The organism is Herbaspirillum sp. C9C3, from assembly GCF_013359625.1.
GTDB lineage: Bacteria > Pseudomonadota > Gammaproteobacteria > Burkholderiales > Burkholderiaceae_D > Herbaspirillum.
On record NZ_JABFMQ010000014.1, the window covers coordinates 1 to 57,476 of the forward strand.

The following is a 57,476-nucleotide window of genomic DNA, read 5'->3' on the forward strand; positions in this document are numbered from 1 at the left end:
ACCACCAGCCCTGACGCGCGCCTTGCCACCACGCCTTCTGGGGGCAACGCATCTCACAGATTGAATGTGAACAGGCCCTAGTTCTTTCGAACTAGTCGGGCCTAGTCCGCCTGCAGGGGGCAGGCACACAAGCTGGCCAATAGGCGCAGCGGCGCGGCTTGCCTACACTTTCCTACAGTCAACGCAGGTGGGATGCTCACCCACGCAACCGAGGATTCACGATGAGTCATTTTCTGGACCGATTGAAGTTCATGTCACGAGTGAAGTCGACCTTCGCCGATGGACATGGCGCGGTGGTCAACGAAGACCGCCAATGGGAAAACGCCTACCGCAGCCGCTGGCAGCATGACAAGGTGGTGCGCTCCACGCACGGGGTCAACTGCACCGGCTCCTGCTCCTGGAAGGTCTACGTCAAGAACGGCCTGATCACCTGGGAAACCCAGCAGACCGACTATCCGCGCACCCGCCCCGACCTGCCCAACCATGAACCGCGCGGCTGTCCGCGCGGCGCATCCTACAGCTGGTACGTCTATTCGGCACAACGCGTGAAATACCCGATGATCCGTGGGCGCCTGATGCAGCTGTGGCAGGAAGCGCGCCGCACCCTGGACCCGGTCGAGGCCTGGGCGGCCATCACCAGCGACGCCGCCAAGGCCGCCAGCTACAAGTCGATACGCGGCCTGGGCGGTTTCGTGCGCGCCGACTGGGATACTGCCAACGAAATCATCGCCGCCGCCAATGCCTATACCATCAAGCAATATGGTCCGGACCGGGTGATCGGCTTCTCGCCCATCCCGGCCATGTCGATGGTGTCCTATGCGGCCGGTGCGCGTTACCTCAGCCTGATCGGGGGCGTGCCGCTGTCCTTCTACGACTGGTACTGCGACCTGCCGCCGGCCAGCCCGCAGATTTGGGGCGAGCAGACCGACGTGCCGGAATCGGCCGACTGGTACAACTCCACCTACCTGATGGTATGGGGTTCCAACGTACCGCAAACCCGCACGCCCGATGCCCACTTCTATACCGAGGTGCGCTACAAGGGGACCAAGACGGTGGCGGTGTCCTCGGACTTCGGCGAGATGGTCAAGTTCGGCGACATCTGGCTGGCGCCCAAGCAAGGTACCGACGCCGCCCTGGCCATGGCCATGGGCCATGTAGTGCTCACGGAATTCCACCAGGCCGAGCCCTCGGCCTACTTCCGTTCCTACGTCAAGCAATACACCGATATGCCCATGCTGGTGCGGCTGGTACAGCGTGACGGCCACTACCTGCCGGACCACCTGCTGCGCGCTTCGCAATTGCCGGGGCAGCTCGAAGAAGCCAACAATGCCGACTGGAAGTCGCTGGCCATCGATGCAGCCACTGGAGAGATTGTCGCCCCCAACGGCTCCATCGGCTACCGCTGGGGCGAAGGCCTGGTCAATGATGGCGCCAAAGTGGGCCGCTGGAACCTGGAAAGCCGCGATGGCCATTCGGGCCGCGAGATCGATCCGCTGCTCTCGCTGGTGGCGCAGCATGATGAGGTGGTCACGGTCGCCTTCAACTATTTCGGCGGCGACGATGCCCAGCCGCTGGCACTGCGCCAGGTACCGGTGCGCCACGTGCGCCTGGCCAATGGCAGCACCGCGCTGGTGGCGACCGTGCATGACCTGATGATGGCCAACTACGGCGTCGACCAAGGCCTGGGGGGAGAGATCGCCCACAGCTATGACGACGATGTGCCCTACACCCCGGCCTGGCAGGAAAAGCACACCGGCGTCAAACGCGAACTGGTTATCCAGGTGGCGCGCGAATTTGCGCAGAATGCCCACGACACGCAAGGCAAGAGCATGGTCATCGTCGGCGCGGCGCTGAACCACTGGTACCACAACGACATGATCTATCGCGGCATCATCAACCTGCTGATGATGTGCGGCTGCATCGGCAAGTCCGGTGGCGGCTGGGCGCACTACGTCGGGCAGGAAAAGCTGCGTCCGCAATTCGGCTGGGCACCGCTGGCCTTCGCCACCGACTGGGTGCGCCCGCCGCGCCAGATGAATGGCACCAGCTTCTTCTATGCCCATACCAGCCAGTGGCGCCATGAAAAGTTGGGTATCAATGAGATCGTTGCGCCCACGACGGACCAGGACAAGCTGTCTTCCCTGAGCATGATCGACATGAACGCCCGCTCCGAACGCATGGGCTGGCTGCCCTCGGCCCCGCAACTGGAAACCAATCCGCTGGACATCTGCGACAGCGCCCGCGCGAAGGGCCAGACGCCGCAGGATTACCTCAAGGAAGCGCTCAAGTCGGGCACCGTCAACATGAGCTGCGACGACCCCGACAATCCGAAGAACTTCCCACGCAACATGTTCGTCTGGCGCTCCAACATCCTGGGCAGTTCCGGCAAGGGTCACGAGTATTTCCTCAAGTACCTGCTGGGTACCCAGAACGCCCTGTTCGACGATCCCGACGAAGCCATCAAGCCCAGCGAGGTCAAGTACCGCGCGCAAGCCGCCGAAGGCAAGCTGGACCTGCTGGTGACGCTGGACTTCCGCATGAGCACCACCTGCCTGTACGCCGACATCGTGCTGCCCACGGCCACCTGGTATGAAAAGGATGACCTGAACACCTCCGACATGCATCCCTTCATCCATCCGTTGTCCGAAGCCGTGCAGCCGCTATGGGAGAGCAAGACCGACTGGGAGATCTACAAGGGCATCGCCAAAAAGTTCAGCGAGATCGGTGGCGAGTATCTCGGCACCCGCAGCGACATCGTGCTGCAACCGCTGATGCACGATACCCCGGGTGAACTGGGCCAGCCCTTCGAGCCGAAGGACTGGAAAAAGGGCGAGTGCGACCTCATCCCCGGCAAGACCGCCCCCAACTTCGTGGTGGTGGAACGCAACTACAAGGACATCTACAAGAAGTTCACCTCGGTCGGCCCACTGCTGGACAAGCTGGGCAACGGCGGCAAGGGCATCAACTGGCAGACCGGCCATGAAGTGGGTGAACTGGCTGCCCTGAACAAGCGCGTGACCGAACCTGGCGTGAGCCAGGGCCGACCACGCCTGGACAGTGCCATCGACGCCTGCGAGATGATTCTCTCCTTCGCGCCGGAAACCAATGGCCACGTCGCCGTCAAGGCATGGGAAGCGCTGGGCAAGATCACCGGGCGCGACCACACCCACCTGGCGCAGGGGCGTGAACACGACAAGATCCGTTTCCGCGACGTGCAGGCGCAGCCGCGCAAGATCATCTCGGCGCCCACCTGGTCCGGCCTGGAATCGGAAGAAGTGAGCTACAACGCCGGCTATACCAACGTGCATGAACTGATCCCCTGGCGCACCCTCACCGGTCGCCAGCAGTTCTACCAGGATCACCGCTGGATGCTGGATTTCGGCGAAGGCCTGTGCGTCTACAAACCGGCCGTCGATACCAAGACGGTAGCGCCGATGCTCAACCGACAGCCCAATGGCGAAAAGGAAATCGTGCTCAACTTCCTCACGCCACACCAGAAGTGGGGCATCCACTCCACCTATTCGGACAACCTGCGCATGCTCACCTTGAGCCGCGGCGGGCCGCACGTGTGGATCTCCGAAGACGACGCACGTACGGCCGGCCTGGTGGACAACGACTGGGTGGAAGTCTTCAACAGCAACGGCACGCTGAGCGCGCGCGTGGTGGTGAGCCAGCGCATCCCGGGCGGCATGTGCCTGATGTATCACGCGCAGGAGAAGATCGTGAATACCCCCGGTGCGGAGTTGAGCGGCAAGCGCGGCGGCATCCACAACTCGGTCACGCGGGCGGTGCTCAAGCCCACCCACATGATCGGTGGCTATGCGCAGCTGTCGTATGGCTTCAATTACTACGGCACGGTCGGCAGCAACCGCGATGAATTCATCGTCCTGCGCAAGATGAACAAGGTGGACTGGCTGGATGGCGACAAGCAAGAAAGGACTGCATCATGAGAATTCGCGCACAAGTGGGGATGGTGCTCAACCTGGACAAGTGCATCGGTTGCCACACCTGCTCGGTGACCTGCAAGAACGTCTGGACCAGCCGCGATGGCGTGGAATACGCCTGGTTCAACAACGTCGAGACCAAGCCCGGCATCGGTTATCCAAAGGAATGGGAAAACCAGAAGAAGTGGAACGGCGGCTGGCTGCGCAACGCCAGCGGCAAGCTCGAACCGAAACAAGGTGGCCGGCTGCGCATCCTGGCCAATCTGTTCGCCAATCCCAACCTGCCGTCCATCGACGATTACTACGAGCCCTTCACCTACGACTACGACCACCTGCAAAAAGCCCCGCTGATGGCCACTCCGCCGACGGCGCGGCCGGTGTCGGTACTGACCGGCAAGAAGATGGACAAGATCACCTGGGGCCCCAACTGGGAAGACGACCTCGGTGGCGAATTCAGCGCGCGCAGCAAGGATGCGCTCTTCGAGGGCGTGCAGAAGGAAATGCACAGCACCTTCGAATCGACCTTCATGATGTACCTGCCGCGCCTGTGCGAACACTGCCTGAACCCGGCCTGCGTGGCCTCTTGCCCCTCGGGCTCGATCTACAAGCGCGAGGATGACGGCATCGTGCTGGTGGACCAGGACAAGTGCCGCGGGTGGCGTATGTGCATTTCCGGTTGCCCCTACAAGAAGATTTATTACAACTGGAGCTCCGGCAAGGCCGAGAAATGCACCTTCTGCTATCCGCGCATCGAAGCCGGCCAACCGACCGTGTGCTCGGAAACCTGCGTGGGCCGTATCCGCTACCTTGGCGTGCTGCTCTATGACGCCGACAAGATCGAAGCGGCTGCCTCGGTGGCCGATGAACAGGACCTGTACCGGGCGCAACTGGACTGCTTCCTCGATCCGCACGACCCGGCCGTGATTGACGAGGCGCGCCGCCAGGGGATTGCCGAGAGCTGGCTGGAGTCGGCCCGCAGATCGCCGGTGTACAAGATGGCGATGCAATGGAAGATCGCCTTCCCGCTGCACCCGGAATACCGCACCCTGCCGATGGTCTGGTACATACCGCCGCTGTCGCCCATCCAGAAGGCCGCCGAGGCCGGCCACATGGGCATGACCGGCATCATCCCCGATGTGAAGTCGCTGCGCATCCCGGTGCGCTACCTGGCCAACCTGCTGACCGCCGGCAAGGAAGCGCCCATCCTGAGCGCCCTCGAACGCCTGCTGGCCATGCGCGCCTACAAGCGCGCCGAGACCGTGCACGGCCAGCAAGATGACGCCGTGCTGCAGCAGGTCGGCTTGACGCCGGCCGAGGTCGAGGGCATGTACCAGACCCTGGCCATCGCCAACTATGAAGACCGCTTCGTGGTGCCGTCCTCGCACAAGGAAATGGTGGAAGACAGCTTCAACGACAAGGGCAGTTGCGGCTTCACCTTCGGCAACGGCTGCTCCGGCGGTGTCTCTGAGGGCAGCCTGTTCGGCAAGAAGCCGCAAGGCAGCGTGATCTTCGTGGACATGCCCAAGTCGCGCAAGAAGACCGCCCTCACCGAATGAACGGAGACCACACCATGCCCAACGACCTTCACCCTTGCGCCCAGGCCGTGCCGCTCTACCGCATCGTCTCGGCGCTGATGAGCTATCCGCAACCGGACCTGATCGCGGCCCTGCCCGAGATCGGCGCAGCACTGCAAGCCGAACCGGCCCACCGGAGCGTCTTGCAGCCGCTGCTGGATCATCTGGCCGGCACGCCCCTAATCGACTTGCAGGAGGCGTATGTCGATACCTTCGACCGCAGCCATGCGCTCTCGCTGCACCTGTTCGAGCACGTCCACGGCGAAAGCCGCGACCGTGGCCAGGCCATGGTCGATCTGCTGGACCAATACCGCGCCCATGGCGTGGAGCCGGCCGAGACCGAGCTGCCCGACTACGTGCCGCTGTTCCTGGAATTCCTGAGCCTGCTGGAACCGACCACGGCCGAGAACCTGCTGGGTGAAGCCATCCACGTGCTGGCCGCCATCGGCATGCGGCTACAGAAGCGGGACAGTCCCTACGCCAGCCTGTTCCTGCTGCTGACCACGCTGACCGAAGTCGAACCACGCGAACAGGATGAGCCGCCCGTGCGCGACATGGATGAAGCCATGGAAGTCTTCGGTCCCGGTGCCGATGGCGTGGAACCGCTGCTCAAGCCGGCAATCGGCGGCGTGCAGCCACTGCACTTCCATCCCCGGCCGCCGGCCCGCCAGGCCGGTCACTGAGCCCAGCCCATCCATTCGCCTGAATCGGGAGATCATCATGAATTACCTGCATCAATTCCTCTACGGGATCTATCCCTACATCGCGCTGGCCGTATTCCTGCTGGGCAGCCTGGTGCGCTTCGAGCGCGAGCAGTACACCTGGAAGAGCGACTCTTCGCAACTGCTGCACGCCGGTCGTCTGCGGCTGGGCAACATCCTGTTCCATGTGGGCGTGCTGGGGCTGTTCTTTGGTCACCTGGTGGGCTTGCTCACTCCGGTGGCGGTGTGGGATGCCATCGGCGTGACGCACAGCTTCAAGCAAGCGGTGGCCATGGGCGCCGGTGGCGTATTCGGCACGCTCTGCCTGCTGGGCTTGCTGATCCTGATCCATCGCCGCTGGACCGATGCGCGCATCGCCGCCGTCACCCGCCCATCCGACAAGCTCCTGCTGCTGTGGCTGCTGGTTACGCTGGGGCTGGGCTTGTCCACCATCGCCGAATCGGCCCAGCATCGCGATGGTCACATGATGGTGCTGCTGATGACCTGGGCCCAGCACATCATCACGCTGCGCGGCGACGCTGCCAGCTTCATCGAGGGCGCACCGCTGCTGTTCAAGCTGCACCTCTTCATGGGATTGACGCTCTTCGTGATCTTCCCCTTCACTCGACTGGTGCACGTCTGGAGCGGCTTTGCTTCGGTCACCTATCTGAGCCGCGCCTGGCAACTGGTGCGTCCGCGCTGAACGAGGAGAATCACCATGCCCGTGATCGTCAACGACTACGAACTGAGCGACGCTGAAATGGCGCAGGAACTGGCCGCCCGCGATGAGCAGGAACCGGATCTGCAAGCCGCCATGACCACGCTGGTGCTGCGCCGACTGCTGCTGGAACAGGCGCAGCAACTGGACCTGGCAGAAGCCGACGAAGACGTCCGCATCGAAGCCCTGCTGCAACACGAAGTCCATGCACCGGTGCCGGACGAGGAAGAATGTCGGCGCCACTACCAGGCCGCACCGGAACGCTTCACCGTGGGCGCACTGGCCGAGGTCAGCCATATCCTCTTCCAGGTCACGGAAGGGGTAGACCTGGAAGCGCTGCGCCTGCATGCCGAATCGGTCCTGGCCGAGCTGCTGGCGCAACCGCAGCGCTTCGCGGCACTGGCTGCCGCAAATTCCAATTGTCCTTCCGGCGCCCACGGCGGCAGCCTGGGCCAGATCACGCGCGGCACCTGCGTACCTGAATTCGAAAAGGCCGTCTTTTCCGCTCAGGCCGGCAGCATCCTGCCGCGCCTGGTGGAAAGTCGCTTCGGCCTGCACATCGTCCAGCTCGGCCGCAAGTCAGACGGCGAGGCGTTGCCCTTCGAGGCCGTGCGCGAGAACATCGCCTGGGCCCTGCAGCGCGCCAGCTTCGACCGCGCCGTGCGCCAGTACCTGCAATTGCTGGTCGGCCGCGCCCGCATCTCCGGCATCGACCTGCCGGGCGCCGGCACGCCGCTGGTGCAATGACACTGACTGGCTGAACCATCATGCCCTTCCCCTCTATACCCGCCGATCGCCCGGTCCTGCAGGACCGCTTCGGCCGCCGCATCAGCTATGTACGGCTGTCGGTCACCGATCGCTGCGACCTGCGTTGCAGCTACTGCATGCCCAAGGGATTTAACGGCTTCGAGGAGCCGGCCAACTGGCTCGGCTTCGACGAGATCAGCCGCGTCATCGCTGCCTTCGCCCGTCTGGGCGTGGGCCGCGTGCGGCTGACCGGTGGCGAGCCGCTGTTACGGCGCCACCTGCCGGTCCTGGCTGCGCAACTGTCGGCACTGCCGGGCGTGGAGGAATTGTCCTTGTCCACCAATGCCACGCAGATGCACAAGCACGCTGTGGCCTTGCGGGCGGCGGGCGTGACGCGCATCAACGTCAGCCTGGACAGCCTGGAGCGCGCCTGCGTCACCCGCATCACCGGGCGCGACAGCCTGGAAAGCGTCATGGCCGGGCTGGCTGCGGCCAAGGCGGCGGGTTTCGCGCCCATCAAGGTCAACATGGTGGTGCTGCGCGGGGTCAATGAAGATGAAATCCCGCGCATGGCCGAGTTCTGCTTCGACCAGGGGTTCATCCTGCGCCTGATCGAAGCCATGCCCATGGGCGAGACCGGCCGCCACAGCGGCACCGTCGACATCGGCCCGATCCGCGAGCAACTGGTCGCGCGCTTTGGCTTGCAGCCGCTGGCCGCCGAGCTGGGCGGCGGACCGGCGCGCTACTGGCAGCGTAGCAATGGGGGCGGGACCATCGGTTTTATCTCGCCCATCAGCCAGCATTTCTGCGCTACCTGCAACCGCGTGCGCCTGTCGGTGGATGGCACGCTTTATCTGTGCCTGGGCCAGGAGGCGAAGGTCGAGCTAGGTCCTTTACTGCGCGCCGGCATCGATGATGCGGGCCTGGAAGAGGCCATCCGCCTGGCCATCGAACTGAAGCCGGAACGCCATGAATTTCAGGAACAGCCGCGCAAGATCATCCGCTTCATGTCCCAAACGGGGGGATAACGCGCTGCAGCGACACCGCAGAACAAGCATGCGATAAGTGAAGGAAAGTTGACTTCACCCCCATGATTTTCACCCCGCGAAGGCATAGACTGCCTGCTTGCGCGCCGCCCGGAACCGTCATGCCCTCTCTCACCGCCCCACTGCTGCCCTTGCCGCCCCACAAGCGGCTGACCTTCCGCATCCTGCTGATGACCCTGGTCGGCCTGGGCCTGACCATGACGGCCATCGGCTATACCCTGCTGCTGTCCTGGCAACTGGAAGGAGGCGGCACCGTCATCAACGAAGCCGGTAGCCTGCGCATGCGCTCCTACCAGCTAGGTCTGGCGCTGGAACACCAGCAGGCGCGCAACACCGTGCTGCACGAGATCGAGCGCTTCAGCCAGATCCTGGAAGTACTGCAGACCGGGCAAGCCGGACAGCCCAGCTTCGTTCCGCCGCGCGGACCCATCCATGAGCAATTGCTGCAGGTACAAGGCCAGTGGCAGCAGCATATGCAGGTCCATGCCAGGGATGTGTTGCAGGCGGACGATCGCCAGCAACGCCAGCAGGCGCTGGCGCAGTACCTGCAGGAACTGCCCGATTTCGTAGGCGAGATCAACCTGCTGGTGGCCCTGGTGGAAGCAGACCTGACCGGCAAGACCACCTGGCTGCGGCTGTGCCAGACGGCACTGATCTTCCTGGCGCTGGCCGCCAGCATCGCCGTGCTTTACCTGCTCTACCTGTGGATCGTCGGTCCGGTGCGGCGCTTGCAGGCGGGGATTGCGCGCATGTCGCAAAACGACCTGGACGTGCGGCTGGCCATCGACAGTGAAGATGAGTTCGGTCAACTGGCGCAAGGCTTCAACCAGATGGCCGACCACGTGCAGGGAGTGCATCGCACCCTGGAAGAACGGGTCGCCGATAAAACCGCACGCTTGCGCGAGCAGAATGAAGAAGTTGGCACGCTCTATGAAATCACCGACTTCCTTTCCGGGGCACATGCCATCGAGGCGCTGTGCAGCGGGTTCCTGCGCCGCATCATGCAGCGCCTCCAGGCCGATGGCGGCACGGTGCGCATCCTCGATGAACGCGGCAACCTGTATATCGCGGTGCACGAAGGCATTTCCGAACGCATCATCGATGAAGAGCGCTGCCTCAAAGTCGGTGATTGCCTCTGTGGCACCGCGACCTCGCAGGGCATCATCCTGGTGCGCGATTTCCGCGAACTGGACCAGCAGCGCCGCTATCGCTGCCAGGAAGAAGGCGCGGTATCGCTGGGCATCTTCCAGATCCAGGTGCGCGAACAGGTCGTCGGCAGCTTCTCGCTGCATTTCTCGCGCGAACGCCAGGTCAGCGAAGAAGAACGCCGACTGCTGGAAACCCTGGGCCGGCACCTGGGCTCGGCCATCGAGAACCAGCGTCTGATTGCGCGCGAAAAGGAATTCGCGGTCTCCCACGAGCGCAACCTGATGGCGCAAGGGCTGCACGACAGCATCGCCCAGGGCCTGAACTTCCTGAACCTGCAGGTGCAGATGCTGGAAGATTCGCTGGCCCGCGAAAACCTGGGTGAAATCCGTGACATCGCGCCCCTGCTGCGCGCCGGGGTGCAGGAAAACTACGAAGACGTGCGCGAGCTGCTGCTGAACTTCCGCAGCCGTCTGCAGGGCAGCGACCTCGAATCCGAGATGCGCAAGGCGGTCGAAAAACTGCAGCGCCAGAGCGGCTTGGAGGCTCACATCGAGATCGCCGGAGACGGACCGCCGCTGGCGCCGGAACAGCAATTGCAGGTGCTGTTCATCCTGCAGGAAGCCCTCTCCAACATCCGCAAGCATGCCCAGGCCAGCCGGGCCAGGATCGAGGTCGACAATGGCAGCGACTTCTGCCTCACGGTCAGCGACGACGGCCACGGCTTCCAGCTCGACCAGGCGCGCACCAAGGGCAGCGAACACGTGGGCCTGCGCATCATGCAGGAGCGCGCCGAACGGCTGGGCGCGCATCTGGACATCGCCAGCCAGCCCGGCACCGGCACCCGCATTACCGTCAGGCTGATGCGGGAGGAACGGCTGGTCGCCTGAACGCAGTATCGAATTTTCAATGGAGCAGTCGCCGCATGAGCATCCGTATTCTCCTGGTCGATGACCATACCCTCTTTCGCAGCGGCGTGCGCCTCCTGCTGCAACGCCATCCTGAATTCGAGGTCGTGGGCGAGGCCGTCGATGGCCTCGATGGCGTCAAGCGCGCCCGTCAGCTGCGTCCCCACGTGGTCCTGATGGACCTGAACATGCCCGGCCTGTCGGGCCTGGAGGCGATGCAGTTGATCGTGGAGGATTTGCCTGAGACGGCTGTGCTGATGCTGTCGGTGTCAGAAGAAGCAGAGGACCTCAGCACGGCACTGCACAATGGCGCGGCCGGTTATCTGCTCAAGAACATCGAAGCCGATTACCTGGTGCAGGCCATCAAGCGGGCCGCCGCCGGTGAGCCGGTGATCTCGGAGGCGATGACGGCCAAGCTGGTGATGCAGTTCCGGGCCGCCAGACCGGCGGTTTCAGGCGATATGAAGGAAAAGTTGACCGCGCGCGAACGTGACACCATGCGCTGCGTCGCACGGGGCCAGAGCAACAAGGAGATCGCCCGCAGCCTGGACGTGGCCGAAAGTACAGTGAAGATTCATGTCCAAAACATCCTCAAGAAGCTCAACCTGAGCAGCCGCGTGCAGATTGCCGTGTATGCTGTGGAACACGGTCTGGACAAAACGCCCTGAGCGGCGTACCGTACCGCTCCCCCCGCGCCTGATGCGGGCGGCATTTCCGAGAGAAAACATGCAAAAGATCACCTTCCCGCTGCAAGGCCATCCCTACGTCGAGCTCAACCAATTGCTCAAACTCTGCGGCCTGTGCGACAGCGGCGGCGCCGGCAAGCAGCTGGTAGCCGATGGCCAGGTCAAGGTCGACGGCAAGCAGGAAACCCGCAAGACCTGCAAGATCACCGCCGGCCAGAAAGTCACGCTGGGCGACGTGCAGATCACGGTGCTGGCCGAATGAGCCCGCACGCCGGCGTCGACGCGCTACTGGACTTCTGGTTCGGTCCCGAGTGGGAGCAGCTCCCCGCGCATCAGGTGGCCGAACGCCAGAAGAAGCTCTGGTGGAGCAAGAACCCCGACATCGACGCCCAATGCCGCACCCGCTTCGAACCGCTGGTGCAGCAGGCAGCCGCCAACCAGCTCGACGACTGGACCGAATCCCCGCGCAGCATGCTGGCCCTGATCCTGTTGCTGGACCAGATGCCGCGCAATATCTACCGCGATACCCCCCAGGCCTTCGCCTTCGATGCGCTGGCGCGCCAGTGCAGCCACCTGGCGCTGGCCATGGGACTGGACGCCGCCTTGCCGCCGCTGGCCCGGGTCTTCGTCTACCTGCCGCTGGAACATGCCGAAGACCTGGACGACCAGGAGTATGTGGTGCAACTCATGGGCAGCCTGGCCAAGGCCGCCAGCGGCGAGGACAGGCCGAGCTTTGACGGTTATGCCGACTATGCGCGACGTCACCATGCCGTGATCAAACGTTTCGGTCGCTTCCCGCATCGCAATCGCATCCTGGGGCGTGACAGCACGCCGGAGGAAGTCGAATTCCTCAAGCAACCGGGCTCTTCCTTCTGAAGTTTTCGATGGCGGCAGACTGATTCGGGCTTTTGCTGGAGCGGCGTTTCCTTTTTCCCTAGACTCGCGGGCTTTCCCTTGCAGGATTTCCCATGCGTGGTCGCTCCCGTGGTTTTTCGATGATGGAAGTACTGGTGGCCATGCTGGTCATCGGCACTGGTGCCCTGGCCATCGCCATGCTGCAACTGCATGCGCTGCGCAGCAGCCGCGACAGCAGCCTGCATGCGCGCGCCACGCTGATGGCGCAAGAACTGGCCGAACTGCGCGCGGCCTTGCCGGCTGGCACCGCCCCATCCGATGCGCTACTGTTTTCGCTCACCACCGGCAAACCGCTCAGCGCCCCTGCCGATTGCGAACAGGCCGCCTGCAGCCCGACTGATTTCGCCCTGGCCAGCCTGGCCGACTGGAGTGGCAGGCTGGTACGCGACTTCCCCCATGTCCGTGTCACGGTCTGCCGTGACGGCCAGCGCGCAGCGCCGGAAGACTGGCGCTGCGACGCACTGGAGCACAGTCCGGTGGTCCTGAAAATGGCCTGGCGCCGCCTCGCTACGGGCAGTCCTGCTGCCGGTGGCACGACACCGCTGTTGAGCCTGACCCTGGGACATTGACGATGCTGTCCCGTCTGTCCCTCCCGATCCGAATGCGGCGCCTGCAGGAAGCCGGGCTGACGCTGGTCGAACTGATGATCGCGCTGGCCGTCGGCCTGCTGGTGGTGCTGGTTGCCGGCACCCTGCTGCAGCAGGCGCGCACAGCCTATCAGGAGATGGATGACGCCGGACGCGTCGAGGAGACTGGCCGGGTGGCCCTGGATCACCTGCAGCAGGTGTTGCGCCAGGCTGGCCACCTGCCTGTGGAGAGTCTCCCCGAGGGCGCGCCGCCGGCCCTGCTGGCCGGCCTGCGCGGCCTGGATGACAGCCGCCAGGCCGATGCACTCGATCCGGCCGCAGGACGCTTCGGCAGCAGTACCGGCGATGGCGTCAACCGCAGCGACCTGCTGATGCTGGGCTTCTTCGGCGCCCCGCGCGGCAGCCATGCCCAGCTCAGCCATTGCAGCGGCGCGCCGGCCCCGGTGAAGCCGCTTGAAGAAGCCGCACGCCACTGGGTCATCTATTTCATCGCCCCCGGCACCGGCGATGAACCCGAGCTGCGCTGCCGCTACCAGGGCAAGAACGGTGCCTGGACCTCCGATGCCATCGCCCGTGGCGTGGAAGCCATGCAGTTGCGCTACGCCATCGACAGCGACGACGATGGACGTCCCGACCGCTGGCTGGACGCCTCATCCATGCCTGCCGATGCCTGGAACCGCGTGGTGCTGGTGCGTATCGCGCTGCTGGTGCGCGGTCTGCAGCGACGCCCTGCGCCGCAGGATAGCGAGGCGCGCGCTTACGACCTCTTCCTCCCCGCGCGCCGCTCCGATCCCGCCTGGCGCGTCATCGAATCGGGCCAGGAACAGCGGCGCCGTGCGGTGTTCCAGGGCACCGTGATGTTGCGCAACCTGGTGATTGCGGAGCTCCGCCAATGAAGATTGCGACGCGTCCCGACCATCAGCACGGTGCCACCCTGATGATCACGCTCATGCTGCTGAGCGTGATCATGCTGCTGGGTGTGGCCACCACCTCGCTGCTCCTGCTGGAGGAACGCGGCGCGCGCAATCATCGCGAACATGCCCAGGCCAGACTGGCGGCCCAGGCGGCGCTGGAGGATGCCTGCGATGACCTGCGCTACCACCGCCACATCGATCCCGAGGAGTTTGGCGCGGCGCGCGCCTGCCGCACCGATGCCGCCGGCGCCGGCCTGTGCGTCGGCCAGCCCGAACATGCCGGCTGGGAGCCGGCCCAGCTGCACGGCGCCCGGGCAATCTCGGCTACCTACGGGCAATTCACCGGACGCCAGTTCCGCGCCCTGCCCGGCGTACCGATACCGCGCTATCTGATCGAACGGCTGGCACCGGTGGACCACAAGACTGCGGGCCGGCTTGCACAGGAACAGGCGTCCACCCCGCTCTATCGTCTCAGTGCCGTCGGCTATGGCCGGCATGGCGCCATCCTGGCCCTGCAGGCACTGGTGCGTTTGCCAGCCCGTCCGGCCAGCGCTCCTGCCAGTTGTCCGCTGCGGGCCTGGCGTCCTCTCTATCTGACTTTTACGGAATGAACATGTCTGTCCCCCTGCTCGCCCCTCCCTTGCCGCCACGCGGCTTCACCCTGCTGGAAATCCTGGTCAGCCTGGCCATCGTCATCCTGCTGGCCGCACTGGGCTGGAATGGCTACCGCCATATCGTCCAGAAAGCCGGCCGCGCCGAAGGACGCGCCGCCATTCTGCACGTGCTGCTGCAACAGGAACGCCACCATGCCTACCAGCACCGCTACCGGGCATTCCAGCCGGGCAACGCGGCGCAGGGATTCAAGTGGTATTCCGGTGCCACCCCGCAGACCAGCGCCTATGCTCTGTCGGCAAGAGCCTGCGAGGAAGAGGATCTCTCCAGCTGCGTGCTGGTCACGGCCACGCCCGGAGGCAGTGGCGTCAACAGCGGCTATGAGGATCGTCAGTGCGGCGTGCTGCAGGCCGACAGCCGGGGCAACCGCCGCGCTGACGGCAAGGAGTGTTGGTGACTCCATGCGTGCAACAGGATTTACGCTCATCGAGCTGATGGTGACCTTGCTCATTGCCGCCCTGGTGCTGGGGGTCGGCCTGCCGACTTTGCGACACTTGGCCAGCGAACACCAACTGGCCGCCGCCGGCAGCGATTTCTTCCACGCCGTGCAACTGACCCGCTCGGAGGCCCTGCGCGCCGGTCGCCGCGCCGAGATGCGTCCGCGTGACGGGCGCGACTGGCAAAGCGGATGGGAGATCCAGGTCGGCCAACAGGTGGTGGCTCGCCATTCCGCCCTGGACGCCGGCATCGCCGTGGCCTATACCGTCGGCGGCGAGCTGGTGGCCTATCAACCGGACGGCCAGCCGGTCACGCGCGGCACCTGGTATTTCAGCGGCGGCGTGAATTCACGCGCCGTGGTGATCAATTTCCTGGGTCGGGTACGGATCTGCAATCCGGTGATCGACATCGAGTGCAGCCAGGCCGCCACCGAGTGAAGCAGGCGCAGACAGCCTTGCGGATGATCGCGCAAAGCCGTGTATATTGACGGGCATCCGGCCTCGCCCGTGGCAGGCCCTGCAGCCTTTTTCTTTTTTGCTCACCATGACTTCCACCGCCGACCCGCTCTACCAGTTCGATATCGAGAATGACCAGCAAGCCATGGCGCTGGCCTTGCTGCAGGCCGGCTTCGGCATGCTCGACACCACGCCCAACCCGCGCGTGGGCTGCGTCATCGTCAAGGAGCGGCGCATCATCGGCGCCGGCTTCACCCAGCCGCCCGGCGGTCACCATGCCGAGATCCAGGCCATGGCCGACGCCGCCGCGCGCGGTGCTGACGTACGCGGCGCTACCGTCTATGTCACGCTGGAACCCTGCAGCCATTTCGGCCGCACCCCGCCTTGCGCCGATGCACTCATTCGTGCCGGCGTGGCGCGCGTGGTGGCGGCCATCGCCGATCCCAATCCGCTGGTAGCCGGACAGGGCCTGGCCCGCCTGCAGGCGGCCGGCATCGAGGTGGCCTGCGGCCTGCTGGAAGAAGAGGCGCGCGAGATCAACATCGGCTTCCTGCATCGCATGCGCACCGGCCGCCCCTGGGTGCGCATGAAGAGCGCCGCCAGTCTGGATGGCAAGACCGCCCTGCACAATGGCGTGAGCCAGTGGATCACCAGCCAGGCCGCCCGCGATGATGGCCACATCTGGCGCGCCCGCGCCTGCGCCATCCTGGCCGGCATCGGCACCATCCAGAAAGACGATGCTCAACTGACCGTACGCGCCATCGACACCCCGCGCCAGCCGCGCCGCATCGTGGTCGACAGCAAGCTGATCGTCTCGCCCGAGGCGCGCGTCATCCAGGGTGGCAATACCTGGGTCTTCACGGCCACCGATGACCGCGAGAAACGCGCCGCCCTCGAAGCCGAAGGCGCCGAGGTGATCCTGCTGGCCAACGCCGAGGGCAAGGTCGACCTGCCCGGCCTGGTGCGCGAACTGGGGCAGCGGCAGATCAATGAACTGCATGTGGAAGCCGGCGCCAAGCTCAACGGCGCCCTGATCCGCGAAGGCTGCGTGGATGAACTGCTGGTCTACCTGGCCCCGGCCCTGATCGGCGATGGCCGCAACATGTTCGAGCTGCCGCCGCTGGAAGACCTGTCGGGCAAGATCGGCATCCACTTCCACGAGGTCAAGCAGGTCGGGCCGGATTTGCGTATCCTTGCCCGTTTCGCGTAAGTGATTTTTTGCTTTTTATTTCAGATTTTTTGTATCAGGACTGAATCATGTTTACAGGAATCGTTGCCGCCGTCGGCACCATCACCTCCGTGACCCCCTTGGCAGCTGGCCCCGAGGCCGGTGTTCGGCTGACCATCGATGCGGGCGCCCTGCCCATGGCCGATGTCGGCCTGGGTGATTCTATTGCGCTCAATGGCGCCTGCATGACCGTGGTGGAGAAGACCGAGCGCGGCTTCACCGTCGATGTCTCCCGTGAAAGCCTGCGCCTGACGGCAGGGCTGGACGTTCCCGGCGAAGTCAACCTGGAAAAGGCCCTGACCCTGGCCGAGCGCCTCGGTGGCCACCTGGTCTCCGGCCACGTCGATGGCCTGGGACAGGTGTATTCCTTCGAGCCGGTGGGTGAATCGCGCGAGCTGATCGTCGATGCCCCCAAGGCCCTGGGCAAGTACCTGGCTTACAAGGGGTCGATCGTGGTCAATGGCGTGTCGCTGACGGTCAACCGCGTGGAAGACCTGGCCGACGCCTGCCGCTTCTCCATCAACCTGATTCCGCATACCGTGGAAGTGACCACCCTCAAGCACCTGAAGGCGGGCAGCAAGGTCAACCTGGAGATCGACCTCATTGCGCGGTATGTGGAGCGCATGCTCTCGGCGAAGTAAGTTCCTGTCGCCCCTGCCAAGGCAGGGGCCTGGGGACGCCACCCGCCGACCCGCACCGCCAAGCTGCGCAAGACACCGGCTTTCCGCCTGCGCGGGGGCGACACGGAAGTGGACTATCGGCTAGCGATCACCGACAATGGCACTCCATTGACGACCCGGTTGTGCCCTGGAGCCCCCATGCATATCAAGTCCCTGACGATCAAGAATCTGCGCTCGATATCATCTGCCACCTTAGCACTGAACAAGCCAGGCGATACCGGGCTGAAATATCCCAACGTCAACGTCATTCTCGGTGGCAACGGCTTCGGCAAGACCTCTATCTTGCGCGCGGCGACATTGTCCACCCTCGGTCCCTTGCTCAGCACTTCGTCCGGCTTCGTTGCCGACGGCCTCATCCGCCGACCTGACGGGTGGACGCAGCCCGTTCGCTCCACGAAGCGCCCCAGGCTTTCCGATCACGCCCAGATCGAGGCAGACGTCATTCTCGGCCCGGATGAATTGACCGTGACCTCAAGGTCGCGCTCGACAGCCATCAAGCTGACCTCTGAAATCCGTGCCGTCGGATCGGCGGAGATCCTGTCCTGCGAGGTGTCGCCGAAAGGGATGGAAAAAAAACTGATGGCAGCACAGTTCGAAGAATCCGACCCTGCATTTTTCGTCGCGGGCTACGGCGCGACAAGACGCGTCGAGGCGTCCTCGCGCGTGGATGAAAGCGCACGCTTGAAGTCGCGCCAGCGCAAGTATGAACGCGTGGCAAGCTTGTTCGAGGACCACGTCAGCCTGGTGCCGCTGTCGTACTGGCTGCCACAGTACGAAGATGCCAACAAGGGACGTTACAAACAGGTCGTCAACCTGATCAACCGCTTGCTGCCCGATGCCTGCCGCATGCAGGCAAAATCCACCAAGGTTTCCGCCACGCGCGAGCATCTCTTCGAAATGAATGGCGTGGCCCTGCCGTTTCGCGCGCTCTCGGACGGCTACAAGGCCTATGTCGGATGGATTGGCGACATGCTTTTCCATGTATGCATGGGCATCGGCAAGGGCTTGATGCTACGCGACATGCACGGTGTGGTCCTGATCGACGAAATCGATCTCCACCTGCATCCGGAATGGCAAAAGGTGGTCGTACCAACCTTGGCCGAGGCTCTGCCCAATGTGCAGTTCATCGTGACCACACATAGTCCGCTGGTAGTGGGCTCGCTTGAAGCTGGCAACCTGTTCACGCTCAGGGCGGAAAACAATGCCGTCGAGGTGACGCAATCCGCTGACAGGGTCCATGGCCGCAGTGCTGAACAAATCCTGCTCTCGCCCTACTTCGGCCTGCAAAGCACACGGGCTCCCGAGACAGCCGAACAGCTCGCACAGCTTGCGCGCGCGGCCGCCTCCGGCACCAAGGGTGCATCGGCCAGCTATCTCAGGCTACTGGCAGAGGGCGCGCCGAAAGCTGCAGCCACCTCCGGGAAGACAACGGGTTCGGCACGTTCGACACGCGCCACGGCCAAGCGCAAGGGGTGAGGCATGATCCGCTACCCTATCGCATCAGAGGATCTGCTCGCCCTCATCAACGCCAGGAATGCAACCTGGATCTCGAGGGCAGAAGCGCGCACCAAGGATTACGCATCGACAGGCGACTATACCGGCGGCACCGAGTTCTGGGGCCAGATCAAGCAGGTCTACATCACGCTACAGCATGAAAAATGCGCCTATTGCGAAACCAAGCTGCAAGGCGCCATGCTGGCCAGCAAGGTGCATGAGGTCGAGCACTACCGCCCCAAGAGCAGTGTCAAGCGCTGGCCCGACCGCAAGGTCGAATACTGGAAGGATTTTCCGGACACCTGGCCACTCGGCGCGGACAGCGAAAAGGGCTATTACCTGCTGGCGTATCACCCGCACAACTATGCCATCGCCTGCACCCGCTGCAATTCGACCCTGAAGTCCAATTACTTCCCGGTGCGGGGAAAGCGCAACGTCGACGGCGGATTTCCCGAGCAGATGCGAAGTGAGCTGCCCTTGCTGTGCTATCCGATCGCATCAGTGGATCCGGACGATCCGGAAGACCTCATCACCTTCGACGGTCCCTTGGCCCAAGCCAGGTATCCTTCGGGACCAAAGCACGAACGCGCCGTCACCAACATTGCCTTCTTCCAGCTCAATCATGAAGATCTGGTTCTGCGCCGCTCGGAAGAAATCACCAATCTCTGGGATGCGCTGGAGATATTCAACAGCAATGCCAACCAGATAAAGAAAGATCGGGCTGCAAAGAAAATAGACAGCATGCGCAGCCCTACACACCAGTTCAGTGCGTGCCTCAATGCGTTTTACACGCTCTACGCTACCAACTACAAAAAAGCGGAAGAACTCGCAGACCTCATCTTCAAAGCGCTGCCAGCATGAGATTCATCCACGCATAGCACCACTACCTCGGCCTGAGGCCGGCTCAGGCCGGCTTGCCGGTACGCCGGGCCACCAGCTCGGCAATATGGCGCCGGATCTTCTCGCCGGCGGCCGGACCTTCAGCGATGATGTGCGTGGCCGCCGTGATGGGCTTGCCGGTCTCGGCATCCACCATCAGCGGGATGGCCTGCTTGCCGGTCTCGATATCGGTCAGGATCACGCTCTGCCCTTCCGGCGCGAAATGGCTGTTACCCCACTGCAGCAGAGCCAGCAGCACCGGCCGGAAATCCCGGCCGCGCGGCGTGAGGTGGTATTCGTAACGGGGAGGCCGTTCCGAATACAGCACCTTCTCCAGCAAGCCCTCTTCCACCAGCCCCGCCAGGCGGCGCGTGAGGATGTTGGGCGCAATCTCCAGGTGCTTCTGGAATTCATCAAAGCGCGTGAGCCCGTAGAAAGCGTCACGCAAGATCAGGATGCTCCACCACTCGCCCACGCGATCCAGCGAGCGGGCGATCGGGCACTGCATGTCATCAAAACGCTTGCGCTGCATGTCTTGCTCTCCATTGCTTGGCTCTACCATCGTCTGCCGCCCGGCCCGCCAAGCTTTTCGGCCGGCCCCGCAGGAGGCCCCGCATTGTGCCACGCCCAAGATCTGCATGAAGCTCAATGCGCATCGGCCGAGGGTGCCTTGGGCGGCGCCACCTTGCGCATGAACGGCACCATCAGTGTAGCGATCACGAAACAGCAGCCCACGGCGAGGAAAGCATCGGCAAAGGTCATTGTCAATGCCTCGCGATAGGTAAGCTGCCACAGCTGCCGCAAGGCCGCCGCCTGGCCCGCTAGGACATCGCCCAGTTGGGACGCGAGGTCGCCAGCCAATATACCCTGCCATTGCAGCATGGCCTCATTGACGCCGTTGAGGTGCTCGGCCAGCCGCATGAAGTGCAGGTTGGTCCGGTCATTGAGGATGGTGGCGCACAGGGCGATACCGATGGCGCCCCCCAGGTTGCGCATCAGGTTGAACAGCCCCGAAGCGAACTTCAGCCGCGCCGGGGCCAGGCTGCCCAGGGTCAGCGTCACCGTCGGCGGCACCGCCAGTTGCTGGGCAACGCCGCGCAGGGCTTGCGGTAGCAGCAGCTGGGCCCAGCCCCAGTCATGCGTGATGGGAACGAACTGCCACATCGACAGCGTGAACAGGGCCAGGCCGATCATCATGATCCAGCGCAGGTCAAGGTGGCGCGTGAGCCAGGCATAGAGCGGGATGGACATGATCTGGAACAGCCCGGTGGAAAACACCGCCAGCCCGATCTGCAGCGCACTGAAGCCACGCACCCGGCCCAGGAACAGCGGCGTGAGGTAGATGGTGGCAAAGATGCCGATGCCGGTGACGAAGGAAAAGAAACATCCCAGCGCAAAATTGCGTTCCTTCAGCGCCCGCAGGTCCACCACCGGTTCGGCCGCACTGAGGCTGCGCCAGACGAAGAGCACGCCCGAAACTCCCGCTACCCAGGCAGTGGTGGCGATCGCCGGATCGCTCATCCAGTCCCAGCGCGGACCTTCTTCCAGCGTGTATTCCAGGCAACCGAGGAAGAGCGACATGAGCAGGATGCCCGGATAGTCGGCGCGCCGGAACAGCGACCAGTCCGGCAGGTCGATGCGCACCAGGCGCGGGACGGTGAGCGTGATGAAGATGCCCGGCAACAGGTTGATGAAAAATAGCCAGTGCCAGCTGTAGTGGTCGGTAATCCAGCCGCCGACGGTGGGGCCCAGCGTCGGTGCCAGCGAGGCGATGGCACCGATGGTGGAGGCGGCGATCACGCGCTGCTTGTTGTCGAAAAAAGCGAAGGCCGTGGTGAACACGGTAGGAATCATCGAGCCGCCCAGGAAACCCTGCAGGGCCCGGAACACGATCATGCTCTGGATATTCCACGCCAGGCCGCACAGCAGGCTGGTGAGGGTGAAACCGGCCGCCGAGAAAGCGAACAGCCAGCGCGTGGACATGGTGCGCGTCAACCATCCCGAGAGCGGGATGACGATGATCTCGGCGATCAGGTAGCTGGTCTGCACCCAGGTCGTCTCATCATTGCCGGCCGAGAGCCCGCCGCCGATGTCGCGCAACGAAGCCGACACGATCTGGATATCCAGCAAGGCCACGAACATGCCGATGCACATCACGCCAAAGGCGAACACCTTGGAGGACGTGCTCATCTGCGACGGCTGGATCAGCCGCGCCGCCGCTGCACTGGCCGCGTTCATGAACCCTGGCCCCGGCGGTCCACCCTGGCCACCACCGACAGCCCGGGTCGCAAGGCGTCGAGCACGCCGTCCGCGCTATCGAGCAGGATGCGCACCGGCACCCGCTGGACGATCTTGGTGAAGTTGCCGGTGGCGTTTTCCGGCGGCAGGACACTGAACTGCGCGCCGGTGGCCGGCGCCACGCTGGCTACATGACCATGGAAGACACGGCCGGGAATCGCATCGGCCTCGACCGTGGCGGGATTGCCGGGACGGATCCCGGCCAACTGGCTTTCCTTGAAATTGGCATCGATCCACAGTCCGCGCGCCGGCACGATCACCATCAACTGGCTGGCCGTGGCGGCATAAGCCCCGGTGCGGGCGCGGCGATTGCCGACCACGCCATCGATGGGCGCGCGCAATTCGGTATAGCGCAGGTTCAGTTGCGCCGCTTCCCGCTCGGCCCGGGCCTGGGCCAGTCCGGCCTCGGCCTGCTGGCGCCGGGTCTGGATCACTTCCAGCTGGCGCGTCGCCACGGCCAGGCCAGCCTGCGCCTTCTGGCTGTTGGCAGCGGCCTGGCGGAAATCGGCCGCAGCTTTCTGGGCACTCCGCACCGAAACGGCTGCGCGGTCGACCAGGCGCTCGAAGCGACGGTCATCGTCCTGCGCCCGCACCAGCTCGGCCTGGCTGGCGTCGACCCCGGCACGGGCTTGCGCGATCAGGGCGGTCTGCACTGCGCGCGTGGCCTCCAGGTTGGCGATCTCGGCCTGCCGTGCCGCCACCCCGCCTTCGGCACGCGCCAGGGCGGCGCGGTAGTCGCTGTCGTCGAGTTTGGCCAGCAGGTCTCCGGCGTGCACGAACTGGTTGTCGGTCACCTGTACGGCCGCGATGTAGCCCGGTACCTTGGCACTGATGACGGTGATGTCGCCGCCCACATAGGCGTCGTCAGTGTCCTCCATGAAGCGCCCGTGCTGCCACCAATGCCATCCATAGAAGATCAGCACGATGGCTGCCGCCGCCCCTACGGCCAACCCCACATGCAGCCGCCCCGCCATGGGCTTGCGGACCGCCTGGGGTGCGGGATCGGGTGAGGTAGGTGTCGCCATGGCACAGCTCCTTGCAAAGATCGATGAAAGAAAAAAATAACGGCGGCGCGGGAAGCATTGCCAAGTGACGCGGCCCATCAATGAGCAGCGGCAACGTCCTTCGGAATATGTAACTTCTATTTTGAAAGTTACTATACGCAATCAACTATCATTATGCAAGTTACCATGCCCGGCTGAGCCAAAATGAGACAGGAAGGCTGGGGCCAGCCTTGCTCCATCGGAGAGGGAGGAGGTGCAGGGGGAATGTGACCGGGGAGATGTGGGGACAACGTTCCGAGCGGGACGGAGTCAATCGAGGGTCGGGACGCCCTGCTCCGGCGGACGCGTGGGGCGTCTGCCGGGCAATGGCAGGGTATGACGCGGCGGCAGCCTTAGCGCAGGATCTCCGCGATCACGGCACGGCACACCGGACTGTCTCCATCAGCCAGAGGGAACAGCACCGTGTAATGATGCGTCCCCGGCACCACGTGATGCGCCACCACCTGCGACCAGCAATTGGCCATCACGGCCGCCTGCAGGTGAAACTGCTCAGTCTCCAGTTCACCGATGATGGTATGCACGCGCGTACCCGCGGGCCCGGCCTGCAGCACCGGCGAGAGCGCATCCGCCCGCGGCTCATCCAGCGTGAGCGCCTTGTTCAGTGAAGTCGGAATCAACGGCACCAGATCGAACACGCCACTGATGGCAAATACGGCCTGCACCGGCAACGCGCCCGCCTGCGCGGCAACGAAGGCCGCCAGATGACCGCCTGCCGAATGCCCCATCAGCGAGACGCGGTTGAGGTCGATGCCCAGTCGATCCGCCTGCTGCGCAAGGGTGGCAAGAAACACCCGCACCTCCGCCACCATGTCCTCGATGCGCGATTGCGGCGCCAGCGAATAATTGATCACCGCCACACTGATGCCCGCCTCGACATAGGGCGTGGCGATGAAACCGATATCGCGCTTGTCGCCACCCTGCCAGTAGCCACCGTGAATGAAGACCAGCAAGGGCCGCTGCGCCCCTGCCGCCCGATAGAAATCGAAACGCTGCAGCGGTGCATCACCGTAGGCGATGTCGGACTCGGTCAGCAAGGTATTGGCAATGGCGGCGGTCGCCTGCTGCCACTGCTGCAGCACCTGCGGAAAATCCGGAAAGGCCGCCTTGAGGTTGTAACCCGCTTCGCACTCGGCGATGGGACAAACAACGCGGCGAGCGTCCGTCTTGACTTGATTGGGGAGCATTCAGTTTTCCTTAACGCTGTTTGCAACAGCATTAAACCTGCGTTAATGGATCAATATCCGCGCAACAAGCGTCCTACACGCTCAGATACTGATCCCACAATTCCGTCTGTACCGACAGCTGCGCCGAATCCCCCTGCCAGACCACCTTGCCCTTTTCGAGGATGGTGTGCCGGTCAGCAAAGCCGATCAGACGCTTGATGTACTTGTCGATGACGATGATGGTCAGCCCATACTCGCGCAAGGCTTTCAGGCAAGCCCAGATTTCTTCCCGTACCAGCGGTGCCAGACCTTCGGTGGCTTCATCGAGGATCAGCAGATGCGGATTGGTCATCAGTGCACGGCCGATGGCCAGCATCTGCTGCTCGCCGCCCGAGAGCTGGCCGCCGCCATTGTGGCGACGTTCCTTCAGGCGCGGAAACTGTTGATAAATCTTTTCCAGCGTCCAGGGATTGTCGCGGCCATTACGGCGCGCCGCGAAGGCGGAAAGATTTTCTTCCACGCTCAGGTTCCTGAAGATCTGCCGCCCCTCCGGCACGATGGCGATGCCGCGCCGGGCAATCGCATCGGCACTGGCGCTGTGGATGGCTTCGCCACGAAAGCGCACCACGCCGCCGGTCGGACGATTCAATCCGAGGATGGTGCGCAGCGTGGTGGTCTTGCCCATGCCATTGCGACCGAGCAGCGTCACCACCTCGCCTTCCCTGACCTGCATGTCGATCCCGAACAGCACCTGGCTCGCGCCATAGCCCCCGGTCAGCCCTTCCACTTCCAGCAATGCGCTCATGGCGTTTCCTCCTCGCCCAGGTAGGCCAGCTTGACCTCGGCATTGGCGCGAATCTCCTCCACGCTGCCAGTGGCCAGCACCGCGCCCTGCACCAACACCGTCATGCGGTCGGCCAGGGCGAAGACGGCCTCCATGTCATGTTCCACCAGCACCACCGTCAGCTCCTGCTTGAGGGACTGGATCAGCGCGATCATGTCGCCGGACTCCTCATGCCCCATGCCGGCCATCGGTTCATCCATCAACAGCACACGCGGACCGCAGGCGATAGCCAGGCCCACATCCAGCCGCCGCCGCGCACCATGCGACAGTTGCGACGACAACTGATGCGCCACCTGCTCCAGTCCCACGCGCCGCGCCACCGTCATCGCCGCCTCGCGGACCGCCCGATCAGTGGCGCTGGCATGGAAGAAACCATAGCTGCGATGCTGTCCGCGCTGCACCGCCACCTGCAGGTTCTCCAGCACGCTCAGTTCATCGAACACGCTGGTGATCTGGAACGAGCGCACCAATCCCGCTGCCACGCGCGCCTGTTCGGCATGAACATGCACGGGCTGGCCGAACAGATAGACCTCGCCAGCATCGGCGGCCAGTGCACCGGACAGCAGCGACAGCAAGGTCGTCTTGCCTGCGCCGTTGGGGCCGATGATGGCGTGGACGTGTCCTGCCGCAATCTCCAGATCCACATCACGCGTGGCCGCCAGACCACCGTAGTTCTTCTTCAGGCCCTTGACCGCGAGGGCAGGCGCTGCCTGTTCATGCACCATGCTGCTCTCCCTTCTTCAGGGTCTCGCCGATGGAGGCCAGCGAGCTGATGCCGCGCGGTGCCACCATGACCACCAGCAAGAGGATCAGGCCGACATGGATCTGCCAGTATTCAAAATGGGTGGACAAGACTTCCTCCAGCAACAAGAAAGCAGCCGCGCCCAGCAGGCCACCGTAGAAATACCCGACCCCGCCCAGCGCCACCATCACCAGCAGGATGCCGGACTGCGACCAGTGCAACAGCTTGGGGCTGGCAAAGAGATTGCTCATGCCGATGAGGCTGCCGGCCAGTCCTGCAATGACCGCTGCGATGACGAACGCGGCCAGCTTGTAGCGCAGCGCCGGATAGCCGATGGCCAAGGCGCGCCTTTCATTCTGCCGGATCGCATTCAAGGCCAGTCCGAAGCGCGAGGCCAGGAGCCGCTGCAGCAGCACCAGGCTGGCCACCAGCCAGGCCAGCACCACCCAATAGAAGGCGTTGTCGCCGCTCATGTCGAGCCCGAAACCCAGCAACGGGCGCGCCGCGACCTGCAGGCCATCATCACCGCCGTAATACCGGAAGCCGACGAAGAAGTAGTAGAACAACTGCGCCAGCGCCATGGTGATCATGATGAAATACACTGCCCGTGTGCGCAGTGCGATCACGCCAATCACCACGCCCACGAGGGCCGTCACCAGCGCTGCCAGCAGCCAGATCAGCCAGGCGCTGGTGAGGCCATGGAAACTGGCGATGGCCGTGACATACGCGCCCAGCCCGAAGAACACCGCATGACCAAAGCTGACCATGCCACCGTAGCCAAGAATGAAATTGAGGCTGGCCGCCACCATCGCGAAGATCAGGATGCGGGTGAGCACGCCGATGTAGTACTCCATGCCGCTGGCCTGCGCCAGCAGTGGCAGCAGCACCGCCAGGACAATCAGCAGGGGAACGAAAAGACGCCGCATGACACTCCTCAGGTACGGGCAGGGAACAGACCACTGGGGCGCCAGAACAGCACCGCGATCATCACCAGGTAGATCATCATCGAGCCCAGCGCGGGGCCGACCGAGGCCGCTGCATCGGCGCTCAGGAACAGCGCGAAGAGCTGCGGCAGCAGGCTGCGTCCCAGCGTATCGACCACGCCCACGATGAGTGCGCCGATGGCCGCGCCCGGCACCGAACCGATGCCGCCGATGACCACCACCACGAAGGCCAGGATCAGCACGTCATCCCCCATGCCGGCCTGCACCGCCACCAGCGGGCCCAGCATGATCCCGGCCAGCGCCGCCAGCAGCAGCCCGAAGCTGAACACCAGCCGGAACAGCAGACGGATGTTGATACCCATGGCTGTGACCATCTCCAGATTGTTGGCCCCGGCGCGCACCCACATGCCGATGCGCGTGCGGTTGATGAGGAAATACAGCGCCACGGCTACCACCACGCCCACTGCCATCACCAGCAGGCGATAGCTGGAATAGGGCAGTCCGAACAAATTGACCGGACCGGCGAAGGCCGGCGGCATGTTCAGCGGCAATGGCTGCGGCCCCCAGATCATGCGCACGCCATCATTGAAGATCAGGATGAAGGCGAAGGTCGCCAGCACGTGGACCATATGGTCCTTCTTGTAGAGTCGCCGGAACACCAGCCACTCCAGCATAAAGCCCAGCGCCGCCGTGACTGGCAAGGCCACCAGCAGGCCCAGCCAGAACGAGCCGCTGGCCCCGGCCACCACCGCCGCCACGTAGGCGCCGATCATGAAGAAGCTGCCGTGCGCCAGGTTCACGAAGTTCATCACGCCAAAGATCAGCGTCAATCCCGAAGCGATCAGGAACAGCATAACGCCGAACTGCAGGCTGTTGAGCACCTGCTCGAAGATCAGATTACCCAAGGTGCACCATCCTCAAGGCATCCTGCATTGACCGACATAGGCGTCGACGTGATCGGGCAAGAGCGTCTGCGTCATGTTGTTGACGTACTTGCCGTCAGCCGCCTTGGTCACCACCCGGGCATATTGATTCTGGATCGGGAAGTGATTGGCCGCAAACTTGAAGCCACCGCGCACCGACTTGAAGTTGGCCGCCTTGATGGCCGCAATCAGCGCCTCGCGATTCTCGACCTTGCCACCAATGGCCTTGACGGCGCTGTCGATCAGCATGGCCGCGTCATAGGCCTGGGAGGCGAACATCGACGGCTGGTGGCCATACTCTTTGACATAGGCCGCCACGAAGGCGCGGTTCTGTTCATTGGGCAGGTCGGCCGACCACTGGCCGGTGTTGGCCACACCCGCGATCAGGTCGCCGTTGGAGAGCATCTGCTGGTCGGCGTCATAGGCGGGCATCACGCGCACGATCTTCGTATCCATGCCGGCGGCCGCGTATTGCTTGACGAAGTTCACGCCCATGCCGCCCGGCAGGAAGAAATACAGGGCATCGATATTGGCCGCGCGCAACTGCGCGATCTCGGTGGCGAAATCAAGCTGGCCGAGTTTGGGAAAGAGTTCCAGCGCGGGATCCTTCTTCAGGAAACGCTTGAAACCAGCCGAGGCATCCTTGCCCGCCGGATAGTTGGGAGCGATGATGGCCACACGCTGGTAGCCCTTGTCGGCCATCAGCTTGCCGGCCGCTTCATGAGCCGCATCGTTCTGGTAGCTGGCACTGAAGAAATAGGGATTGCAGCCGGCACCGGCCAGTTGCGCAGGACCGGCATTGGCACTGACCACCACGGTCTTGCTGGCGAAGGCCGCCGGGGCCACCGCCAAGAGGATGTTGGAATAGACGAAGCCACTGAGGATATCGACCTTCTCGCGCTTGATGAGACGGTCCGCGCCCTGCTTGGCGGCATCGGGGCTGAACTGGTCATCGACCACGATGACTTCGGCAGGCACGCCGCCGAGCTTGTTGCCCAGCATCTTCATGGCCAGCATGAAGCCTTCGCGCTCATCCACGCCGGGCGCACTGGCCGGGCCGCTCAGGGTGGTAAGGAAACCCACCTTCACCACATCGGCCGCCTGCGCGGACAGGCTTGCACCCGCCGCCATCGCCATCATTACCGCACCTGCCACTTTAGTGAGTCGATTCATGCCTGGATTCCCCTCTAGATTCTTTGGTTTGAATTCGGTGTGAAGCTGGAAACGCAGCGGCGCGTGAAACCTGGATTTCACCGCCCGCCCCGGCTGGAATAACTATTTCCGCAGGTCTGCTTTAGAGACGAAGGCATCCGCAAAGAAAGCTGTCCCGGGCAGGCCGCAGCTGGCCGTAAAATCGCGCCGCGCTGACTCTACCACGACCGGCGCGCCACAGGCATAGACCTGATGTGACTGCATCGTCGGCACATCCTGCATCACGGCCTGGTGGACCAAGCCGGTGCGTCCGTTCCAGCCGCTGGCGGCATCGGCCTCCGAGAGTACCGGCACGTAGTCAAACCACGGCAGGCTCGCCGCCCAGTCGCGGCACAGTGCATCCAGATACAGGTCGGCGGCACGGCGGCCGCCCCAGTAAAGACGCATCGCACGCGTGCTGCCGGTAGCGATGGCCTCTTCCACCAGTGCCTTGACCGGAGCAAATCCTGTGCCACTGGCCAGGAGGATCACCGGCTGCCTGCCCTCGCGCATGAAGAAGCTGCCAGCGGGTCCTTCGATCGAGAACGGCTGCCCCGGCTGCATGCCGTTGAAAAGGCGGTCCGTGAAGAGTCCGCCGGGCAGGTGGCGCACATGCAGCTCCAGCAGGTCACTGCCGTCCCGGGCATAAGTCGCCATGGAATAGCTGCGGCGCTGGCCGTCTTCGAGCAACAGGTCGATGTATTGGCCAGCGCGATAGGACAAGGGTACCGCACAGCGCAGGCGCAGGATCGCCACATCCGGGGCGGCGCGCGTGATGCCTTCCAGCGTGGCCTGCACTTGCTGCAATGCCGGTGCGGTACTCGCTGCTGGGGCGGCCTCGCCCTCCCCGCCCACGCCGATCTCGACCCGGCCTGCCACCACGCGCACCGGGAAGCTGCGCACCGCCTCGGTCACCGGCGCACAGCGCGGCGCACCACTGCGGATATCGAACAAGCCCTGATGCAGAGGACATTCAACACAGCCGTCCTCCACGTAACCATCCGAGAGCTTGGCATTGCCGTGGGTACACAAGTCCTTGAGCGCGAAGATTTCCTCGCCCAGGCGGAACACCGCCACCGCCTGGCTGCCCGCGCGGGCTGCGGCCACTTCGCCCTCGGCGAAATCATCGGCATGGCCGACATCGAACCACTCGCTCATGGCCGCCTCAGATCGGGGTGGCCAGGAGTGTCGCCACGCGCAGCGTGTCGTAGACCACACGGCGGCGGGCATAGCGCCAGCCTGCCTCGGTCTTGACCACGCGGTCCTCATAGCGGCCCGCCTGGTAGACGAAGGACTCGCCGTTCTGCAAGGTCTGTACCACCACGTAGCTCGATTGCGCATCCACCGACCCGTCGGCGTTCTGCGTGAACACCAGCCCCGAGCTCATGTGGCGATAGGTGTGCGCCTCGTAGATATTGGCGTGGCGCAGCGAGAGCACGCGATCCTGCAGCATCTTCTTGCTGTCGCAATAGATGATGCCGATGGGCAGGCCGGCATCGGCGTTCTCGCGCGGCACGATTTCATACAGGCAATCGTCGGTGAAGAAATCCGGCCACTGTTCCAGTCGGTCATTGTCGAGCGCATGCACATAGCGCTCCTGCAGTTGGTGCAGCTCGAACCACAAGCTCATCTGTTCCATGTTTTGCATCTGCTTTGCCTCGCTCATGCCTTCTCGATGGACGGGAAGCCCATCAGTTTCTGGTAGCCCATCCAGAACTTGCGGATCAGGCTTTCGGTAATCAATGTGTCTTCCTGGTCAGGGTTGTCGCGCGCCATGTCGATCACCGAGCAATGCTCAGGATCGCGGGCGGTACCACGCTGTACCAGTTCGGTGGCCTCGGTGTCTTCCATCGAGATGTAGCCGGCCGGGCCCACCAGGTTGGCCTGCTTGATGCGCAGGGCGCGCAGCTCGGGGGTGTCATCCTCGTAACCGAAGAAGTGAAAGACCAGCTCGAAGTTGCTCGGCCCCTTGGGCAGCAACTGCCGCGCCACCAGGGTGTTGTGGATCTGCTGCACCACCAGCTGCGGGAAGATGGGCTGGATATGGTTGGTGGTCAGTTCCTCGAATTCCTTGATCTGGCCCAGCACCGACGGATCCTGCAGCGAGAAGCCCTCATCGAAGGAGCGGATCTCCTGCTGCTTGTAGGCGTCCGCCGTCTCCACTTCATTCTTGGTGGCGGTGATGATGCTGTGCAGGCCGTGATGCTTGTCGGCCAGCGAGCGCGCCTTCATGCCCACGCGGAAGATGTTGAAGGTGGTGTGGAACAGGTGCAGCAGGCTGGCGTGATACGGGTCCTTGACGTTTTCCAGGTAGAGCTTCCAGTTCGACTTGGAATACTGGCGCGTGCAGCCGAGGTAGACGATGGGCTTGTGGAAGATGCGGTCGATCCACGGGCGCATCTCGGCGCCGATGTAGTCCGGCAGCGATTCCACGGTCTCGCTGAAGGTGGCGAAGACCAGGCCCTTGTAGCTGTCCACGCGCAACTGGCGCAGGCCGTGGCACTTGGGATCGAAGTCCTTGGCCATGCCGGTGGCGCCCTTCTGGCCACGGCGGAAGGGGACGCCCAGCAGGTTGCCGCGCGCATCGAAACTCCACTGGTGATAAGCACAGCTGTGCGAACTGGCATTGCCGCGCGGCGTACGGCAGACGATGGCACCACGGTGCGAGCACTTGTTGACCCAGGCGGCCAGGGTGCCATCTTCGGTGCGGGTGACTACCACCGGGGTATCGCCGACGAAGGTGCTTTTGTAATCACCGTTGTTGGGGATCTCGGCTTCCAGCGCCAGGAAGCTCCAGGTCTGACCACGGTAGATGCGTTCCTGCTCCAGATCATAGACTTCCTTGGAGCTGAATACCTTGTAGGGCGTGCGCGCACCATCGGTGCGGGGGAATTGCACCAGCGGTACATAGCCTTGCTGTTCGAGTTGGGTGGATGTGCTCATGCGAAGTCCTCATCGTTGGATGCCAGGCGGGAGCTGGACGATGAGCCATCTTAGGCAGGCTGCACAAGAACGAATATCCGCCATTTGCATAGTTGAAGGGCAGTATTGTCCGTTTTTTGCAGCTCCCCGACGTTATACCCAAAAGGTATGCAGCATGCCTGAATCGGTCTTGGACATTCGGGCAGCTTTGTTTCTATCATCCAGTTCGAGTCAGCACTTGTCAGCTTTCGCCCTCTTTTTCTACACGGACAGCATCTTGAATTCCACCTTGCCCGCCACCTCCATCGAAACCGTAGAGGTTCTGCTACTGGACGTTCCCACCATCCGCCCGCACCGCCTGTCCATGACCACCATGCACCGCCAGACCCTGGTGCTGGTGCGCATCACGGGCAACGATGGCGTGGCCGGCTGGGGCGAGGCCACCACCATCGGTGGGCTGGCCTATGGTGAAGAAAGCCCGGAAAGCATCAAGGTCAACATCGACACCTACATCACACCGCTGCTGCTGGGTGCCGATGCCAACCAGGTCGCCGCGCGCATGCACCACATTGCCGAGCACGTACAAGGCAACCGCTTCGCCAAATGCGCCATCGAGACGGCGCTATCGGATGCACTGGCGCGCCGCCTGGGCGTGCCGCTGTCCACACTCTTCGGTGGCCGCGTGCGCGAGAGCCTGCCCATCGCCTGGACCCTGGCCAGCGGCGACACGGCGCGCGACATCGAGGAAGCCGAAAAGATGCTGGCCCAGCGCCGCCACAATATCTTCAAGCTCAAGATCGGTGCGCGCACCGTGCAGCAGGATTGCGCCCACGTGGCCGCCATCAAGCGCGCACTCGGTGATCGCGGCAGCGTGCGGGTCGATGTGAACCAGGCCTGGACCGAGACCGAGGCCATGCTGGGCATGCAGCTGCTGGCCGATGCCGGCGTGGACCTGGTGGAGCAGCCCATCGCCGCCACCAATCACGACGGCCTGTATCGCCTGCGCCAGAAGAACCGTATCGCCATCATGGCCGATGAAAGCCTGCATGGCCCGCAGGATGCCTATCAACTGGCCCGCGTGGGCGCAGCCGATGTGTTCGCCGTGAAGATCAACCAGTCCGGTGGACTGGCCGGTGCGCAGCAGGTGGCCGCCATCGCCGCTGCCGCCCAGGTCGAACTGTATGGCGGCACCATGCTGGAAGGCGCCATCGGCACCATGGCCTCGGCCCAGTTGTTTGCGACCTTCGGCACGCTGGCCTGGGGTACCGAACTGTTCGGCCCGCTGCTGCTGACCGAAGAAATCCTGGCCACGCCGCTGCGTTACCGCGACTTCGCCCTGGAACTGCCGAGCGGTCCCGGCCTGGGCATCAGCCTGGATGAAGATCGCGTCAACGCGCTGCGGCGCGACCGCAAGACCCCGCTGGTCTCCGTCGCCTGATCCATCGGCCCGGACCGACTGCACCCACCCCCCACACATATCCAACCAGAGACAGGAGAGACAACGTGGACAAGAAAGCCATCGACGCCGTACTGCAAAAAATCGAAAGCACCGAACTCGCGGAGGGCAACCAGCGTGTCAAGACCATCGTCAACCGCCTCGTGCGCGACATGTTTTATACGATTGAAGACCTGGATGTGCAGCCGGAAGAATTTTGGGCTGCCGTGGATTATCTGACCTCGGCCGGCAAGTCGGGCGAGTTCGGCCTGATCGCCGCCGGCCTGGGCTTCGAGCACTTCCTCGACCTGCGCATGGATGAAGCCGAAGCCCGCCGCGGCGTGCAGGGCGGCACCCCGCGCACCATCGAAGGACCGCTGTACGTGTCGGGCGCGCCCGAGCAGAAGGGCTTTGCGCGCATGGACAAGGATCCCCAGCCGGGCGATACCCTCTTCATGCAAGGCCAGGTCTTCGATGAACACGGCAAGCCGCTGGCCAATGCGCTGGTGGAAGTCTGGCACGCCAACCACCTGGGCCGTTATTCCTTCTTCGATCCGGAGCAGAGCCCGTTCAACCTGCGCTGCTCCATCCGCACCGATGAGCAAGGCCGCTATCGCTTCCGCAGCCGCGTACCGGTCGGCTACAGCGTGCCGCCGGGTGGCGCCACCGACCGCCTGCTCAACAAGCTGGGCCGTCACGGCAGCCGTCCTGCGCACATCCACTTCTTCGTCACGGTACCGGGCTATCGCAAGCTGACCACGCAGATCAACATCGCCGGTGATCCGTACCTGTGGGATGACTTCGCCTTCGCCACCCGCGAGGGACTGGTGCCGGAACTGAAGCACGTCACCGATGCGACCGAGATCCGCAAGCACGAAGTCGATTCGCCCTTCTATGCCATCGAGTTCAACTTCAACCTGCTGCCGGAACAGAACGACCTGCCCAAGGCCGACATCAATCGTCCGCGTCTGGCCGCGTAATCCAGCGCTGACCGGAAAGACCACGGGCCATGCTGCTGCATGGCCCGCGTAGTTTGCCTGGCGCGCACTGCGCGAGGGTGTTCAGGGGTATTGCTCTGCCTGCATCCGTGCAATTTCTGCTGCGGTCGTCCGCAGTTTTTCCAGCAACAACGAACGATCATTGGCGCGGAAATTCATGATCACCGGTGAGTACACCCCCTTGTTGGACAAGGGTCGATACACCACGTCAGAACGGTGCAACCCCTGCACCGAACGCGGCACCAGCGTGACCCCGACACCCGCTGCCACCAGGCCGATGGCAGTCTGCATTTCATTGGCTTCCTTGACGATGGTCGGGCGCAGGGCGCGGCTGGAAAAAAGCTCCAGCACCTGATCCGCATAACTCGGACGCGGTCTTGCCGGATAGAGAATGAAGCGCTCCTCGGCCAGCTGCGCCAGCGTCACCTTGCTGCGCGCCTGCAGCGCATGGCCCAGCGGGAACACCGCCACCAGTGGCTCTTCCACGATGGTCTCGCAGAGGATGTCAGGGTCGCTGATGGGCAGGCGTCCGAAGCCGACATCGATGCGCCCGGACTTGAGCGCCTCGATCTGTTCCATGGTCACGATCTCGGAAAATCCGATTTCAATTTCCGGCATGTCGGTGCGGAAACGCTTGATCATCTCGGGCAGCAAGCCATACAGCGCCGAGGGCACGAAACCGATGTTGAACCAGTGCTGCTGGCCACGGGCGATGACGCGAGTACCTTCCTCGATCTGCTCCAGACGGGACAATACCTGCAAGGTCTGTTCATAGAAAAACTTGCCCGCCATGGTGAGCGCAATCGGACGCGAGGCACGGTCGATCAGCTCGGCGCCGAGCAGATCCTCCAGCTGGCGGATCTGCCGGCTCAGGGGCGGCTGGGCGATGTGCAGCAGTTCGGCTGCACGGCTGAAACTGAGCGTGCTGGCGACGGCATTGAAATACTTGAGATGACGCAGTTCCACACTACCTCCGAGGCATACCATGATGCTGATCTGATATTGTACGTTCATCCGCCGACCGCATAGAATCGACGATCAGCCGGCCGCAGAGCCGTGCTCCACAGCAACGAGGCCCGCGTCCACGGCAGCAGGGTCCGACCAGAAGACCGTAGAGGAGACCGAGATGATCCATCCCGCCCACGCAGGCGCGCTTTGCCCTGCACACCGCCGACGACCTTCCACCTCGGGCATGAAACTTGCACTTGCATGAGGCTGAACGCAGCCGCCGCTGGCTGAGGGAAAGCAGACAGCGCGCACTCCGTTCGCATCGTCCATGAAGGTGCAAGGCAGACCGGCACCCGCGCCCTCTGCTGGCAGCAGCACCCCTACCCGGTACCACCGCTTTTCCGCCACCGGCCCGTGCGGAAGAGCCGCGTTAAGAGGTTAACATGCTCAATACTGTCCACGCGCTCAGTCTGGAGCCCTTGTATCGTCGCCGCGTTTTTCACTCCACCCGCAAGGTCGACTGTCATGCCCAGGTCGCCAATGAACTGGCGGAACATGACCTGTTCTGGAAGGGCGACGATGTCGATACCGTGCTCTTCAAGGCGGCGATCCAGCAGTTGCAGATCTTCATGCTCAAGTATGGCGCGGAGGTGATCGTGCGTCCGCGCCCCTTCAACGGTTTCGCACTGGTACACATGACCCTGTCGGGCAGTGCCGAGATCGAATCGGATGGCCGCAAGGTGTGCATCCCGCAGGGGCAGACGGCGCTAATCGCACCAAAACGGAATCTGCGCCTGTGGTGGCAGGCAGGCTCCGAACAACTGATCCTGAAAGTGCCGCTGGCACTGTTCGAGGAGTTGCGCGCGATCGGCCAGTGCGGTCCTGTGGAGGTACCCTCGGTGTTCCTGCTGCCCGAGCAGGCCGCCCCCTATTGGGACTTGCTGATCCAGTCACTGCTGCGCGTGCTGGCCTTGCCGGCTCAAGGGGCAGAACAGGGGCAATGGGTGCAGCACTTCGAGCGCAGCGCTGCGCAATTCCTGCTCTCGCAACTGACCAGCACGGTCGAACCGGTGCATGCCTCCACCGCCGGTCAACGTGCGGCCAGCGAATCCGCAGACAGCCTGGTGGGTGCAGGCAAGCTGCAGCGCCTGGACATGCTGGAACGCTACATCCGCAGCCGCCTGTGCGCGCCGCTGGCACTGGCCGATCTGGCCGGTGCGGCCGGCGTGAGCGTACGTGCGCTCAATGCGCTGTGCCATCAGCAATATGGCGTGGCGCCTATGGACCTGCTGCGCAATATCCGGCTCGACGCCGTGCGCGAGCGACTGCTCACGCATCCCGGCGCCAACATCACCGATACCGCGTTTGAATTCGGATTCGGCCATCTGGGGCGATTCTCGGCCTACTATCGCGAGCGCTTCGGCGAATTGCCCAAGCAGACGCGCAGCGTGACACGCTGAAAATATCGGTGCAGGGCAGCGAACCGTAACCCGTCGACCGCACTCAGGTCGCAGCCTCGATGGCCTGCATCCACTGCATGCAGGCCGCCAGCGCCGTGCTCTCACCTGCCGTGACGGCTTGCTGGAGTGCGATGCTGCGCGCAGCGAGGGCATCCCATCCCAGGGCTTGCAGCCCGCCTTGCAGACGATGCAGGATGCGCACCACACGCTCACGGTCAGCGCTATCGATGGCCTGCTGCAGCTTGTCCTTTTCCAGCGGCCAGCTCTGCCGGAAAGCCTCCCGCAATACCCGCTCGAACGGATCGCCCGGGAGCGCCTGCACAGCGGGCGCCAGGGGCGCTGGCGCCGTGTTCAGCAGCCCCGCCAGTACCTCCTGCATCTGTTGCAGCGAAGCTGGCTTGGTGAGCAGAGCATCGAACAGCGCTGCCGGTAATTGCGCCAGACTGCCCGGACCCGCCGCCGTGGTGGCGATGATGCGCGCCTGCGGCTGCTGCGCCCGCACGCGGGTGGCCAGCGCCACGCCATCCAGACCGGGGATGCCGAGGTCGGTGATGAGCACATCGGCCGGACGCATCTGCCACTGCGCCAGCGCCTCCAGACCATCGCGTGCCAGACGAGGGGAGGCACAACCCAGCGTCTGCAACTGTTGCTGCATCAAGGTCAGGTTCACATAGTCATCCTCGACCACCAGCACGTCGAGTCCGCTGGCTATGCTCACCACCTGCGGCGCAGGCGGTGCATCCGACGTTGCTGGCTGTCTGGCCAGCGCGCGCAACCAGGTCTGCCGGTCGAAGGCACTGACCTGCCGCCAGCCAGCGGCGAGGCTGGGGAGAGGGACTGCATCAGGGCAGATCAGCACGGCCTGCATGGAGCGGCTTGGTGCGCTGGCGATGAAGTCGTCCACGCAGTCCGGTGCGACCAGATGGATCGCCGCCCCGTACGACTCGGCCGCATCACTGCACCCGGCACCCCAGCTGGTGAGATAGTCACGGAGCATGGCCGCCATGTCCGCATCGTGACAATGCAGCACCACGATCTGAGCAGCCAGCGGGCGCAAGACAGGCAGTGTGGGGCGTGCATCGAGCAGCGACAGGGTGATTTGCGCACCGAAGACGCTGCCCTTGCCCAGCTCGCTGTCGAGCGTGATGTCGCCACCCATCAGCTCGGCCAGGCGGCGACACAACGACAAGCCCAGGCCGGTTCCACCGAAGCGCTGGCTGATGCTGTCATCGGCCTGCTGCAAGGACTTGAAGATGCGCTGGCGGGCACCGGTCGAGACGCCGATACCGGTGTCGCTGACCTCGAAGCGCAGCACCATGCGCGCAGGTTCGCGGCGCAACGGCCGGACCGACAGCGTGACGGCGCCCCGGGCGGTGAACTTCACGGCATTGCCCACGAGATTGTGCAGGATCTGCATGAGTCGGCGGGAATCTCCGAGCAAGGGCTGTTCCAGCTCCACCGAGGGCAGGCAGCGCAACGCCAGTCCCTTGTCCAGCGCCAACGGAGCGAACAGTTGTGCGCACTGTTCCAGCAAGTCGTTGACCTGCAAGGTCTCCGAGGCCAGCGTGATGGATTGTGACTCGATCTTGGTGATGTCGAGGATGTCGTTGACCAGACCCATGAGCATGTCGAAGGCATGGCGTATCAGTTCGATGCGCTGCCGCTGCGGTGGCAGCAGATCCTCGCGCGCCAGCAACTCCATATGCCCGATGGCGCCATGCAGTGGGGTACGAATCTCGTGGCTGACCTGGGCCAGGAACATGGACTTGGCCTGGTTGGCGCGGTCGGCCATGCTCTTGGCTTCGCGCATGAGCGCTTCGTGGGCCTTCTGCATGTTGAGGTCGATCATGCCCAGCAACAGCACATCCTGGCCGGAAAAGCGCGTGCGTGACCAGACCGCGCCCAGATGGCTGACCGCGCCATCGCGCAGAGGCAGCTCGGCCTCGATCATGGCCTGGCGCAGATTGTCTCCCACCCGCACCGCCGTGAGGATCTGCGCATAGAAGGAAGCGCTGGGCAACGCCGACTGTTCCAGCATTCGCGCCGCGACCGCATTGCGCAGCACCACCTCGCCGGAACCGGGCGCATAGACGGCGATTCCGACCGGCAGGGTATCGATGATGGTCTGGCTGAACTGGCGGCTTTCGACCATGGCCAGCGCCTTCTTCTGCAGCGGACCGATCACGCAACGGTCGAAGTACAAGGTGGCAGCCCAGACGAAGAGCAGCGCAAACAGGCCCCAGAATGCCCCGGTGGTGAAATTGCCCTGCAAACCGGCCAGCACGTCGTGCCAGGTGAAGGTAAGCACCACCACCCATTCGGGGCCCTCGATGGTCTGGGCAATGAAGAAGCTGCCATCCTCGTGGAAATGACCGACGTGATCATGCGGATCCATGACATGCCGCACATGCTCTTCGATGTGACGCATCAACAGTGCACTGACGCCAGGGTCGGGCTCGCTGAGCAAGCGGGTGCTGCCCTGCCCTTCAAAGACCATCAGGCCGGGCATCTCTTCATCCTTCATGAAGAACTGGCGGAACTGGCTGGCCGGGACCGAGAACACGGCCGTTGCCTGATCACCCTTGTCCAGCGCGATCCGCACGGCCAGCCGGGTGACCGCCGAACGCAGCAGCGGCGCACTGAAGGCCGGGCTCATCCACAGTACGCGCTGGCCGGTACTGCCCTGGGCGCGCGCCGCACGTTCGCGTTCGGCGGCGAAGGCGGCATCCACCGGTGCGCTCATGGCACTGATGAAGGGCGAGGTGCCGAGCTGGCGCACCTGTTGTTCTTCCTCGTTCGACAGCGGCGGTGACACCGCCAGAAAGCCGGCGTCAGCTGTATAGATGAAACCGTCCAGTGTCACCCCGGGTTCGGCCGGATTGAACATCGGCAGGGCCGACGCCTGCCGTAACAGGAGCAGCAGCGCGGCCAGGCGCTGGCGGTCGGCCGCGGTATCGCCGCGGATGAGCAGCGTGAAGGGCACCACCGTCAGGCTCTCCGGACTGCGGCTCATCTCGCCCGGGTCGACGCGCTCGCTGTAGCTGTCGAGCACCAGCAATTCCTTTTTATAGAGATGCTGCAGACGGGCATACATCTCGGCAAACTGGATGACACGCGCGGTGAGACGATCCACCTCCGACTTGATCTGCTCGCGCTTGCTGGTGAAGCTGCCGATCTGGCGCTCTCGGAACTGCGCAAAGGCGCTATAGCCCAAAAACACCATGGCACAGACGATGGCCACCGACAGCAAGCTGGCGCAGCCATACAGCAACCGCCGGTAATAGCGCTCCGACAGTGCAAGGATCTGGCGCGGCATGGATGGCCTCAGTCGCCCAGGTTCTGGAAGACCCGGCTCAGTTCAACATCATTGCTCACGCCCAGCTTCTTCATGGCGGCCACCTTCTGGTTGCTGATGGTCTTGGGACTGCGATGCAGCCGCTCGGCAATGGCGCTGATGGACATCCCCTGGCAGATCATGCGCGCTACCACCAGCTCACGCTCGGACAATTGGGCCAGTCCGCTCTGGCGTGCGTTGACGTTGAAGAGACTGCCCAGCAAGGCCGACGCCAGCGACTGCGGCAGGTAGACCTGACCGTTCCGGACACTGCAGACGGCTTGCGGCAGGTTCACGAAATCGCTGCGATTCTTGCCGATGAAACCGGCCGCACCCAGCTCCAGTGCGCTGGAGATGATCTGCGGCTGGGCATGGGCACTGAGGAAGATGACCTTCATCGCCGGATGCTGGCGCCGCAGCCGCTTGAGCAGATCCAGGCCGTCGGCGTGCGGATCATCATCGAAGGCGTAGTCGCACAGCAGCACGTCCACCGGCTCGCGCTCCAGGCAGGCCATGAGCTGCGCGATGCTCTCGGCCGAGAAGGCCAGGACGAGATCGGGGCAAGTCGCCAGGATGGCTTCGATGCCTCGCAACACCACCGGATAATCATCGGCGATCCCGACCCGTATCGTTGTCCCCTTAGTCGCCATGCTGGCCCCCTCTTTCCCGCGCTGGTTCAATCGTGGCCGTCACACTCCGGCGGCGCTGCATCTGCCGGAAGAAGTCCGGCATCGCCAGCGGTCTGGCGAAATAATATCCCTGGAAGCGCCGTACCCCCATCTGGCGCAAGCGCTGCCACTGCCATAGTGTCTCGATGCCTTCGGCGGTGACGATGGCATCGAATTCGGCGGCCAGAGTCACGATGGTTTCAATGAGGCGACTGTACAGGGAATTGTCCTGCATGGCAGCAACAAATGATCGATCGAGCTTGAGACAACTGATGCGACCGCAGGCCAACTGGTGCAGGCGCGCATCGCCAACGCCGAAATCATCCAGGGCGATGGCGATATCGGCCCGCTCGCACTGGGCAAACAGGCTGCGGCAATACTCCGGCCCCAGGTCGGCGCCGCGCTCGGGCATCTCTATCATCAACCGCAGCTGCGGCCATTGCAGTCGGTGCAACCATGCCTGGCATTGGGCCACCAGCGCCTCGCTCTGCAACTGCTCGCCGCAGGCGTTGAAGGACAACACGAAGGGTTGCCGCAGGCACGCCGGCGCCCTCTCCCAGGCCACGCGGACCTGATGCAGCATCTGGCGTGTCGTAGCCGCCAGCAAGCCTTCATCGGACAGACGTTCAAGAAAGATGGTCGGGGCCAATACACCGGCTTGCGGGTGTTGCCAGCGCATCAGTATCTCGGCGCCCTGCCAGGCCCCGTCCACCCCGACGATGGGCTGCAGGAAGGGCTGGAACTGGCGGCGCCGCAGGGCCTGCAGCAAGTGGGCGCGCTCCATGGGCGGGTTGGGCGCAGAGCGCCCGCACTGGGCTGGGGCAAGCATGAAAACTCCGTTCAGGGCAGGTTGAGCGGCGTCAATGGACGCATGTGATCACTGGCTCGTCCCGTGTCATCGATGAGCTGGAACTCCAGGCGCGGGTGCTGCCATGTCAGCGCGGCATCGTCCTCGGACAGCACGAAGATCTGTTCACCGTGGGGCGGCGCCATCTGCTCGGGCGCCAGGCGCGGCACGAATTGATGCAGGCCGTCGTTGATCCGCAAGCTGGCGAAGGAAGCAAAGTAGGGGCTGTCATTGCGGCAGACCAGCACCCATTGTCCGGCTTGCCGTTGCAAGCGGAAGTGCAGTGCATCGGCCCACTGCGGGCTCGGATCGGCAACGCCAGGCGGGCGATAAAACACCTTGATCTGGGTATTGAGTCCCAGCAGCAGGCGCGGTGCACCTCCCGGCGGCGGGTCAGGCAGGATCGGAATCTCGTACAGATTGAGCCAGAACACCGACTCGCGGTCCACCGGCAACGGCTCGCCGGTATACAACACCCGGACCTGGCTGATCGCCTGCGCCGGCAGCCGCTGCACAGCAGGCATGACGAACAGCGCAGACTGCACGGTATCCGGTGCATGACTTCCCTCGCCCTGGTCCACCCAGCTCTGCACCACTACGGCATGGGGGTTGGTGTTGGCCAGCCGCAGGCTGAGCTCGCCGGCCCCCTGGCTGAAGACCAGCCGGGTGCGTTCGGGCATCAATCCCGCCTCGGCGCGAGCACCAAACAACATCATCGACAGCAGCAGGCACCGCGCCAACCCAGGCATCGCACAGCGACTCATTGCGCGGCCCCCGTCGCGCCCGGCGGCACAGCTTGCGCCGGCAGGAATTCAGCCCGGCGCGGTGCAGCGGTACAGGCGGCCTGCAGCCGGATCAGCGCCTGCTCCAGGTCCTGAGCTTGCAGGTCATAGCGGGCCGTACAACGTTCCTGCTGACCATCGCCCCAACGCACCAACAACTCCCCCTGCAACTGGTCGGTACGCAGATAGGCCTGGCTGCCCTGACCCACCATGCCGATTACACTGCCCTGCGCGTCGAGCACGTCGGCGCCCATGGGCAGCGGGATGGCGTCATCGCGGTGCAGGCGGATCAACAGGGCATGGCCGGTGCGTGTCCTGAAGCTGAGCTTCAGGGTGGCACCGGCATAGGGAATCACCGTACGCTGGCTTTCCAGCAGTTCGGTCTTGTGACTCTTGCTACTGGCCGCCAGCTCGACCACATTGCGATGATAGGGCGAGAGGGAAGGCAGCAATGCGTAGCCATGGCTGTCGATCACGGCACCCTGACCATTGAAGAGGCGCGCACCTTCTGCTCCCTTGGCCTCGACCAGGGCAAAGGTGTCGCCCAGGTAGGGACCCAGGGTAATGCCACCCGCATGTACCGCCAGGGCACCGCGCACATTGCCGGCGGCCTGCCAGTAGTCCCGCCCGCGCGCCAGGTTGACATTGAGGTTGGCCTTGGGCAAACGCACTCCGATGTTGCCGTTGAGGCTGTCCTGCTGGCCGCCCGGCATATGGCTGGCGCCCGCGCTGTAGCTGAGATGGCGCTGGCCGGCCAGCATGCCGGAGACCTGCGTCTGATAAAGATCCTGCTGCTGTGCCCTGACCATGGAGGTACTCAATATCGGCCGCTCCCCGCCCGGACTACCCAGCGGGATCGACAGCGAGAGCATCAACGAGGAGCCCGCTTGCGCCAGCGCGGCCGGCCTCCCTTGCAAGTCATCCGGGTTGCGCGCGACACGGCTGACCTGCTGCCGCTGGAAGGCCAGGTTCAGACTCACACCATTGCGCCACAGGGTCGAATAACCGAACTGCAATTGCGTGATGCGGCTGCGGTCATGATGGAAGGTCTGGGTCAGGCCGGAGAGATAGAGGGAAGCCATACTGCCCAATTGCTGGCTCAGCGAAAGATCCACGCGCGAGTGCTGCTGGTAGCTGTTGGAGCTGGCCAGCGATGAAAACCCGGTACGTCGCGCCTGGCGCTCGCTGATCACATCGACCAGTTCCCGGTAACCCGAGGTCGAGTAGCGATAACTGGCAATCGAGAACTGCGTGCCGGTGGCATCGAAGGCCCGCGAATAGGACAGACCCATCATCCAGCCGCCGCGCGCACCGCCGCCGGTATCGGCATGTGAATAATTCAGCGTCAATCCCGCTGCGCCCAGCTTGCCGGCCAGAGTACTCCCCAACACTACCGACTGATAGGCCGGTGCGGCCCGCACCCCCAGGCTGCCTGTCATGCTGTTGCTCACGCCGCGCTGGTACAGGGCATCGACGAAAGGCAGGCTGGTATCGGTATCGCGCGTTCGTCCCAGCGTGATGCTGTAACGGGAACTGCCGGGCCGCATCGATTCCGGCAAGGCCGAATACGGCACGCTGAAGTGCGAACGCGTGCCATCGGCCTCGATCACCGTGACATCGAGATCCCCGTTGTAGCTGGTCGGATACAGATCATCGATCACGAAACTGCCCGGCGCGACCGTGGTGCGGTAGATATCGCGTCCCTTCTGGCTGACGATGACCTGGGCATTGCTGCGGGCACTGCCGCGAATGACCGGCGCATAGCCGCGCAACGAATCGGGCAGCATGCGCTCATCCGTACTCAGTTCAACCCCCTGATAGGCCAGCCCCGAGAGCAGCTTGCCGGAGGTATAGCTCTCTCCCACCGTCAGTTCGCTGGTCCAGTGCGGCAATGCACGCCTGGCATAGGTGCGTACCGGATTCCAGCGCAGTCCGTTGCGGCTGTCATAACCCAGGCTGCCTTGCTGGCGCAGCCGCCACAAGCCGAGATTGATGCCGCTGTTGGTGAAACCGTAGAGCGAACTGCTGCTGCCCTGGGCGGTATGGGCGTAATACTGGCTGATGCTGTAGTTGAGGAAGCCCATGCTTTCACCGGCATCGTAGAGCGCCGGATCGACATAGCCGCGCGCCACGTGATTGCGTTGCGACTGCGGCAGACTGACGTCCAGCCGCAGGCGGGAGAGATCGAACACGGCCTGCGCGCCGGTGGCCAACTCGTCGATGCGGGCGCATTCGCGTGGACCCAGCTTGGCGATCAGATCCTGCCGCAGATCGAGCAGGACGGCATCCTCGGCCTTGAAACAGGCCGCCGCGCCCAGTCCTTCCACCAGATCAAAGCGCAGCGAACGGCGATGGCTGAAGCTGCCATTGACATACACATCCACGCTGTAGATACCGGGCTCGACATTACCCACCCGGTTGAAACGCGACAGGCTGCCCTTGTTGATGGGCGAGGCCATCTCCAGCGCCTCCAGAAAGCGATAGTCGCTCTCCGGCTGCGCCGCCGTAGCGGCCGGCCAGGCAACCATGGCAGTCCCGAGCGACAAGGCCGAGACGGCCACGCGCCGCAGGGGCGAGCAATGCGTTCTCACCGTCGCCTCCTCAACGCACGGGATAGTCGCGTTGCACTTCCACCCCGACATCGTTGAGCAGACGCAGCTGCATGCGCATACCGGCCAGGTCGGCCGGCATGCGCTCCAGCGACCAGCGCAATTCCTGGAAAGGCTGGATCACGGTGGTCCTGGCCAGCACCTGCCTCTGGTCGCCCAGCAGCAGATCAGCCTGTTGCACCATCAGATGATAGCCACTGGCATTGCGCACGACCATGCTGGCCGCGCCATCGCCGAGCTCAATGGCAAAGGACAGTGCATCCGGTGCCCGCGCGGCATCGGCCTCGGCGGCCAATGCCGCCGGACGATAGAAGACTTTCATGCGGCTGCGTACGGTGAGCACCAGTTGATTGTCATTGACCGAAGCGGCCTTCAGCGCCGGCACCTGGAGGAAGTTGAGAAAGAACAGCGACTCCCGGTCCTGCGGCAGCGCATCCCCCACATAGGACAGTCGCACTACCTGGCCCCCATGCGGCTCGACCCGAAATACCGGCGGAATGACGAGGAAGGGAGAGGCCAGCCCATCGGGTCGGGCGGCGTGACCATCATCCAGCCAGAGCTGTACCAGATTGGGGTGATCGTCGGGATTGCTGAAGCGCAGGATCTGTTCGCCGGCATCGGCCGGATAGACGACGCGTGTGCCCAACATGGTCACACTGGCACTGGCATCGGCGCTCAACATGAAGACCAGCAGCATGAGCAGACCTGCAAGCGGGCTTGTTCTTTTCATCGGAAAAACGGGAGAAGCGCTACCAGGAAGCATCCTGGCAGCGACGCAAGTGATACGAACGGGAAATGGAAGTCCGCACCCGGATGGGCGCATCAGAAGTAGTCGAGGGCGTACTGCACCGATCCGATCACCGAGCCGGCCTCTGCAGCACCGCCTTCGGCGATGTAGCGTACGGCGAAGGTGTGCGAAGCACTGGTGCCGCCAGCGGCGATTTCCAGTCCCTCGGCCGACACGCCACTGCCACCGACCAGCTTGATCGGATCACCGCCGACGCTCTGACGCAATTGCAGTGCCACGTTCTTGGCACTGCCCAGGTTGGGAATGTTGTTGCCGCTGGTGGCGGCGCTGGCCAGGAATTGCGTTTTGATCTTGAGCTTTTCGGTAGCCGATGCCTTGCAGCCACTGACACTGACCACGAAGGGCGTCTCGCCCGCCGAGCTGCCTGCCGCGGCCAGGTCGCCCGTGGCCACGGTGGGCAGCAACACGACCGGATTGGCCGCGCCATCTACCGTCACCTGACAGGTCTGGCTGTTGACCTGGCCACGGAAATTGATGGTACTGCCTGCTGCCAGCACCACTGACGGCGAGACCAGCAGCGCAATTACAAGATGCTTTTTCATGATTATCCCCTGGGAGAATTCGGTTGATCCACAAAGAGTGCCGACACCAACCGCTATGTGTCCGGCACCAGTCGCATCATAGGCAAGCCCGCGATGCGCAAGAATCGGTACACCCCCAAGATATGCCTGGCCCAGTCTGATTGGCACATGGGCGAAATCCCAAGCGCCGCCCGCTGTCGTCAATGGGCGCACGCCCATGCGCAGTGAGGCGCAGGCCCATTGATCGGACGGTTCATGTGCGCGAGCATGCGTGGCTTCCACGTACTCACCGGAGTCTTTCCTTGACCGCTCGCCCATCCGATCGCTGCCGCCCTGGCGCATCTCACCCCAGGTGGCCGTCGCGACATGTGCGGTGGCTGCTCGCGGCGCTCGTACTGTGTCTGTTGTCGGTCCCGAGCCACGCACTCTGCAAGCGCAACAATCGTATCGAGTATCCCTTCACGCCATTGAGCGATGGCGGTTCGTCGCAGTTCTGGTTCGGCCGCATCAACCTCGCCAGCACGGCGCTCCAGCCTGCCGGAACCATGCTGGGCAGTGCCGTCGCCACGGCGGCGGAGGCCTCAGGCATCAGCGGCGATACGCTGCTGTGGACCTGTGACCTGGCCGATGCCGGACAAATCTCGGAGGTGTTTTCCACCAATGGCGATGACCGTGTTGGCGGCTTTGCCGAGATTGGCAGACAGGATGGTCTCGCCGGCTTTTACCGGACCTGGTTTCCCGGCGTAGCGATCAGACTTACGCATCTGCGTTCGGGCAAGGTGCTTTCGCGTTATTACCAGTCCGCCCGACTGGACAGCTATGACATCGATGAAACCCGCAAGAAGATTCTGATCCGCGCCAAACATCTCAGCCCCATCAAGGCCGAGATTGCCCGCGTCTCCGATCTCAGTCCCGGGACGGGTACCAGCAACTGGTGCGGCGACCGTCCGGACACCACGCGACAGGCCGCCGTTCCCTACCGATGCCTGCAGCCCAATGGCTATCTGATGCTGCGCGGCCCTGGCTACAACCGCGCCAGCGGGGACATGGATGATGATGGCGAAGATCACGCGACGCGCTTCCTGTTCTTCGGTGCCGCCAACGGCATCGCCTTCGGCATGCGCCAGGCGGCCACCCTGAGCGTGCTGCCGTCATGCGTGGTCCAGAACGTAACCCCGGAAGTGGTTTTTCCGACGATCTCGGAAGAGGAACTCAGACGGGGCGAAACACGGCAGGTGGAATTCACGCTGGCCTTCCGCTGCGACGAGGGGGTCAATGCAAGACCGCCGAGCGCAGCGGGCACCGACGACAACCAGACCGCCTTCGGTATCCAGGTTTCGCCGGGCGCGCTGGCGGCAGCGCGGCAACTGGGGTATGTCAATCAGGACCAGGGGGTCCGTTTTCTGCTCTCCGACAATTACGGCCTTGATCCTTCGCTGGCCAGAGGAGTGGGCATCAGCCTTAGCGACAGCGAAGGCCAGCAGCCGATGCTGTTCCTCAGTTCGCCGCTGGCCGGACAATGGATGTCCAGCCCCTTGCCGGCCGGACGTAATGCCGGTTGGTATCGGCTCGATACCGGTAATGCAGCACGCTGCCCGCCACCCGCCCCGGCACCGGCAACGCCGGTGTCTCAATTCACGGTAGAGAAGCGGCTGACGGCCACGCTGCAAAAGCTGCCTGGACAAACCGTGGCCGCAGGACGGGTGTTTGCTACCGCCTATGTCATCGTCAAGGTGCAGTAAAAGTGCGCAGGGCACGCGGCGTCTGAGGCTTCGCCCGGTTCAGTTCCATCAATTCGGCAACAAGGTATTTCCGCGCTGGCCCCGGCCTCTGGCCAGGCTGCCGTAACCTGCGCGAAGATCGGGCTGCGCATGCACAACCCGTTTCAACGCCACTGGGCAGGAGCGATGCCCGGCACACCCCGCCGGATGCGCTCGCTGTAGTCCTGCTGCAGGCCGCTTTGTAAAGCGCGCTCGGTGATACGCCCGGCCTGGTGCAATTGAGCGAAGCTGTAGCCCGGCGTCAGCACACCGTGGTCGAATACATACTCGGCAAAGTAGCCGGAGAGCAGCAGTCGATAGTCCAGCGGCAGGGAGGGCGAGAGACGGCGTGCCAGTTCGAACACGATGGTGGTGCAGTTGCTGGTGAGGGTGTTGTAGAAACGCGGGCGCTCGCACAATTGCGCCGCGCGTTCGAGATAACCGAGGAAGACCTTGCGCAACTGATCCGGACGCAATTGCAGACGATACAGATACACATCCTCACCGCGTGCGTTGGTGCGGGTAAGGATGATGTCGCGCTCATCGGCAGCAACGATGACGGTCTCGAACTTGCGGAAGAATCCGCCCAGGGCGGAGAAGGCCTCGCCGCGTTCGCGCCGGATCTCCAGGGAGAACACCAGAGGCGGACCATCGGCAAAACCGAAGGACACCAGCGTGTGGGCAATGGCCGGCCCCATCCAGTAGGACAGCAGCAGATCGGCCGAGACCAGTTGCGACAGATCAACCTGGCGCGATTCCCAGACGATGTCGTAGTCGCTCTCAGTGCGCCAGGTGAAATTGCGCACATTGTCCAGTTTGACGACATCGCCCCGCACCTGCGACACCAGCATGCGCGCCACATCGTCAGCCCAGTCGCGCTCATGACTGGGGCGGATACCGCTCCACCAGCCCGCCATGGCGATACCGGCCAGCACCAACAGCACTGGCCCCCAGCGCAAGGAAAGCGGGAGGCCGGGCAGCCCCGGCATCCCAGCCACCAGCGCCAGCGTCGCAGCCGACGGCAGACTCCACAGTGCGATGGCCGCGATGCGCAGCCATGCGGCCCGCGCAAGCTGGAACCACAACGCAAACCCGCCCCATATCGCCAGGCCCAGCGTGAGCAGGACCAACACCATCATCATCACAGCATGTACCAGCCCCATCGGCATCCATCCCCGGCTTGATCAAGGCGCCGCTCAGGCCCCCAGCAAACTCGCCAGGCGCGGCAAGACCGCGTCGGCATCCTCGCGCAACTTGAAGGCCAGCAATCCATCGGCGCGCGTGATGCCGCGATTGACTGCCACCACCGGTTTGCCCGCAGCGGCCACCATGCGCGCAAAGCGAAAGCCCGACAACACCATCAGCGAAGAACCTATCACCAGCATGGCATCACAGGTCCGGGCCATCGCTTCGGCCTTTGCACTGCGTGCGGCCGGTACGCCATCACCGAAGAACACCACGTCCGGTTGCAGCATGCCACCACAGGCTGCGCAGGTCGGTACATGAAAGGCGGCATCGGCCTCCGGTTCCAGCCGGGCGTCGCCATCGGGCAGGACCTCGGCCTGCAGATGGACGAAATCGGGATTGCCGCGCAGCAGCTCCTGCTGGATCTGGGCACGTGGATAGACCGTGCTGCAGCCCAGGCAGCGTACCGCATGGATGCTGCCGTGCAGTTCGGTCACCTCGCCGCTGCCCGCCCGCTGGTGCAGGCCATCGACATTCTGGGTGAGGATGCTGCCGAGGTAACCGGCCTGCTGCAGTCGCGCCAGCGCCCGATGCGCTGCATTGGGCGTGGCCTGTGCCAGGCGCGGCCAGCCCAGCATGCTGCGCGCCCAGTAGCGCTTGCGGGCTGCTTCGGACTGGCGAAACTCGGCCCCTTGTATGGGCAGGCGGCCACGACGCGCACCACTGTCGTCACGATAATCGGGGATGCCGGAGGCCGTGCTGACGCCGGCGCCGGTCAGGACCAGCACCTGACGATGGTTCTTGAGCAATTGCGCCAGCGCGGGCAGGAGATCGACGGCCTCCTCGGCAACGGACAGGCTAGGGCTCATGGGCTAACTCGCTGGAAAATCGGGACAGCCGCCAGCCTACGCGAATTCACGCAAGCCTGCAGAGCTCAGGCGTATGGTTGCAGGCCGTGCGCCGGCGACGCCCGCGCCAGTTCACCCAAGGTCGTCAACAGGGCCGGATAAGCGAGCAGCGCGCCAACGGCGTTCGCGGAACTGTCCTGGATCCGCTCATCCTGCCGGCTCACCTGGCCGAGATCGAACACGTTTGCCGGATTCTCCCTATAATTCGCCTGCAACTTTCAAGGCGCCCCAGGCCCGCAAGGCCGGGCGGCGCCGACATAAAAATTCTTCCGCCAAAAGTTCGAGGAGCATCAATCATGCGGCTATTACTTCTGCTGCCTTTCATCGGCCTGCTCTGGGTCCCCTTCTACAACGCCGAATTGCCCAGCCTGTTCGGCTTCCCCTTCTTCTACTGGTACCAGTTTGCGTGGGTGCCGCTGACATCGTTCATCATCTGGCTGGTCTATCGTGATGGCCTGAAGAAGGGAGTCCAATAATGGAGGCGTCCAACATCCACTGGACCGCACTCTGGGTCTTCCTGTTCTTCTTTGCCCTGGTCACCGTGATGGGCTTTCTGGCCTCCAAATGGATGGCCGGCGGTAGCAGCAACAAGGGGGCCCATCTCGATGAGTGGGGCCTGGGCGGCCGCAACTTCGGGACCTGGATCACCTGGTTCCTGGTCGGTGGCGACTTCTATACCGCCTATACCGTCATTGCAGTGCCGGCACTGGTCTATGCGGTGGGAGCCTATGGCTTCTTCGCCCTGCCCTATACCATCCTGGTCTATCCCATCGTGTTCGTGATCATGCCCAAGCTGTGGCATGCCGCCCACAGGGCCGGCCACGTGACGGCCGCCGATGTGGTGTGGGGACGCTATCAGTCGCGTCCCCTGGAGTTCGCCATCGCACTGACCGGTGTGATCGCCACCATGCCCTACATTGCCTTGCAGCTCATCGGTATGGAAGTGGTCATCAAGGCCCTGGGCCTGAGTGGTGAACTGCCGCTGCTGGCGGCCTTCGTGATCCTGGCGCTGTACACCTACTCGGCCGGCCTGCGGGCTCCGGCGCTCATCGCCTTCGTCAAGGACATCATGATCTACATCGTGGTGCTGGTGGCGGTGGTGGTGGTACCGGCCAAGCTGGGTGGCTATGGCGCGGTGTTCAACTCGGCACGCGAGGCCTTTGCGCTCAAGGGTGGTGCCACCGGCCTGACCTTGAAGCCCACGCAGTTCCTGCCCTTCGCCTCGCTGGCATTGGGCTCGGCACTGGCGGCCTTCATGTATCCGCATACCCTGACCGGCATCTTCGCGGCCAAGGATGCCAATACCATCCGCAAGAACGCCGTCTTCCTGCCGGCTTATACGGTGCTGCTGGGACTGATCGCGCTGCTGGGCTACATGGCCTACGCGGCTGGCATCAAGGTGCAGGCCAACAACGACGTCGTGCCGGCGCTGTTCAATGGCCTCTTCCCGAGCTGGTTTGCGGGCTTCGCCTTTGCCGCTATCGCCATCGGTGCGTTGGTGCCAGCGGCGGTGATGTCCATCGGTGCCTCCAACCTCTTCACCCGCAACTTCTGGAAGCCCTACGTCAATCCTGGCATCAGCCACGAAGGTGAAGCCAAGGTGGCCAAGGTGGTGTCGCTGGTGGTCAAGTTCGGTGCGCTGGTGTTCATCCTGTTCCTGCCGACCAAGTTCGCGCTGGACCTGCAATTGCTGGGCGGCGTGTGGATCCTGCAAACCTTCCCGGCGCTGGTCTTCGGGCTCTTCGTGAGCTGGTTCGGTGCCCGCGCGCTGCTGTGCGGCTGGGCCGTGGGCATCATCGGCGGCAGCTGGCTGGCCTTCGCCGACGGCATCAAGCCGGTGCACAGCTTCATCGTCAGCGGCCAGACCTATACGCTCTACACCGGCATCATTGCGCTGGCCCTGAACGTGGTGGTCGCCGTCATTGCCAACCTGATCCTGGGCAAGGGCTCGCAGCCTGCATTGAAGCGTTGATGCAAAGAGACATCGCTACCTTCGGGTGCGATGTCTCTGCACATCGGCCTGTCGCAGGCCAGCGCCGGCGTTATCCCGAAAGTTGCAACGACCGGCGTAAAAAATGCTCCTCATCGAGGAGCATTTTTTTTCCTTCTTCAAACCGAGGGCAGACCTGCCGGATCAGAACTCCTCCCAATCCGCAGCCCCCTCTTTCGTCGCCTTCTCGGTCTTCGCGCTACCCAAGGCCGGGGTCTCGGACATCCTGGGCTTGGCTTTCGGACTCGGGGATGTGGCGATCATTCTTTCCTTGGGCTCTCGGTGAGCAGGACCTGCCGGTGCCTTTCCCGCCTCCATGGCCCGCGGTTTTGCAGAGGTATTGCGGGATGGTTCAAGCGGGCCGCGATCCGCGGACTCCACCCTGAAGAAGGCGACTGCGCCCGCCAGACGATCGGCTTGGTCCTGCAGCGATTTGGAGGCGGCTGCAGCTTCTTCAACCAGCGCCGCGTTCTGCTGAGTCGCCTCATCCATGAGCGTGATGGCCTGATTGACCTGGCCGATACCATCGCTCTGTTCACTGCTTGCCGCCGTAATCTCGCTGACCACATCGGTGACACGCTTCACGCTGGAAACCACCTGCTCCATGGTCGATCCAGCCTGCTCCACCAGTCTGCTGCCTTCATCCACCTTGGCCACGGTGTTGTCGATCAGCTCCTTGATTTCCTTGGCCGCTGCTGCCGAACGCTGGGCCAATGTGCGGACCTCCGAGGCGACCACGGCAAAGCCGCGCCCTTGCTCGCCGGCACGGGCAGCTTCCACGGCGGCATTTAAGGCCAGGATGTTGGTCTGGAACGCGATGCCATCGATGACGCTGATGATGTCGACGATTTTGCGAGAGGCTTCGTTGATGTCCACCATGGTGGTGACCACGTGTCCGACGACTTGCCCTCCCTCTGTCGCCACATGGGAGGCCGCGTCGGCCATCTGGTTGGCCTGGCGGGCGTTGTCGGCATTCTGCTTGACGGTGGAGGTCAGCTCTTCCATGGCAGAGGCGGTTTCCTCCAGGGAACCTGCCTGCTGTTCGGTACGCGAAGAGAGGTCGATGTTGCCGGCGGCGATTTCCCCTGAGGCAACGGCGATGGTATTGACGCTGGCACGGACCTCCGTGACCACGTTGGACAGATTGGAGACCATGCTCCCCAACGCCCGCTGGAGCTGACCGATTTCATCGTTGGAAGCGGTACTGATGCGCAGCGTCAGATCGCCCTGGGCGACAGCCTCGGCGGTCGAGACGGCCATTCTGAGCGAGTTCCCGATATTCCTTGCCAGCAATACCCCGATGCAGCCGATCACCACGGCCATCAGGGCACTGATGATCAGCGCAACGGCAGTGGCCTGGTTCTTGGTGTCGGAGGCAGTCTGGGCAGCCGTTTGACCGAGTTTCACGTTGTATTTCTTGTGTTCCTCAAGCGCGCTCATCATTGCATCGGCAACTGGCTGGCTCGACTCCAGGCCAGCGAGCGCTGCTGCCTGATCTGTCAGCGCCTGTGCGATCAACTTGGTACGCAGGTCCTCGTATGCGGCAACGCGCTTGCGTACTTCCTTGAGCAGATCACCGTCAGTGGCATCGGTGAGGTCTTCCTTCTCATAGGTCGCGAACACCTTGTCCAGGCTGGCACGGGCGGCCACCATGCTTTTTTCGGCTTCCTGGCGGAGCGCAGGATTGGGCGCCGAAATGTACTTCCTGAGCGAGAGCTGGATGGTGTACACCGCATCAACCGCTCGGTCGAGTTCAAGGATGCTGGGGACGGTATTGATGGTTGAATAGCTGGCCGCCGTATTGACGCGATCAATCTGGTAAGTACCGACACCAGCCAACAGCAGCATTCCGACAATGGCGATGGCAATCATCGCGTAGAGCTTTCTGGCAATAGTCACGGGAAACTCCGGTCAAGTGGCAGCGGATCACCATCCTAGCCATCCGGACGAAGGGGCAATGAGCGAAAGAGGGGTGTAAACCCCCCATTTTTCTTCGATCTTGAACAGGCGGCCCAGCCAGTCCCTCTTGCCGGCAAGTGCCGCAATTCCCCCAGGTTTTGGACACAAAACGTCACTACATCAAAGAAAAAGGGCAGCGGTATCGCCTACCGCTGCCCTTTTGCGCCGGGTCCGGCGCGTGGAGCTTCATATCGCCCCAACACCGCCCCCTCAAGCCATCGACTCAGAGTTTCTCGGTCTCACCGCTCTTGGGCTGCCACTTCATGAGCCGCTTTTCGATGACGCCCACCGCCAGGTCCAGCACCAGGGCAAAGATGGTCAGCACGACGATGCCGGCAAAGACGGTGTTGATATCGAAGGTCCCTTCGGCCTGCAGGATCAGGTAGCCGACGCCGCGCGCCGAGCCCAGGTACTCACCCACCACCGCACCGACGAAGGCCAGGCCGATGGAGGTGTGCAGGCTGGAGAACACCCACGAGGTGGCCGAAGGCAGATAGACCGTGCGCAGCAGCTGGCGCGCATTGGCGCCCAGCATGCGGGCATTGGCCAGCACCACCGGGCTGACTTCCTTGACGCCTTGATAGACGTTGAAGAAGACGATGAAGAACACCAGCGTCACCGCCAGCGCCACCTTGGACCAGATGCCCAGGCCGAACCACATCGCAAAGATCGGCGCCAGGATCACGCGCGGCATGGAATTGGCCGCCTTCACATAGGGATCGAGAATGGCCGAGGCGGTCGGCGAGAGCGCCAGCCACAGGCCGATGGCCAGACCGAAGACGGTGCCGATGATGAAGGCCAGCACGGTTTCGGTGAGGGTGATCAACAGGTGTGAATAAATCTCCGCCGGGAAGTTGAGCGTGAAGAAGGTCGTGTCGCCAATACCTACTTCCAGCGAGCCACTGCCCACGGTGAACCACTCCCAGATGCGCTGTGCCACCTTCAGCGGTTCGCCGAAGAAGAAGGCGGTCTGAGGATTGCGCGTGGCCACGTGCCAGACCAGCAGCACGATGGCCAGTACCATCAGTTGCCAGAAACGAATGTTCTTGTGATTCGGTTTCAATAATTTCCACATGATGCTGATTCTCTTCCCTGATCTTTTTCGCCCGGCTTAGGCTGCGCGCTTCTGTTGTTGATAACCCTTGAGGACTTCATCGCGCAGCACATCCCAGATCTGCTGGTGCAGTTCGACGAAGCGCGGGTGCATGCGAATCTCGGCCACGTCGCGCGGACGCGGCAGGTCGATGCGGAATTCGCCGATGGGGTGCGTACCGGGGCCGGCCGCCAGCACGATGACGCGGTCGGACATGGCGATGGCTTCATCGAGGTCGTGGGTGATGAAGAGCACGGCTTTCTTCTTGGCGTTCCACAGGTCCAGCACTTCGTTTTCCATCAGCTGGCGGGTCTGAATGTCCAGGGCTGAAAAGGGCTCGTCCATGAGGATGATGTCGGGGTCGAGGATGAGCGTCTGCGCCAGCGCCACACGCTTGCGCATGCCGCCCGAGAGCTGGTGCGGATAGCGGTCGCCGAAGCCTTGCAGGCCCACGCGGGACAGCCATTGCTGGCCCAGTTCCTGGGCCGCCTTTTCATCATGGCCGCGATACTGCAGGCCGGCAATCACGTTCTGCAGCGCGCTGCGCCAGGGCATCAGCGCCTCGGCCTGGAACATGTAGCCGGCGCGACGGTTGATGCCCTTGAGTTCTTCACCGAAGACCTTGACGCTGCCCGACGAGGGTTGCAGCAGACCGGCCCCGACATTGAGCAGGGTGGACTTGCCGCAGCCGGTCGGGCCGACCACGGAGACGAATTCACCCGGTGCAATCGAAAGATCGGTATTGGCCACGGCGGTGTAGCGCTGGGAACGGTCGTCCTTGGAGACGAAGGTGCAGGTGATATTGTCGAACTGGAGTGCTGGCGTCATGGCAATGCGGGCCGCTGCGGCCCCGTTGGAGGATACGTAGGGAACTGGCAGGCCCCGGCCCCAGATGTGCAAATGCCCGTTGCCGGGCATTTGCGCTGCAGTCGCACAGGCCGGGAGCGCTGCGCTTACTTGTACTTGGCGTTGGCTTTCTGCACGAAGGAATTGGTGAAGGTCTTGGACAGGTCGATCTGCTTGTCGGCCAGCGAGGGCTCGAAAGCCTTCAGGGTACGCAGCGCCGTGTCCGGGCCGCCCGGCGGGAAGTAGCCGTCCGGCGAGATGGCCTGGCGCACCTTCATGAAGGCGTCGATGTAGAGCGCGCGGTCACCCAGCAGATAGCTTTCCGGGACGGCCTTGATGATGTCGGAAGGGCCGGCCTTCTGGATCCACTTCAGCGCGCGCACCATGGCATTGGTCAGGGCTTGCGTGGTGTTGGGATACTTCTGGATGAAGGCGGCCGGTGCATACAGGGTCGCAGCAGGCATCGGGCCACCGAAGACGTCATTGGTATCCTTCAGGGTGCGGGTGTCGGCGATGGTCTTGATCTCGTTGTGCTGCTCGAGCATGGAAATCACCGGATCGAGGTTGGCGATCGCATCGATCTGCCCCGAGCGGATGGCCGAAATGGCACCGGCTGAGGCGCCCACGCCGATGAAGGAAACATCGGAGGGCTTCAGGCCCGCCTTGGCCAGCACGTAGCTGGCCATGATGCTGGTGGAGGAGCCGGGGGCGGTGACGCCGATCTTCTTGCCCTTGAGGTCAGCCACGGTCTTGTAGTTGGGCATGGTCTTGTTGTTGACCGCCAGCACGATCTGCGGAGCGCGGCCCTGCAGCACGAAGGCCGTGATGGGCTGGTTCTTGGCCTGCATGTTGATGGTGTGCTCATAAGCGCCCGAGACCACGTCGGCACTGCCGCCGATCATGGCCTGCAGTGCCTTGGCACCACCGGCGAAGTCGGAGATCTCGACCTGCAGACCCTCATCCTTGAAATAGCCGAGCTGCTCGGCGATGGTCAGGGGCAGATAATAAAACAGGTTCTTGCCGCCCACGGCAATGGAGACCTTGGGTTTTTCCAGTGCCTGCGCACCGGCGCTGCCGTTGAATGAAAAGTAGCCGGCCAGGAACAGGCCAGCGGCGATCAGCAATTGCTTCCAGCTCAATTTCATTATGTCTCCTCCTTGTGTGGATGGGGTACTGCTTGTTGTACAGCTTGTTGTACCGCTTGTTACCGGCGACCCCGTGGAGGGAGTCTGCCTTTGTCATGCCGCTTCAGAGAACGCCTTCGTCCCGCAGCTTCTTGATGTGGGCCTCATCATACCCCAGCGATTGCAGGATTTCATCGCTGTGGGCACCCAGCTCCGGCCCCAGCCATCTGGTCTGGCCGGGCGTCTCGGACATCTTGGGCGTGATGCCCGGCAGCTTGACCGGCGTACCGTCGGCGAACTGGTGCTGCTCGAACATCTCGCGCGCCAGGAATTGCGCATCGTTCATCATGTCCTTGACCGAATAGATCTTGCCGACCG

The 57,476-nt window shown here is 63.4% G+C and carries 53 protein-coding genes (1 of these 53 running past the window's edge); 25 read left to right on the forward strand and 28 right to left on the reverse strand.

The window, feature by feature from the left end; translation table 11 throughout:
* Positions 1-221: 221 nt before the first annotated feature.
* The 19 genes from HNO82_RS13990 to HNO82_RS14080 all read left to right on the forward strand — a co-directional run bounded on the left by HNO82_RS13990 (position 222) and on the right by HNO82_RS14080 (position 19,714).
* Complete coding sequence (locus tag HNO82_RS13990; protein WP_175344137.1) at positions 222-3,950, forward strand: nitrate reductase subunit alpha; 3,729 nt, start codon at positions 222-224, stop codon at positions 3,948-3,950.
* On the forward strand, positions 3,947-5,500 hold the full coding sequence (gene narH / locus HNO82_RS13995) for a nitrate reductase subunit beta (protein WP_175344138.1): 1,554 nt from the start codon (positions 3,947-3,949) through the stop codon (positions 5,498-5,500). Before HNO82_RS13990 ends, narH begins: the two co-directional genes overlap by 4 nt.
* 14 nt (positions 5,501-5,514) lie before the next feature.
* Positions 5,515-6,201, forward strand: a complete 687-nt coding sequence (gene narJ / locus HNO82_RS14000; protein WP_175344139.1) for a nitrate reductase molybdenum cofactor assembly chaperone — start codon at positions 5,515-5,517, stop codon at positions 6,199-6,201.
* Positions 6,202-6,238: 37 nt separating this feature from the next.
* Positions 6,239-6,922 carry a respiratory nitrate reductase subunit gamma gene (gene narI / locus HNO82_RS14005; protein ID WP_175344140.1) on the forward strand — a complete coding sequence of 228 codons (684 nt, stop codon included), beginning with the start codon at positions 6,239-6,241 and terminating at the stop codon, positions 6,920-6,922.
* A gap of 15 nt (positions 6,923-6,937) precedes the next feature.
* On the forward strand, positions 6,938-7,684 hold the full coding sequence (locus HNO82_RS14010; protein ID WP_175344141.1) for a peptidylprolyl isomerase: 747 nt from the start codon (positions 6,938-6,940) through the stop codon (positions 7,682-7,684).
* Between the two features lie 20 nt (positions 7,685-7,704).
* Positions 7,705-8,712 (forward strand): GTP 3',8-cyclase MoaA, encoded by a 1,008-nt coding sequence (gene moaA, locus HNO82_RS14015; protein WP_175344142.1) that lies wholly within the window; start codon positions 7,705-7,707, stop codon positions 8,710-8,712.
* A 119-nt stretch (positions 8,713-8,831) separates the two neighbouring features.
* Positions 8,832-10,766 (forward strand): type IV pili methyl-accepting chemotaxis transducer N-terminal domain-containing protein, encoded by a 1,935-nt coding sequence (locus HNO82_RS14020; RefSeq protein ID WP_175344143.1) that lies wholly within the window; start codon positions 8,832-8,834, stop codon positions 10,764-10,766.
* A 35-nt stretch (positions 10,767-10,801) separates the two neighbouring features.
* Entirely contained in the window at positions 10,802-11,452 is a 651-nt protein-coding gene (locus HNO82_RS14025; protein WP_175344144.1) for a response regulator, read from the forward strand.
* A 58-nt stretch (positions 11,453-11,510) separates the two neighbouring features.
* Positions 11,511-11,732, forward strand: a complete 222-nt coding sequence (locus tag HNO82_RS14030) for an RNA-binding S4 domain-containing protein (protein WP_008331468.1) — start codon at positions 11,511-11,513, stop codon at positions 11,730-11,732.
* Complete coding sequence (locus HNO82_RS14035) at positions 11,729-12,346, forward strand: DUF924 family protein (protein ID WP_008331470.1); 618 nt, start codon at positions 11,729-11,731, stop codon at positions 12,344-12,346. The genes HNO82_RS14030 and HNO82_RS14035 overlap by 4 nt, the downstream gene beginning before the upstream one ends.
* 92 nt (positions 12,347-12,438) lie before the next feature.
* Entirely contained in the window at positions 12,439-12,954 is a 516-nt protein-coding gene (gene pilV / locus HNO82_RS14040; RefSeq protein ID WP_175344145.1) for a type IV pilus modification protein PilV, read from the forward strand.
* A 2-nt stretch (positions 12,955-12,956) separates the two neighbouring features.
* The gene (locus HNO82_RS14045) at positions 12,957-13,868 is read left to right on the forward strand and encodes a PilW family protein (protein ID WP_249777010.1); all 912 of its coding nucleotides are present in this window, start codon (positions 12,957-12,959) and stop codon (positions 13,866-13,868) included.
* A complete protein-coding gene (locus HNO82_RS14050; protein WP_175344146.1) occupies positions 13,865-14,497 on the forward strand; it encodes a pilus assembly PilX family protein in 633 nt (210 codons plus the stop codon). Before HNO82_RS14045 ends, HNO82_RS14050 begins: the two co-directional genes overlap by 4 nt.
* A gap of 2 nt (positions 14,498-14,499) precedes the next feature.
* Positions 14,500-14,955 (forward strand): type IV pilin protein, encoded by a 456-nt coding sequence (locus HNO82_RS14055; protein WP_241820876.1) that lies wholly within the window; start codon positions 14,500-14,502, stop codon positions 14,953-14,955.
* A gap of 4 nt (positions 14,956-14,959) precedes the next feature.
* Positions 14,960-15,433 carry a GspH/FimT family pseudopilin gene (locus tag HNO82_RS14060; RefSeq protein ID WP_008331481.1) on the forward strand — a complete coding sequence of 158 codons (474 nt, stop codon included), beginning with the start codon at positions 14,960-14,962 and terminating at the stop codon, positions 15,431-15,433.
* A gap of 106 nt (positions 15,434-15,539) precedes the next feature.
* The gene (gene ribD, locus HNO82_RS14065; RefSeq protein WP_175344148.1) at positions 15,540-16,661 is read left to right on the forward strand and encodes a bifunctional diaminohydroxyphosphoribosylaminopyrimidine deaminase/5-amino-6-(5-phosphoribosylamino)uracil reductase RibD; all 1,122 of its coding nucleotides are present in this window, start codon (positions 15,540-15,542) and stop codon (positions 16,659-16,661) included.
* A 47-nt stretch (positions 16,662-16,708) separates the two neighbouring features.
* On the forward strand, positions 16,709-17,320 hold the full coding sequence (locus HNO82_RS14070; protein WP_175344149.1) for a riboflavin synthase: 612 nt from the start codon (positions 16,709-16,711) through the stop codon (positions 17,318-17,320).
* Positions 17,321-17,497: 177 nt separating this feature from the next.
* Positions 17,498-18,835 carry an AAA family ATPase gene (locus tag HNO82_RS14075; protein ID WP_175344150.1) on the forward strand — a complete coding sequence of 446 codons (1,338 nt, stop codon included), beginning with the start codon at positions 17,498-17,500 and terminating at the stop codon, positions 18,833-18,835.
* Positions 18,836-18,838: 3 nt separating this feature from the next.
* Positions 18,839-19,714 carry a hypothetical protein gene (locus HNO82_RS14080; RefSeq protein ID WP_175344151.1) on the forward strand — a complete coding sequence of 292 codons (876 nt, stop codon included), beginning with the start codon at positions 18,839-18,841 and terminating at the stop codon, positions 19,712-19,714.
* Between the two features lie 43 nt (positions 19,715-19,757).
* Here HNO82_RS14080 and HNO82_RS14085 read toward each other — a convergent pair whose 3' ends face one another.
* The 12 genes from HNO82_RS14085 to andAc all read right to left on the reverse strand — a co-directional run bounded on the left by HNO82_RS14085 (position 19,758) and on the right by andAc (position 31,844).
* Entirely contained in the window at positions 19,758-20,264 is a 507-nt protein-coding gene (locus tag HNO82_RS14085) for a winged helix-turn-helix transcriptional regulator (RefSeq protein WP_175344152.1), read from the reverse strand.
* 113 nt (positions 20,265-20,377) lie between these two features.
* Positions 20,378-21,970, reverse strand: a complete 1,593-nt coding sequence (locus HNO82_RS14090; RefSeq protein WP_008331486.1) for a DHA2 family efflux MFS transporter permease subunit — start codon at positions 21,968-21,970, stop codon at positions 20,378-20,380.
* A complete protein-coding gene (locus tag HNO82_RS14095) occupies positions 21,967-23,055 on the reverse strand; it encodes an HlyD family secretion protein (RefSeq protein WP_175344153.1) in 1,089 nt (362 codons plus the stop codon). Before HNO82_RS14095 ends, HNO82_RS14090 begins: the two co-directional genes overlap by 4 nt.
* A 371-nt stretch (positions 23,056-23,426) precedes the next feature.
* Positions 23,427-24,278 (reverse strand): alpha/beta hydrolase, encoded by an 852-nt coding sequence (locus HNO82_RS14100; protein ID WP_175344154.1) that lies wholly within the window; start codon positions 24,276-24,278, stop codon positions 23,427-23,429.
* Between the two features lie 73 nt (positions 24,279-24,351).
* Positions 24,352-25,062 carry an ABC transporter ATP-binding protein gene (locus HNO82_RS14105; RefSeq protein ID WP_008331489.1) on the reverse strand — a complete coding sequence of 237 codons (711 nt, stop codon included), beginning with the start codon at positions 25,060-25,062 and terminating at the stop codon, positions 24,352-24,354.
* A complete protein-coding gene (locus HNO82_RS14110) occupies positions 25,059-25,826 on the reverse strand; it encodes an ABC transporter ATP-binding protein (protein WP_008331490.1) in 768 nt (255 codons plus the stop codon). Before HNO82_RS14110 ends, HNO82_RS14105 begins: the two co-directional genes overlap by 4 nt.
* Complete coding sequence (locus tag HNO82_RS14115; RefSeq protein WP_008331491.1) at positions 25,816-26,769, reverse strand: branched-chain amino acid ABC transporter permease; 954 nt, start codon at positions 26,767-26,769, stop codon at positions 25,816-25,818. Before HNO82_RS14115 ends, HNO82_RS14110 begins: the two co-directional genes overlap by 11 nt.
* An 8-nt stretch (positions 26,770-26,777) precedes the next feature.
* On the reverse strand, positions 26,778-27,692 hold the full coding sequence (locus tag HNO82_RS14120; protein ID WP_175344155.1) for a branched-chain amino acid ABC transporter permease: 915 nt from the start codon (positions 27,690-27,692) through the stop codon (positions 26,778-26,780).
* Between the two features lie 12 nt (positions 27,693-27,704).
* Positions 27,705-28,883, reverse strand: coding sequence for an ABC transporter substrate-binding protein (locus HNO82_RS14125; protein ID WP_175344156.1), 1,179 nt, complete (start codon positions 28,881-28,883; stop codon positions 27,705-27,707).
* A 102-nt stretch (positions 28,884-28,985) separates the two neighbouring features.
* Positions 28,986-30,059, reverse strand: a complete 1,074-nt coding sequence (andAb, locus tag HNO82_RS14130; RefSeq protein WP_175344157.1) for an anthranilate 1,2-dioxygenase ferredoxin subunit AndAb — start codon at positions 30,057-30,059, stop codon at positions 28,986-28,988.
* Between the two features lie 7 nt (positions 30,060-30,066).
* Positions 30,067-30,567: an anthranilate 1,2-dioxygenase small subunit AndAd gene (andAd, locus tag HNO82_RS14135; protein WP_175344158.1), complete on the reverse strand. Its 501-nt coding sequence runs from the start codon at positions 30,565-30,567 to the stop codon at positions 30,067-30,069.
* A complete protein-coding gene (gene andAc, locus HNO82_RS14140; protein ID WP_175344159.1) occupies positions 30,564-31,844 on the reverse strand; it encodes an anthranilate 1,2-dioxygenase large subunit AndAc in 1,281 nt (426 codons plus the stop codon). The genes andAd and andAc overlap by 4 nt, the downstream gene beginning before the upstream one ends.
* A gap of 256 nt (positions 31,845-32,100) precedes the next feature.
* On the opposite strand from andAc, the gene HNO82_RS14145 reads away from it, so the two are divergent.
* Both HNO82_RS14145 and catA read left to right on the forward strand, forming a co-directional pair.
* Entirely contained in the window at positions 32,101-33,261 is a 1,161-nt protein-coding gene (locus HNO82_RS14145) for a muconate/chloromuconate family cycloisomerase (protein WP_154132941.1), read from the forward strand.
* Between the two features lie 65 nt (positions 33,262-33,326).
* Positions 33,327-34,238 carry a catechol 1,2-dioxygenase gene (gene catA / locus HNO82_RS14150; protein WP_175344160.1) on the forward strand — a complete coding sequence of 304 codons (912 nt, stop codon included), beginning with the start codon at positions 33,327-33,329 and terminating at the stop codon, positions 34,236-34,238.
* 81 nt (positions 34,239-34,319) lie between these two features.
* Here the strand turns inward: catA and HNO82_RS14155 are convergent, their stop codons facing one another.
* Complete coding sequence (locus HNO82_RS14155; RefSeq protein ID WP_175344161.1) at positions 34,320-35,222, reverse strand: LysR family transcriptional regulator; 903 nt, start codon at positions 35,220-35,222, stop codon at positions 34,320-34,322.
* Between the two features lie 425 nt (positions 35,223-35,647).
* Here HNO82_RS14155 and HNO82_RS14160 point away from each other — a divergent pair, with 425 nt between their 5' ends.
* Complete coding sequence (locus tag HNO82_RS14160; RefSeq protein WP_175344162.1) at positions 35,648-36,664, forward strand: AraC family transcriptional regulator; 1,017 nt, start codon at positions 35,648-35,650, stop codon at positions 36,662-36,664.
* Positions 36,665-36,707: 43 nt separating this feature from the next.
* On the opposite strand, the gene HNO82_RS14165 is transcribed toward HNO82_RS14160, so the two are convergent.
* The 7 genes from HNO82_RS14165 to HNO82_RS14195 all read right to left on the reverse strand — a co-directional run bounded on the left by HNO82_RS14165 (position 36,708) and on the right by HNO82_RS14195 (position 46,254).
* The gene (locus HNO82_RS14165) at positions 36,708-39,980 is read right to left on the reverse strand and encodes a hybrid sensor histidine kinase/response regulator (RefSeq protein WP_175344163.1); all 3,273 of its coding nucleotides are present in this window, start codon (positions 39,978-39,980) and stop codon (positions 36,708-36,710) included.
* 8 nt (positions 39,981-39,988) lie between these two features.
* Positions 39,989-40,648: a response regulator gene (locus HNO82_RS14170; RefSeq protein ID WP_034350906.1), complete on the reverse strand. Its 660-nt coding sequence runs from the start codon at positions 40,646-40,648 to the stop codon at positions 39,989-39,991.
* Complete coding sequence (locus tag HNO82_RS14175) at positions 40,638-41,495, reverse strand: EAL domain-containing protein (RefSeq protein ID WP_175344164.1); 858 nt, start codon at positions 41,493-41,495, stop codon at positions 40,638-40,640. The genes HNO82_RS14170 and HNO82_RS14175 overlap by 11 nt, the downstream gene beginning before the upstream one ends.
* An 11-nt stretch (positions 41,496-41,506) precedes the next feature.
* Complete coding sequence (locus HNO82_RS14180; RefSeq protein WP_249777011.1) at positions 41,507-42,193, reverse strand: fimbrial biogenesis chaperone; 687 nt, start codon at positions 42,191-42,193, stop codon at positions 41,507-41,509.
* An 80-nt stretch (positions 42,194-42,273) separates the two neighbouring features.
* Entirely contained in the window at positions 42,274-44,886 is a 2,613-nt protein-coding gene (locus tag HNO82_RS14185; protein WP_175344166.1) for a fimbria/pilus outer membrane usher protein, read from the reverse strand.
* 10 nt (positions 44,887-44,896) lie between these two features.
* Positions 44,897-45,601, reverse strand: a complete 705-nt coding sequence (locus tag HNO82_RS14190; RefSeq protein ID WP_175344167.1) for a fimbrial biogenesis chaperone — start codon at positions 45,599-45,601, stop codon at positions 44,897-44,899.
* A 125-nt stretch (positions 45,602-45,726) separates the two neighbouring features.
* Complete coding sequence (locus HNO82_RS14195) at positions 45,727-46,254, reverse strand: fimbrial protein (RefSeq protein WP_008331518.1); 528 nt, start codon at positions 46,252-46,254, stop codon at positions 45,727-45,729.
* A 383-nt stretch (positions 46,255-46,637) separates the two neighbouring features.
* Between HNO82_RS14195 and HNO82_RS14200 the strand changes: the two genes are divergently transcribed.
* Positions 46,638-47,975, forward strand: a complete 1,338-nt coding sequence (locus tag HNO82_RS14200) for a fimbrial protein (RefSeq protein ID WP_249777012.1) — start codon at positions 46,638-46,640, stop codon at positions 47,973-47,975.
* A gap of 143 nt (positions 47,976-48,118) precedes the next feature.
* Here the strand turns inward: HNO82_RS14200 and HNO82_RS14205 are convergent, their stop codons facing one another.
* The 3 genes from HNO82_RS14205 to HNO82_RS14215 all read right to left on the reverse strand — a co-directional run bounded on the left by HNO82_RS14205 (position 48,119) and on the right by HNO82_RS14215 (position 50,268).
* Positions 48,119-49,156: an Lnb N-terminal periplasmic domain-containing protein gene (locus tag HNO82_RS14205; protein WP_175344169.1), complete on the reverse strand. Its 1,038-nt coding sequence runs from the start codon at positions 49,154-49,156 to the stop codon at positions 48,119-48,121.
* 33 nt (positions 49,157-49,189) lie between these two features.
* The gene (locus HNO82_RS14210) at positions 49,190-50,047 is read right to left on the reverse strand and encodes an NAD-dependent protein deacetylase (protein ID WP_175344170.1); all 858 of its coding nucleotides are present in this window, start codon (positions 50,045-50,047) and stop codon (positions 49,190-49,192) included.
* A gap of 65 nt (positions 50,048-50,112) precedes the next feature.
* Positions 50,113-50,268: a hypothetical protein gene (locus tag HNO82_RS14215; RefSeq protein ID WP_175344171.1), complete on the reverse strand. Its 156-nt coding sequence runs from the start codon at positions 50,266-50,268 to the stop codon at positions 50,113-50,115.
* 114 nt (positions 50,269-50,382) lie between these two features.
* On the opposite strand from HNO82_RS14215, the gene HNO82_RS14220 reads away from it, so the two are divergent.
* The gene (locus HNO82_RS14220) at positions 50,383-50,562 is read left to right on the forward strand and encodes a DUF3311 domain-containing protein (protein ID WP_175344172.1); all 180 of its coding nucleotides are present in this window, start codon (positions 50,383-50,385) and stop codon (positions 50,560-50,562) included.
* Positions 50,562-52,058, forward strand: a complete 1,497-nt coding sequence (gene mctP, locus HNO82_RS14225) for a monocarboxylate uptake permease MctP (RefSeq protein WP_175344173.1) — start codon at positions 50,562-50,564, stop codon at positions 52,056-52,058. Before HNO82_RS14220 ends, mctP begins: the two co-directional genes overlap by 1 nt.
* 162 nt (positions 52,059-52,220) lie before the next feature.
* On the opposite strand, the gene HNO82_RS14230 is transcribed toward mctP, so the two are convergent.
* The 5 genes from HNO82_RS14230 to HNO82_RS14250 all read right to left on the reverse strand — a co-directional run.
* Positions 52,221-53,975, reverse strand: a complete 1,755-nt coding sequence (locus HNO82_RS14230; protein ID WP_175344174.1) for a methyl-accepting chemotaxis protein — start codon at positions 53,973-53,975, stop codon at positions 52,221-52,223.
* Between the two features lie 283 nt (positions 53,976-54,258).
* Positions 54,259-55,110 carry an ABC transporter permease gene (locus HNO82_RS14235; RefSeq protein WP_175344175.1) on the reverse strand — a complete coding sequence of 284 codons (852 nt, stop codon included), beginning with the start codon at positions 55,108-55,110 and terminating at the stop codon, positions 54,259-54,261.
* 36 nt (positions 55,111-55,146) lie between these two features.
* On the reverse strand, positions 55,147-55,956 hold the full coding sequence (locus tag HNO82_RS14240) for an ABC transporter ATP-binding protein (RefSeq protein WP_175344176.1): 810 nt from the start codon (positions 55,954-55,956) through the stop codon (positions 55,147-55,149).
* A gap of 125 nt (positions 55,957-56,081) precedes the next feature.
* Entirely contained in the window at positions 56,082-57,119 is a 1,038-nt protein-coding gene (locus HNO82_RS14245) for an ABC transporter substrate-binding protein (protein WP_008331535.1), read from the reverse strand.
* A gap of 103 nt (positions 57,120-57,222) precedes the next feature.
* Positions 57,223-57,476 carry the 3' end of a CaiB/BaiF CoA transferase family protein gene (locus HNO82_RS14250; protein ID WP_175344177.1) on the reverse strand. 994 nt of this gene lie beyond the right edge of the window, so 254 of the gene's 1,248 nt are visible here — the last part of the coding sequence; its start codon lies off the right edge, out of view — the gene reads right to left on this strand; it ends in the stop codon at positions 57,223-57,225.

What these genes read in the sequence shown, in the direction of transcription:
- HNO82_RS13990 (WP_175344137.1), top strand. Translation starts at nt 222, where the DNA reads ATGAGTCATTTTCTGGACCGATTGAAGTTCATGTCACGAGTGAAGTCG.
- narH (WP_175344138.1), top strand. Translation starts at nt 3,947, where the DNA reads ATGAGAATTCGCGCACAAGTGGGGATGGTGCTCAACCTGGACAAGTGC.
- narJ (WP_175344139.1), top strand. Translation starts at nt 5,515, where the DNA reads ATGCCCAACGACCTTCACCCTTGCGCCCAGGCCGTGCCGCTCTACCGC.
- narI (WP_175344140.1), top strand. Translation starts at nt 6,239, where the DNA reads ATGAATTACCTGCATCAATTCCTCTACGGGATCTATCCCTACATCGCG.
- HNO82_RS14010 (WP_175344141.1), top strand. Translation starts at nt 6,938, where the DNA reads ATGCCCGTGATCGTCAACGACTACGAACTGAGCGACGCTGAAATGGCG.
- moaA (WP_175344142.1), top strand. Translation starts at nt 7,705, where the DNA reads ATGCCCTTCCCCTCTATACCCGCCGATCGCCCGGTCCTGCAGGACCGC.
- HNO82_RS14020 (WP_175344143.1), top strand. Translation starts at nt 8,832, where the DNA reads ATGCCCTCTCTCACCGCCCCACTGCTGCCCTTGCCGCCCCACAAGCGG.
- HNO82_RS14025 (WP_175344144.1), top strand. Translation starts at nt 10,802, where the DNA reads ATGAGCATCCGTATTCTCCTGGTCGATGACCATACCCTCTTTCGCAGC.
- HNO82_RS14030 (WP_008331468.1), top strand. Translation starts at nt 11,511, where the DNA reads ATGCAAAAGATCACCTTCCCGCTGCAAGGCCATCCCTACGTCGAGCTC.
- HNO82_RS14035 (WP_008331470.1), top strand. Translation starts at nt 11,729, where the DNA reads ATGAGCCCGCACGCCGGCGTCGACGCGCTACTGGACTTCTGGTTCGGT.
- pilV (WP_175344145.1), top strand. Translation starts at nt 12,439, where the DNA reads ATGCGTGGTCGCTCCCGTGGTTTTTCGATGATGGAAGTACTGGTGGCC.
- HNO82_RS14045 (WP_249777010.1), top strand. Translation starts at nt 12,957, where the DNA reads ATGCTGTCCCGTCTGTCCCTCCCGATCCGAATGCGGCGCCTGCAGGAA.
- HNO82_RS14050 (WP_175344146.1), top strand. Translation starts at nt 13,865, where the DNA reads ATGAAGATTGCGACGCGTCCCGACCATCAGCACGGTGCCACCCTGATG.
- HNO82_RS14055 (WP_241820876.1), top strand. Translation starts at nt 14,500, where the DNA reads ATGTCTGTCCCCCTGCTCGCCCCTCCCTTGCCGCCACGCGGCTTCACC.
- HNO82_RS14060 (WP_008331481.1), top strand. Translation starts at nt 14,960, where the DNA reads ATGCGTGCAACAGGATTTACGCTCATCGAGCTGATGGTGACCTTGCTC.
- ribD (WP_175344148.1), top strand. Translation starts at nt 15,540, where the DNA reads ATGACTTCCACCGCCGACCCGCTCTACCAGTTCGATATCGAGAATGAC.
- HNO82_RS14070 (WP_175344149.1), top strand. Translation starts at nt 16,709, where the DNA reads ATGTTTACAGGAATCGTTGCCGCCGTCGGCACCATCACCTCCGTGACC.
- HNO82_RS14075 (WP_175344150.1), top strand. Translation starts at nt 17,498, where the DNA reads ATGCATATCAAGTCCCTGACGATCAAGAATCTGCGCTCGATATCATCT.
- HNO82_RS14080 (WP_175344151.1), top strand. Translation starts at nt 18,839, where the DNA reads ATGATCCGCTACCCTATCGCATCAGAGGATCTGCTCGCCCTCATCAAC.
- HNO82_RS14085 (WP_175344152.1), bottom strand. Translation starts at nt 20,264, where the DNA reads ATGCAGCGCAAGCGTTTTGATGACATGCAGTGCCCGATCGCCCGCTCG.
- HNO82_RS14090 (WP_008331486.1), bottom strand. Translation starts at nt 21,970, where the DNA reads ATGAACGCGGCCAGTGCAGCGGCGGCGCGGCTGATCCAGCCGTCGCAG.
- HNO82_RS14095 (WP_175344153.1), bottom strand. Translation starts at nt 23,055, where the DNA reads ATGGCGACACCTACCTCACCCGATCCCGCACCCCAGGCGGTCCGCAAG.
- HNO82_RS14100 (WP_175344154.1), bottom strand. Translation starts at nt 24,278, where the DNA reads ATGCTCCCCAATCAAGTCAAGACGGACGCTCGCCGCGTTGTTTGTCCC.
- HNO82_RS14105 (WP_008331489.1), bottom strand. Translation starts at nt 25,062, where the DNA reads ATGAGCGCATTGCTGGAAGTGGAAGGGCTGACCGGGGGCTATGGCGCG.
- HNO82_RS14110 (WP_008331490.1), bottom strand. Translation starts at nt 25,826, where the DNA reads ATGGTGCATGAACAGGCAGCGCCTGCCCTCGCGGTCAAGGGCCTGAAG.
- HNO82_RS14115 (WP_008331491.1), bottom strand. Translation starts at nt 26,769, where the DNA reads ATGCGGCGTCTTTTCGTTCCCCTGCTGATTGTCCTGGCGGTGCTGCTG.
- HNO82_RS14125 (WP_175344156.1), bottom strand. Translation starts at nt 28,883, where the DNA reads ATGAATCGACTCACTAAAGTGGCAGGTGCGGTAATGATGGCGATGGCG.
- andAb (WP_175344157.1), bottom strand. Translation starts at nt 30,059, where the DNA reads ATGAGCGAGTGGTTCGATGTCGGCCATGCCGATGATTTCGCCGAGGGC.
- andAd (WP_175344158.1), bottom strand. Translation starts at nt 30,567, where the DNA reads ATGAGCGAGGCAAAGCAGATGCAAAACATGGAACAGATGAGCTTGTGG.
- andAc (WP_175344159.1), bottom strand. Translation starts at nt 31,844, where the DNA reads ATGAGCACATCCACCCAACTCGAACAGCAAGGCTATGTACCGCTGGTG.
- HNO82_RS14160 (WP_175344162.1), top strand. Translation starts at nt 35,648, where the DNA reads ATGCTCAATACTGTCCACGCGCTCAGTCTGGAGCCCTTGTATCGTCGC.
- HNO82_RS14165 (WP_175344163.1), bottom strand. Translation starts at nt 39,980, where the DNA reads ATGCCGCGCCAGATCCTTGCACTGTCGGAGCGCTATTACCGGCGGTTG.
- HNO82_RS14170 (WP_034350906.1), bottom strand. Translation starts at nt 40,648, where the DNA reads ATGGCGACTAAGGGGACAACGATACGGGTCGGGATCGCCGATGATTAT.
- HNO82_RS14175 (WP_175344164.1), bottom strand. Translation starts at nt 41,495, where the DNA reads ATGCTTGCCCCAGCCCAGTGCGGGCGCTCTGCGCCCAACCCGCCCATG.
- HNO82_RS14180 (WP_249777011.1), bottom strand. Translation starts at nt 42,193, where the DNA reads ATGCCCGAACGCACCCGGCTGGTCTTCAGCCAGGGGGCCGGCGAGCTC.
- HNO82_RS14190 (WP_175344167.1), bottom strand. Translation starts at nt 45,601, where the DNA reads ATGCTGCTGGTCTTCATGTTGAGCGCCGATGCCAGTGCCAGTGTGACC.
- HNO82_RS14195 (WP_008331518.1), bottom strand. Translation starts at nt 46,254, where the DNA reads ATGAAAAAGCATCTTGTAATTGCGCTGCTGGTCTCGCCGTCAGTGGTG.
- HNO82_RS14205 (WP_175344169.1), bottom strand. Translation starts at nt 49,156, where the DNA reads ATGGGGCTGGTACATGCTGTGATGATGATGGTGTTGGTCCTGCTCACG.
- HNO82_RS14210 (WP_175344170.1), bottom strand. Translation starts at nt 50,047, where the DNA reads ATGAGCCCTAGCCTGTCCGTTGCCGAGGAGGCCGTCGATCTCCTGCCC.
- HNO82_RS14220 (WP_175344172.1), top strand. Translation starts at nt 50,383, where the DNA reads ATGCGGCTATTACTTCTGCTGCCTTTCATCGGCCTGCTCTGGGTCCCC.
- mctP (WP_175344173.1), top strand. Translation starts at nt 50,562, where the DNA reads ATGGAGGCGTCCAACATCCACTGGACCGCACTCTGGGTCTTCCTGTTC.
- HNO82_RS14235 (WP_175344175.1), bottom strand. Translation starts at nt 55,110, where the DNA reads ATGTGGAAATTATTGAAACCGAATCACAAGAACATTCGTTTCTGGCAA.
- HNO82_RS14240 (WP_175344176.1), bottom strand. Translation starts at nt 55,956, where the DNA reads ATGACGCCAGCACTCCAGTTCGACAATATCACCTGCACCTTCGTCTCC.
- HNO82_RS14245 (WP_008331535.1), bottom strand. Translation starts at nt 57,119, where the DNA reads ATGAAATTGAGCTGGAAGCAATTGCTGATCGCCGCTGGCCTGTTCCTG.